Below are 56065 nucleotides of genomic sequence, written 5' to 3' on the forward strand. Positions count from 1 at the left end.
CGGGTCTGCTTGCGCTTGCCGGCGTACTCGGCATCGGCGAAGGTCATCTGTTTCATCATTGAAAAGCTCGGCGACTGGTGTCCGGTAATTTTGCCAAATCAGGAAGTCTTTTTCAGAGTTTCCCTAGCTCCCCTTTGTCAGGCAGTAATTGGCCAAAAGCCGACCCGCGCACATATCTATGGACAGAGGAAACTCGAAAATTACTCGGGCAACCACAAAAATTTCAATAATAGGGCAGAGCCATTGGCGATGGTTTGGCCATTAAAATTACTGGTGTTAGAGGAAAAGCGCCGCTGGGAGTAAACGAAAAAATCCAGCACTCTGGCTGGCATTTCTCGAATGGGATAGCTCAGCATTTAACCCACTTAAAAGCTAGGAAGCGAGGAAACTCCCATTTTTTAGGATACAAAGATTGAATTTTTGGATCGGGCATAGGCTCTGCCATATTAAGCAGTTCGAAGCCGTATTTTGAAAAAATCGAAATGTATTTCTCTATCGGCCGATGGATGTGTGTTGTTTTAAACTCCGAATCAGATAACGATATTTTGAACGGAGCCTTTATCATGAGTTCTTTTTTATAAGAAAACCACGACTCTTTCTCATATCCCCAGTATCTAGGCCAAAAGCAAGGATGAGGAATCGTCGCAACAAATTCATCCCCTTTCCGCGCGACTTGGGATAATGTTTGAGCAAACTTATCAAGTTGTGGGTCTGCCGACAGCATCATGGCTGCCAAAAAGATAATTTTTTCATCAGAATCGCGTAGTAACTGCCCGCCGCAGTCTTCAAAGTCTGAATTAATAAAATAAATATTAGTGAAAATTGACAGGATAGATTTCGCAATATCTAAACTTCGAGCTGATGGCTCAATACATACGATCCTGTTGAAGCGCATGGCAAGGCGCCCGGTAAGCTCTCCCGTGCCTGAGCCGATATCTATTAAAGTCGCATCAAGATTTTGGCCAACTAGCGACTCTACCAATGGCGCCATCACATGAGTGAAGGTTATATCTAAACCTTCGTATATCTGATGATGTCTCTCAGACGCTAAACAGTCCCACTCATTGGCTAGCTCTTGAGAGGAGATATTCTCAATGTGAGAAAACTTCGATGTCATGTCTGGTTTCCATTCTGTTTCTGGGAGACATTCTTGGCGATTTGCACAAGTTCATAGGCCAAATGAAAGGCCGGATGAGAACCAGAGTCAAACTCCTCAATTATATGTTTGTCTGCTCTGGCTCTACCAATGGCTACTTTGCTCCCATCTCTGCCATAATAGGCAATGGTAAAGCGTGCGCTTGGATCACTGAGCAATTCCGTGCCGTAAACATATACTTTTGCGCCTTCTTTTTCCAGCTGCTCAGAAAAGGACGTATGAGTTGGCAAGCAGATAATTAACTCACCATTGTTTGCCTTTTCTAGAAGAAGCCTCTTCGACTGATCATCTTTGGCCCAGCTCATGTCGCGAGTCCAGATTGCTACTCGACCGCCATAGGCTATCCAGTGAAGCATATAATTACGTATTGAGTCGGAGTCGGATTGTTCAAAGACCCGCTTCCCATCCAGTGTGTAAACTTCAAAGAAGACCAAGAACCCATAGAGGAAGAATAGGATGACTCCTACTATAGATGTTATCGAAGCAGTGGTGGGTGTGATCTGTTTTGTATCTATGAGCGGGTAAAGTGAGGCGAGCAATGCAACCATGCTCAGAAAAATAAGAACCAGCTTTACAGTAAGAGCCATTACATCGCGGGAGCGTTTCGGACGAGGCCAGACTGGTTTGCTGGTCGCCCCCCCTTTTTCTTTCGATATTATCCGCTTGAGAAGGTCTTTCATGTTCAACCTAATTGGCCTTATTTTCTACGAACCCGTCGCAAATCGCTGATAGATTACCGCAAGTAAATTACGAACAGTCTACAGCTTTTGAAGCGGCTTAGGTGGCACGTTGCTGTGGGAAATAGCGGAATAAGGCCTGCTATGTTACTGGCGGACCTAAGGCAGATAGGGAGCTAAGAATGTACACGCTCGGGCCATTTCGCATCTGGTCGATCCCGACCACCATGGCAGGCGTGAGTGTGCCAGAAGCAGACGCTCACTCGACGAGCGTGCTCGTCTCACGCAGTCATCTGATGAGTCCACGAACCCTAGGTCATAGAAACCCACGCGTTCCCAAGGTAGCGAATTTTCGACGGGGAGAAGCAAAGACAGCCAGATAAAACTTATATGACTATTTGTTGTTGTTCATGGCTGTATTTCTTAACAAAAGCGTCAACTGTCGATGAAAGATGATCTGAGAAAACTCTATGCCGGGCTGCCCTGACAATCCCGCGGTTGAAATTTCTTGTTTCACTTGGAGATTGCTTAAACACTTCCACCGATTTTTTTCCGCGAGGGGTGCATACCAGTGCAAGGTCTTTTCGTAGACTAAGCATCAGCTCTGCCATCGGATGTCCCGGCCCCATACCGGCGCCACCACCAATTACAACAGGATTATCTGATGTCATGAAACTAACATTGTCAGCGGCTACAAAAAACTGCCAATTTTTGCTCAATACACTCTCGCTAATATTATTTGCAATCTCGAGCATTGGGCGCAATGAAACCCAAGCTTTTGCTTCTGCAGTCAAGCCATACTTATCGATTAAATCTGAAACCGCATCGTTATCTTTGGCTACTTCATTTAGGGCCATTTGTGCCGCCCAGGAATAGATTTGATTGATACCATCCCGAAAGCTAGGAACCCTTGTTAAGCTAAGTCCAATAAAGTAGGCAATCTTTCCTTTATGTTCGTCGGAAAGAGAAACCCCGCGGTTCGGCACAGCCTTGATGTTCTGAATTATGAGCGGCAAATCATTGTCTATGGTCTTGGCAAATGCTTTTTCTAAAGAGTCTATATCTTGCTCGCCGGCTTCGGTTTCTTGAGAGTAGTAGTAATGTTCGTAGGCAACAGACTTCACAGATTTTCTGCTTGGACGATATCCACTTCTCTTATCATAAACCCAAATGAATGGCGAGCCAGAATCTTCAGCAAATCCTTTTAAAAATGCCTGTGGTACGAAATGCTGCCTGATCGTTGCCAATCGAAACCTCCAAGCCATTATAATTTTCATTAAATGCTAAATTGTCGTGCCGGTTGCTCCAAATTTTCTCTGCTAAGCACGACATCGAACGATTTTAGCGCATTGCTATAATCCATACTCGCCGCCTAGCACTAATTGAAAGCTCCTGAGTTCCTCCGCGCTCAACTTCTTTTCAAGCGAGCTTTGACCAACAATCCGCACCATTCGCGAGCAAATTGCAGAATATTTTTCAATCCAGTAACTTCTTTCTAACTCGCCTAACCAATGGGTATTTTTTTGGGCCGAAGGGTACTCACCTAAAAGACCAATGTAATATCTTATCGAACCAGTCATTATTGCTATATTGTGTAGTAATGATAATATCGCTTTGTTTGCTGCCTCGGTTGGCTCTATTTCATTATTTGATAGAGCATAAATAACGATTCTAAGCGGCCGGCCATGATGCTCAGTACCGAAGCAGAAATTGTTAAATGGCGCGTCCAATTTTTTCTCAAACACCAAGTCCAATCTTGAAATTGCCTCTCGCGCCAATAGCAGTTTTTGCTGATGTGCATTTGAAGCGAAGCTTTTATATACTAAGTACCCTGCCAGAAGCGACGCTGCAGGAGCTATAACTCCACCAATATACGAACCAAAACCGCCCCAGTCTTGGTTGTTTGAGCTGATACTCAAATTTCCTGCTGTATACATCGCCAAGAAATATGGTATTCCAGCGACAGCCGATACAGTGATGAAGGCTAGGAGGGCAAACCTGAACTCTCTCAATGTTAATCCTTGGCTTATAATTACAATTATATGACATGCATGTCGCGTATAAAAGCGAGAGAATGTCGCATAGAACCCCTTGTCGCTATGTCATGGTTAATTTTCAAGCTAATCGTGACATAAGCGGCAAGTCCCTTTGATGGTCACGCCATGCGATAGGCTACCGTTTCGCCAGTATGGTGTCCAACGACCGCTTTTGGCCCAGAGTGTGTAAAAATGCTTCGCCAAAATTGAAGTGCGCGCGTCTACGTTAAATCTGAAATTTATCGGCACGTCAGCAGATGTGGATTTCGCGTAGAAATGCGATTTCCAGTCCGATTTTGAGTACCTGACGCGCGCAAAAACGTTTTTACGCAGCCTCGGCCGAAAGCTGCCCTTTTAGATGTGCGGGTGGGACTGAACAGTTAGACCTGTCGGCTCAACCAATTACCTATAGAGCAGGCAGCGGAAGCCGGATAGGCTTCCACGTACATTAACTCCGGCGCTTCAATTGCTGATCGATGAGGCTCAGTTCCGCTTTGATCGCATTGGCGGTGAGGCTTTGCATTGCTGTGCTTTTCCCCCAGCGAGAGCCCATGATCTTTAGCAGGGCGCTCAGATGGGCTTTCCTTGCCTTCAGCGTTTCGGTACGACTGGGGCTGTTCTGCGTGGCAGTGTTCATAGTGCTGATCCTTGGGCAGTGTTTAAACAGCCCACACGCGTAGGCTGTTTCAGGTGGGGCAGGTCGTTACAAAGCCAGCACGTCTTGCACCTTGTACCGCACTGAGCGCTCCGACAGGTCACTCCAGGCCCAACTGCTGAAGTTCTCGCCTTGCTCTGGAACGTTGAGCTTGAGCAGCGCAACAGGATCTCGGTCGATCATTCGACGCGCCGCACAGAGTTGCCCGCCTACATCGAGCAATGCCTGAGCGGCCTCATTCCACTTCTCTTCGAGCACCGCGTTCGCGAGGTGCAGCGCCTTGTTCTCAATTTTTTGATGTTCTTGCTGCGCTTCAGAGATGTGCTGATCGATGGTGGTCAGCTCTTGTTCCAGAGCGCTGATCATCAGTTGCTGACGGCGGTTTTGTTCGGCTACCGTCGCGAGGTTTTTGGCGGCTTTTTGAGCGTCAGCATTAGCGGTCTTCTCGCCCTCGGTATCGCCCCAGGCGACAGCCTGGGCATAGGCAGTTGCTGCTTCGGTCTCGGCCTGACGTGCCTTCGCCATTTCGTCTGTGGCTTGCTGACGGATTTCATTCAAGCGTGTGCTGACACTCTGGCGCTTTTCGTTGAGCTCGTGCTCGTCGGCTTTCCACGTCACCATAGCGTCGCGGTAGCCCGCCATCAGGGTTTCGTGATTAGCGATGTTTTCGCGTCGAAGAATTTTTTGATTTAACTGATTGATTTCAAAGTCCAGCGAATCACATTTCCTTTTCCGGTCGGCGTACTGATCCTGCACGTCCCGCTCCCGGCCTCGCTGGATAGACTCGGGGGCGGCTAGAGCGGTCTCATAGTGCAAGAGTTCGGCTCGCAGGCGTTCCACTTCGGAAGTCAGCTGTTCACGGCGGTCTTTCAGTTTTTGGATGTCGTTCATTGTTTCGTCTCTGTGTAATTCGATTGGGTTGGGTTCAGCGGCTGGCGAGGCCGGGAATCAGCCGGCACTACCTCGATCTGTAGGGAGGCCGTCAGGCAGCCCGAGCCTCGCTCTCATCCGTTCCCGGTATCGTCTTCACGATGTAGCAGCGTTGCGGGCCTAGACCTGGCAACCGAACCAAGCTCGATGCCTTCCCATCGCTACCAGGTTCTAGCACACCCCGATGCAGCAGCTCCTTGTTCACGGCGTTGATGTTCATGCCCCGAAATATCTCGGATCGCCATGCCTCGGGCAGCACGTAGTAGGTGTGGGTGGTGTGCATGGTGTCGCCCATGCCGTGCTCCAGCGTTTTGCGAAAGCCCAGGCGGTCAATGGTGCGGGGCCCGTGCTCGTCGATCTTCGCGGCGGCGGTTTCCCAGCGGGTGAAGCGGCTTTCACCAAAGCGCTCGATGATCTGGCGCAGACGGGCCAAGATCGCATCGCCTTCAAGGTTTCCGGCACCGCCACGCTCATTCAGCCACGCGCTCAGGCACACACGTGCCGCTGTGGTCGCGGTGCCGTCGGGCCAGCCGGTAATGCCGAGAGCGGTCGCCAGCTCTCCGGCAGCGGCGGCCAGCCCAAAGCGTGCGGCGGCTCGATGTGCCTGCCCACTGGCCGAAGCGGGGAGCGCTTTGGAAACAAAGCCTTCCAGAGTACGGCGGAGGATGGTTGACCATCCATGCATCTTGCCGGGCTCGCAAAGGGCCGCCAGGAACGCGGTGAGTGGCGTGCCGTAGTATTTGGCTACCCGAGCCTTGAGCGCGTCAGAGAGGGCCGCTGCGTCGTCAAAACCACTCAACACATCGAACATGCCGAGGCCTTTACTGGCATCCGCTGGTACGGCCAGCATGCGAACTTCCATACCGGCTTTCAGCTCCTTGTTGGCCTCGGCCATGTGCTGCGCCAACGTCTTCTCGCCGGTCGAGAGAAACAGTAAGCGCCACTCCTGTACCTGTCGGCCCGCTTGTCCTCGATCATTGGCGCGAGCCTTGCCGGTGCCGTTTCCGAGCATGTACACCGTTTCACCGATGATGCGCGGGTCGCACATGCCGATTTCATCCAGCACCAGGAGCCCGTCGGAATGCGCGGCGGCGATGGATTCCAGGGCGTTGTCTGTCGAGCGCCAGGAACGCACTACACGCGGCCCGCCATAGATCGAGGCGGCCACTTGCAGGTGGGTGGTCTTGCCACCGGAGCTGTCACCGTAGAGGTGAAACCCGCCCGACTCGTGACCGAGCATGTTCAGCAATGGTCCAGCAAAAGCCACGCTGACGACGAACGCCAAACGATGGTTGCCGACGCACAATGCGCCGATTTGCTCTTGCCATTGCTCCAGCGTGCCGGACTCGCTGATCGGTGGAAGTTGAGCACCGGCTTCATAGAAGTGCAGATGTTCGTCATGCGAGCCGATCTGGCGTTCGGGCAATAGGAAGGCATTCCCGTGCCAGCCGAGACGGGTGACCAGTCGAGCCCGTTGCGCACTGTCAAAGCCCTGCAAATAGCTTTGCAGGTCGTTGCGTGCGTTACGTCCAGAGCGGCTACCCGCCAGACGTAGGCCCATGTCCACAAGGGGGCCGAGTACGTCCTTGCCAAAGTCGCCGGTCATGGTGCGGGCCGGAATGTTCCAGCGTTTTTTCTGGCCGTCCGGGTCGTCGAACTCGACCAGTAAGCCCCAGTTGTGCCCCTTGTCGTCACGGGTACGGGCGAGGATCTCCAGAGGCGAGCACACAGGCCGCGCTTCGCCGTCGTCGCCGGAATAAAACACGCCTTCCGGCGTCAGGCGAAAACCGCCGGGCAGCAGGTCATTTTTTGATTTGGCTGGCCGCTTGGTTTTGGGCTGCACCTTTGGTTCGACTTCTCCGGCCGGAGCGGGAGCGGGTGCCGAGCCAAACAGCTCGCCAGTGCGCTCCAGCTCGGCGAGGTGGGCCGATGTCCAGTCCTTGGCGAGTGCGTCGGCTGCATCGTCGCCATCGTCCCATTGACCACCTTTGGCGAAGGTCGGTTTGTCGTTCTTTAGCGTGGGCTTGCGTTTGAAGATGTCCAGGGCGATTGCTCGCACTGAGGCGGCGCCGATGTCACGCAGCTTTTCCGCTACGGTTTCCATGCAGCTCTGACCGCTGGAGTCATTGTCCGGCCACAACAAGACCGACCGCCCTTTGAGCGGTGTAAGGTCGGCCTTGTGCCAAGAGTTAGAACCGTTCGGCCAGCAGGTCGCCACGTAGCTTGGCATCAGCTCAGCGGCAGCGTCGGCGGCTTTCTCGCCTTCGCACAGTACAACCGGCGCATCGAGCCGTTGCGACAATTCGTCCAGATGCAGAAGAGGGCGCGGATCGGGCAGACCTTGCCAACGCCATTGAGTGGTTTGACCGTCGGCGCGTTGGCACCAGGTCAACGGTGCAAAGACTTTCCTTGGCTTACCGTCTTCGTCGAGCCCCAGGTCAAAGCGATAAAGCGCCATGAGGGGCTGGCCTTGGGCATCGCGATAGATCCATACCTTAGAAGGCGCACCGTGTTGCCGATGCTTGGCCGGGCACTTATTCATGGCCTCGACCGGGATCGGCTGAATGGCAATCCATTCCGGCGCTTTGCCTTTGCTCGGTGCTGGCTTCGATTGCGCGGCTCCTGCCGATACGTGCAGCAGGTCCGCCAGCTTGTTGCAGGCTTCGACGTCTGTGCCGCCGTCGATGTAGCGCACCAGGTCGATCAGGTCGCCGCCTTTGTCACCGGTAGCAAAGTCCGCCCAGGTGCCTTTGCTCAGATTGACCTTGAGCGACCCGGCACGTTTGTCTGTGCGGGTTGGATTGGGGGCGGTGTATTCTTTGCCGCCATCGACACGCTTGCCGTTGGGCAGCCAGTGAGACAACACGCGATCAATGTCTTTGAGTGCGGCGCTTTTCACGTCGGCAAAGCTGGGGCGTTTTGTTGGGCTGTTCGTGCGCTGGGTCATGTCTCGGCCCCCGGCATAAACATCGCGTCGTTCACGTCATCGATCAGGGCTTTTGCCATTTCGCCGAGGTACAGCGCGCACCAGCTGTAGCGCTCGCCCTTGTCACTCATGGCGGCATCAAGGGAGAGTTGATTGGCGTAGTGCTGGAGGAGCGAAACTGTTTCGAGCGCGTCCTCAATAGGAATGCCCGCATTCACCCGAAATAAGCCCTTGCCGGAGGTTTTATTGAAAAACGACGCTCGGCCTAGTGTGGTGGGAGCGCTCATACGGCACCGCCTTTCTGATCCATCGGAACGGACGTGGTGTCACCGTGCAGGGTTAGGGTTTTGATCAGTCCGAGGGTGCCCCGGACATCCCAAATAACAGCGGCGAGTACATGATTGGCTAGGCGTGGCCTGTCGCTTTCGCTTTCGAAATGGTCCTCAAGCAACATCAGTACGGACTCTGCGCGGTTGATAGCACAGGTGATTGCATCAACAGGGACACCCTTCTCGATGTCTTTGCTGACGCAGAGCAGGTCTTCGGGCAAGGCGAAACTGAGGGAAGAATTCATTGAGCACCGCCTGCGGCTTCGAGAGCGCGAGCTTTGACCATATGGGCGTTGTAGCGGGCAAGACGAGTAGCGAGGCTGGAGTTGGCGTGTAAAGCGGCGAGAGCCATTGCACGGTGTGCAGCGGCGCGATTTTTGAACGGATTGAGGGCGTGCATCTGGCGAAGCTCCTATTGTTGAGGAGCTGCCACGTTCGTTACCAAGCGAATGGGTGGCAGCTGTGCGCAGGTTGGTAAACCGGGACAATAGGAACCCGGCAGACCCGAAGGTCTCCCACGCACAGCCACCATAAAACGAAATTGCGGGCGTAAAAAAAGCGCCTGCAAAAGAGATATGGGCGCTGTTGCGCCTATTGTTCAACGGGTTACCAAGCCCGGCCGCTGAGTTTGCAGCGACGACCGAAGAGTAACGTCCGTTTTTCGAAAGTGCAACTGCGTTGATGACTTGCGGAATTGTCAGGTGCGGCATAAATTGTTCGGGCATGTAGATTTACCTCAACGCCTCCGGATCGCCCCCGGAGGCGTTTTCGTTTCAGGCATGAAAGTCGAAGCGTAGGGAAAGCAGGGGCAGGAAGCCGCCTTGGAGCATCGAGCGGGCATCCTCATAGGCTTCTGCTTGCTGGCCCTCGTCGACAATCACCGCCCCGGTCTTCTCGCAGTGGAGGGAGAGCGCACACCAGGTGCCGTCGGCCCAACTGAGCACGCTGACCACACGACCTTGTTTGTCCTGCTGGCTGCGGTAGCGCTCCAGGCGTTGCATGAGGCGAGGCGAAAAGCCGATCTGGCGAAGAATGGAAAACGGGTACATCAGGGCTTTGTTGGCGATCTTGCGGCTCATGCGGCCACCTGATCACGGGCAGCGATGCGTGCCCGTGTCCATGCTTGAACTTCTGCCAAAACCCATGCAACCGGAGCGCTTCGGGCGTTGCTGTTGCTGAGCTTCACCGGCATTGGGAATCCACTGTCCGGTTGGCGCATGAGCTTGTAGATGGTCGGGCGTGCGAGCCCTACGATTGAAATGACCTCTGGCATTCGAATGAGGGTCGATGCTGGGTCATGAGAAGCGATGGTTTTTGATGCGGTATTCATAGCGAGCCTAACCTGTGTGAAATGAGACAACAGGCCATACGCTACGTAGGGGAGGGGGAACGGACTGTGTCCGCTCCCCTTTTTTTATTTGAGTGGTCTAAGACCCAGGATGGTCAGGTGGTCCCTGATGGTTTTTTTGGTTCCATGAACGTTCTGGTCGAAAAGCAGATTGGTTAGCTCTGCATCGCTCAGACTGCGCTTTTCAATCAAGCGGCCACTAATGATTTTTTCGGCTGCTGCCTTGATATTTGCGCGCCTATACATCGTGTCCGATTGTATTTTTGATTCAGGGGCTCGATTTCCCTTACCGGCTTCATGGCCCCGCTTCGATGCCTTTGCCGAGAAAGCCTCATCGAGCATTCGGTGCATCAGGCTGGATGCGTTGAAGCCAGTCTTGAATACGTCGATGTTTTCCGCTTGCCTATACAGTACTGCCATCGATAGGGTCTGTTTGGCTTCACCCAGCAATTCAGCGAATCGCTCTCGCGCTTTGATTTCGGTTCCACTGCGGCGGTATCGTTCTTTTTCGACCAGGTCTAGATATTGGGGGGGCGAGTCATTTCTCAGCTGCTCTAGCAGTTCTGCATCGATGTCGTAGGTCGCAAGTTCAAGTTCAAACAACCAGTTTCCGAGTACCTCTACAGCTTCGGTGCCAAGCACGAGAGCAAAGGCCGCTGCCAGTTGCGAGTCTGTAGCTTGATGGTTGAAGCCAGGGAGATGTCGAATGACATTTGGCAGTGAGGCTGCTCCCGCGAAGCTTGCATGGTCATCGATGACGTCACGTAGCTCAAAGATCGTTGTTGTGACTGGCTCAGCACACAGCGCATAGGAGCCATCCTCAAGCCAGAATGAAGTAGCGTCGTCGATAAGGTCGAATGCTTGTCGGAAGTGCTCGCTGAACTGGCGATAGAGAGCCAATTCGCGAACGGCACGTTCGACGTCGTCCATGTCCTGGATTAAGCACTTTACATCGATCCCTGCAATTTCCAGCTCCTCTATTCCAGTGCTTGATTCAATGTGCATGTTGGGCACCCCGTCGCCCCGGAGCTCGGGGGCAGTCGCAGCGATGCACATATGAAGACGCCACCGCCCACAGGGCTGAAGGAGGCGGATTTTCGTTACACGACTTGGTGTCGTTACACTCGGTGTATCGTTGAGGTGGTCGCGGTGTAACTCGAAAAAAACACAATAAATTCAATTGGTTGGTGTCGTCCGTTACACGTGTCACACGCGTTACACCGGTTTTAGAGGTGGGCTGGGTATTCGTACTCATACAGCCTTTCCGAATTGGCCTTGCACGACATTGCCTGCCTCCAAAGCATCGAGGTGATCTGCATACCACTGCATCATCTTTACGCGCTGCTCAAGGTATTGGGCCTTGTTATACACCCCTGAGATACCTTCCTCTTTGTGAGCAAGCTGCGCTTCGACGTGCTCTTTCGGCCATCCATGTTCACGCAGCAATGTGCTCGCGGTGTGGCGAGTACCGTGCCCCACTAAGCGGCCTTTGTAGCCGATGGTGGCGAAGACTTTGTTGATTGTGTTCTCACTGATAGTGGGATTCTTGGCGCCGACGCCCGGAAAGAGCCAGCGACTACGACCTGTCAGACAGTGCAGCTCTTTCAGCGCGGCAACAGCCTGACTGGGAAGAGGGCATACAAAGTCCCTGCGCATTTTCATCTTGGCGGCAGGAGTGGTCCAAATGGCCTTCTCAAGGTCGAACTCCTTCCATTCTGCCAAGCGGACCATCCCCGGTCGTGATGCTGTCCAGACGCATAGCCATGCCGCAGTGCGGGCTGTCAGCCTACTTGGGGTGTTCTTGAGCGCCTGTAAAAACTCACCCAATTCAGGCTCCAGCAGATGTGGATGTTGTTGGGTTTTAGGGGCTTTGGCTGCGATATCGCGAAGGCGGCTTCCTGGATCGTTTTCAGTCAGGCCTAAGCCGATGGCGCGCCCGAAGATCTGATTTATCCAGGTACGGCACTTTTCCGCGACGTTGTGCGCATCCCTCGCTTCGATTGATGCTTGGAGTTCTGCACAATCAGTACGTGTAATTTCGTCTAGGGGCTTGTCCCCCAGGGCAGGAAGTATGTCTTTTTCGAGATAGGTACGAATTTTGTTGAGGGTGGAGGGTGCGAGACCTTTTTCCTCCTTTGCCTTTAGCCAGTCATAAGCAGCCGCTCGAAAGGTTCGAGCTCTGGCCGCATCAATAGCAGCTTTCGCAAATCGTTTTTGCTCGAGGGGGTCAACACCGCTGCTCACTACTTTGCGTAGATCGGCAGCTTTCTCTCGTGCTGATGCACCACTAACTTCTGGATAACCCCCCAGCCCCATCCAAGCCCAATTGCCCGCCGGACGTTTGTAGCGAAGCTGCCAGGATTTACCACCATCAGGTTTGACCCTGAAGTAGAGGCCGTTTCCGTCCAGCTCCCGGTACTCCTTTGATTCCGGCTCCAATCCCGCAAGTGTTGTATCTGCGAGAGGGCGACGCTTGATGTCTGCGCGCTTCATCCTTGTATCCCAAAGTTCGGTATTTTTCTCAGGATACAAGCAGGGATACAGGGATACAACGGATAAGGGGATACAGAGGTAGATAGCCAGACACAAAAAAACCGGCTCAAGTGGCCGGTTTCTTTGGGTCTGAGAGTCTGGTAGAGACTTTCAGATACTGCTATATGGTGCCCCGAGGGAGACTCGAACTCCCACTCCTTTCGAAAACGGATTTTGAATCCGCCGCGTCTACCAATTCCGCCATCAGGGCTCAATGGCGGCGAAGTATAGAGAGGTGACTACCGTTGGTCAATCACGTTTCATGGAGAATTTTTGATATTTCCGCTAGACTTTGCGGCCCTGCTAGACGAACCCCATCATGCGTGTTGCTGACTTTACCTTCGAACTCCCGGATTCGCTGATCGCTCGCCACCCTCTGGCCGAGCGTCGCGCCAGTCGACTGTTGACCCTGGACGGGGTCAGCGGTGCCATGGCTCACCGTCAATTCACTGATTTGCTTGAGCATTTGCGCCCAGGCGATTTGATGGTGTTCAACAATACCCGCGTCATTCCCGCGCGTTTGTTTGGCCAGAAGGCCTCCGGCGGCAAGCTGGAGATTCTGGTGGAGCGGGTGCTGGACAGTCACCGTGTGCTGGCCCATGTGCGGTCGAGCAAGTCGCCCAAGCCCGGTTCGTCGATCTTGATCGACGGTGGCGGTGAGGCGCGGATGGTGGCGCGGCATGATGCGTTGTTCGAGCTGGAATTTGCCCAAGAGGTGTTGCCGTTGCTCGACCGTGTCGGGCACATGCCGTTGCCTCCTTATATAGACCGCCCGGACGAAGGTTCGGACCGCGAGCGTTATCAGACCGTGTACGCCGAGCGCCTGGGGGCGGTGGCGGCGCCGACGGCGGGGCTGCATTTTGATCAGCCGTTGCTGGAGGCGATTGCCGCCAAGGGCGTGGAGACGGCGTTCGTGACGCTGCACGTCGGCGCCGGGACGTTCCAGCCGGTGCGCGTGGAGCGTATCGAAGACCACCACATGCACAACGAATGGCTGGAAGTCAGCCAGGACGTGGTCGATGCCGTGGCGGCCTGTCGCGCGCGCGGCGGGCGGGTGGTGGCGGTGGGGACCACCAGCGTGCGGTCCCTGGAAAGCGCCGCGCGCGATGGCGTGCTCAAGCCGTTCAGTGGCGACACCGATATCTTTATCTACCCGGGCCGGCCGTTTCATGTGGTCGATGCCCTGGTCACCAACTTTCATTTGCCCGAATCCACGCTGTTGATGCTGGTTTCGGCGTTCGCCGGTTATCCCGAAGCCATGGCCGCCTACAAGGCCGCCGTCGAGCATGGATACCGCTTTTTCAGCTACGGTGATGCGATGTTCATCACCCGTAATCCCGCGCCACGCGGGCCCGAGGAAACAGTATGAGTCGCACCTGTCGCATGTCCTTCGAGTTGCTCGCCACCGATGGCAAGGCTCGTCGCGGTCGTCTGACCTTCCCCCGCGGTACCGTGGAAACCCCCGCGTTCATGCCGGTGGGCACCTACGGCACGGTCAAGGGCATGCTGCCGCGTGACATCGAGGCGATTGGTGCGGAAATCATCCTGGGCAACACCTTCCACCTGTGGCTGCGCCCGGGCATGGAAGTGATCAAGGCCCACGGCGACTTGCACGATTTCATGCAGTGGAAAGGCCCGATCCTGACCGACTCCGGCGGTTTCCAGGTGTTCAGCCTGGGCGCGATGCGCAAGATCAAGGAGGAGGGCGTGACCTTCGCTTCTCCGGTCGATGGTTCCAAGGTGTTCATGGGGCCGGAAGAGTCGATGCAGGTACAACGCGACCTGGGCTCGGACATCGTGATGATCTTCGACGAATGCACGCCGTACCCGGCCGATGAAGACGTGGCGCGGGTCTCCATGGAGCTGTCGTTGCGCTGGGCCCAGCGGTCGAAGAACGCCCATGGTGACAACACCGCGGCGCTGTTCGGCATCGTCCAGGGCGGCATGCACCGTGACCTGCGCATGCGCTCGCTCGAAGGCCTGGACAAGATCGGCTTCGACGGCCTGGCGATTGGCGGCCTGTCGGTGGGCGAGCCCAAGCACGAGATGATCAAGGTGCTCGATTACTTACCGGGCGAAATGCCGGCTGACAAACCTCGTTACCTTATGGGCGTTGGCAAACCGGAAGATCTGGTTGAGGGTGTGCGCCGCGGGGTGGACATGTTCGATTGCGTGATGCCAACCCGTAATGCCCGCAATGGGCATCTGTTCATCGACACGGGTGTGCTGAAGATTCGTAACGCGTTCCATCGCCATGATGATTCGCCGCTGGATCCGACCTGCGATTGCTATACCTGCCAGAACTTCTCCCGCGCTTATCTGCATCATTTGGACAAATGCGGCGAAATGCTCGGCAGTATGCTCAATACCATCCACAACTTGCGCCATTATCAGGTGCTTATGGCTGGTTTGCGCGAGGCTATCCAACAAGGTACATTGGCCGCCTTTGTCGAGGCCTTCTATGCCAAGCGCGGGTTGCCTGTACCGCCCTTGGACTGAGTTTTCCGATCCCTAGATTCAATACTTGCAACTGGAGTGCTAAATGAGCTTTTTTATCTCTAATGCCATGGCTGACGCGGCTGCACCGGCTGCCGGCCCTATGGGCGGTGGTTTCGAGTGGATTTTCCTGGTTGGTTTTCTGGTCATCTTCTACCTGATGATCTGGCGTCCACAGGCCAAGCGCGCCAAAGAGCAGAAGAACCTGCTCAGCAGCCTGCAGAAGGGCGACGAAGTGGTCACCACCGGCGGCATCGCTGGCAAGATCACCAAAGTGGCTGATGACTTCGTGGTACTGGAAGTGTCCGACACTGTTGAAATGAAGTTCCAGAAGGGCGCAATCGCGGCCACGCTGCCAAAAGGCACGCTGAAAGCGATCTAAGTAACAACTTCTTTTCAATCGACGGGGCGCGCAAGGCGCCCCGCGTCATAAGCGGGCGGCGTGATGCTGAACAAATACCCTCTGTGGAAATATGTACTGATCCTGGCGGTGCTGGCGGTCGGTCTGATTTATTCCGCTCCCAATTTATACCCGGATGACTCGGCCATTCAGGTCAGTGGCGCAAGCACTGCGCTGCAGGTCACCCAGGCCGATCTGGACCGTGCGAGCGCTGCGCTCAAGGCGTCCAACATCGAGGTCAAGGCTGCGTCCATCGCCGAAAACGGCAAGGGCGGCTTGTTGCGCCTGGTCAAGGCTGAAGACCAACTGCCTGCCAAGGATGTGGTACGCAAGGCGTTGGGCGACGATTACGTGGTGGCCCTGAACCTGGCCCAGACCACCCCGCAATGGCTGCGCAACCTTGGCGCGCATCCGATGAAGTTGGGCCTGGACTTGTCCGGTGGTGTGCACTTCCTGTTGGAAGTGGACATGGACAAAGCTCTCGATGCGCGTCTGAAAGTCTACGAAGGCGATGTCAAGAGCTTGCTGCGCAAAGACCGCGTGCGTTATCGCAGCCTGCCGCCACTCGACGGTGCCATTCAGCTGGGCTTCAGCGATGAAGATACCCGCGAAAAGGCCCGTGCGTTGATCCGCAAGAACTTCAATGATTTCGACATTGTTCCGGCCGACCTCAATGGTCAGGTGGTGCTGCGTCTGGCGATGACCCCGGCCAAGCTGGCGGAAATCCGCGAATACTCCATCAAGCAGAATTTGACCACGGTGCGTAACCGCGTCAACGAGCTGGGTGTGGCCGAGCCGATCGTGCAGCGCCAGGGCGCCAACCGCATCGTGGTCGAGCTGCCTGGTGTGCAGGACACCGCCGAAGCCAAGCGTATCCTCGGCAAGACCGCCAACCTGGAGTTCCGCCTGGCCGCTGAGCCGGGTGCTTCCAGGGCTACTTCCGAGAGCTTCGAGTTCCGTGAGGGCGGTCGTCCGGCGGCGCAGATCGAGCGTGGCTTGATCATCACCGGTGACCAGGTGACCGACGCCCAGGCGAGCTTCGACGAGCAGGGTCGCCCTCAGGTGAACATTCGCCTGGACGGCCATGGCGGCGAGCTGATGAACCGCGCTACGCGCAGCAACGTCGGTCGCAGCATGGCGGTGATCTTCATCGAGCAGAAGCCGACCACCACGTACACCAAGCAGGTGGTCAACGGCGTCGAGAAAGACGTCGCGGTGCAGACCTTCAAGGAAGAGAAGAGGATCATCAGCCTGGCGACCATCCAGTCGCCGCTGGGCAGTCAGTTCCGTATCACTGGCCTGAACGGACAGGGTGAGTCCTCGGAGCTGGCCCTGCTGCTGCGTGCCGGTGGTCTGGCCGCGCCAATGTACTTCGCTGAAGAACGCACCATTGGCCCGAGCCTGGGCGCCGACAACATTGCCAAGGGTGTCGATGCTTCGCTGTGGGGCATGTTGTTCGTGTCGCTGTTCATCATTGCCATCTACCGCTTCTTCGGCATCATCGCCACCGTCGCCCTGGGGGTGAACATGGTGCTGCTGCTGGCGCTGATGTCGCTGCTGGGGGCCACGCTGACCCTGCCGGGTATCGCCGGTATCGTGCTGACCATGGGCATGGCGGTAGACGCCAACGTGCTGATCTTCTCGCGGATACGTGAAGAGATCGCCGCGGGCATGTCGGTCCAGCGGGCAATCAACGAAGGCTTCGGCCGGGCATTCACTGCGATTATCGATGCCAACCTGACCACGTTGTTGGTCGGCGGAATTCTCTTCGCCATGGGCACCGGCCCGGTCAAGGGTTTTGCAGTGACCATGTCCCTCGGGATCTTTACCTCGATGTTCACAGCCATTCTGGTGACCCGTGCAATGGTCAACCTGATTTATGGTGGCCGTGACTTCAAGAAGTTGTGGATTTAAGGGGCTGCCATGTTACGTACAATCAACTTCATGGGCGTTCGCAACATTGCGTTCGGCGTCACATTGTTCCTTACCGTCCTGGCGCTGTTCAGCTGGGCCACCAAGGGCTTGAACTATGGTCTGGACTTCACCGGCGGCACGCTCATCGAGCTGACCTACGAGCGTCCGGCCGACGTCACCCAGGTGCGCGAGCAACTGGCAGCGTCGGGCTACAGCGATGCCGTCGTGCAGAGCTTTGGTGCAACCACCGACCTGCTGGTGCGCATGCCGGGTGAAGACCCGCAGTTGGGCCACCAAGTGGCCGAAGCCTTGCAGAAGGCTGGTGGCGACAACCCGGCCCAGGTCAAGCGCGTCGAGTTCGTCGGCCCGCAAGTGGGTGAAGAGCTGCGCGACCAGGGCGGTCTCGGCATGCTGATGGCCCTGGGCGGCATCCTGCTCTACCTGGCCTTCCGCTTTCAGTGGAAGTTCGCGGTGGGCGCGATTGTCTCGCTGATCCACGACGTGATCGTAACCGTGGGTATCCTGTCGTTCTTCCAGGTCACCTTCGACCTGACGGTGTTGGCGGCGGTGTTGGCAATCATCGGGTACTCGCTCAACGACACCATCGTCGTGTTCGACCGGGTGCGTGAGAACTTCCGCGTGCTGCGCAAGGCGTCCTTGATCGAGAACATCAACATCTCGACCACCCAGACCTTGTTGCGGACCATGGCGACGTCGATCTCCACCTTGCTGGCGATTGCCGCGCTGCTGTTCTTTGGGGGCGACAACCTGTTCGGATTCTCCATCGCGCTGTTCATCGGTGTGTTGGCGGGTACTTACTCGTCGATCTACATCGCCAACGTGGTGTTGGTCTGGCTGAACTTGACTACCGAGGACCTGATTCCTCCTGCGGCTACTGAAACGGAAGTGGACGACCGCCCGTAAGGCTCGCCGCTCCCTCCGTCACAGCTGAAAAGGCGCGAGTTGAACTCGCGCCTTTTTTTGTGCTCCAAGGCTGGGAGAAGCGCGGATTAGTCCGCTTGTGATAGTCAGGAGGTTCAAGTGAACAAATCGATGCTGGTTGGTGCGGTATTGGGTGCTGTCGGTGTAACAGCCGGTGGTGCGGTCGCCACCTACAGCTTGGTAAAAAGTGGCCCTGAGTATGCGCAAGTACTGGCCGTGGAGCCGGTCAAGACCCAAATCAAGACCCCGCGTGAAGTCTGCAAGGACGTCACCGTAACCCGGCAGAAGCCGGTCCAGGACCAGCACCAGATCGCCGGTACCGTCCTGGGCGCGGTAGCCGGTGGCCTGTTGGGCAACCAGATCGGCGGCGGCACCGGCAAGAAAATCGCCACCGTGGCGGGTGCGGCCGGTGGCGGTTATGCCGGTAACAAGATTCAGGAAGGCATGCAGGAGCGCGACACCTACACCACCACCCAAACCCGCTGCAACACGGTCAATGACATCAGCGACAAGGTTGTAGGCTACGATGTTCGCTACATGCTCGACGGCAAAGAAGGCAAAGTCCGCATGGATCGCGACCCGGGTAACCAGATCCCGGTGAACAAGGAAGGTCAGCTGATCCTGGGGCAGAACGAACCGGCTCAGTGACCCAGTCGCGATGAAAGAAGCACCCTTCGGGGTGCTTTTTTTTTCGCCCGCATTTCATGCCCCCCCCCCCCAGGTCCCCTGTGGGAGCGGGCTTGCTCGCGAAAGCAGCGGGTCAGACTGCATCAATGTTGAATGTGCCGCAGTCGTCGCGAGCAGGCTTTGCTCCCGCAGACTCTTGCAAATAATTGGAGGTATGTCGAAATTCGGGCATAAAAAAAGCACCCCGAAGGGTGCTTTTTCTCTGGCCGGTTGCTTAGCGCTTCAGCGAAGCCGGCAGGTGGGGCTGGATGGCGGTGAGCACAGCCTTGAAGCATTTGGTGTTGCCGGCAACGATGTGGCCTTTTTCAAGGAAATCGTGGCCGCCGGTGAAGTCGCTCACCAAGCCGCCGGCTTCCTGGATCAGTAGGGCGCCTGCGGCCATGTCCCATTCGGATAGGCCCGACTCCCAGAACGCATCGAAACGGCCAGCAGCCACATAAGCCAGGTCCAGGCTCGCAGCGCCGGCACGGCGGATGCCGGCGGTCTGGCCGACCAGGGCGCGGAACATGCCCAGGTAGTTGTCCAGGTTGTCCATCTGGTCATCGCGGAACGGGAAGCCAGTACCCAGCAGGGCGCCGTCCAGGCTGGTGCGGCCGCTGACGCGCAGGCGACGACCGTTCAGTTGGGCGCCACGGCCACGGCTGGCAGTGAATTCTTCCTGGCGAACCGGGTCCAGCACAACGGCGTGTTCCAGGCGGCCACGGTATTTGCAGGCGATGCTGACAGCGAAGTGAGGAATGCCGCGCAAGAAATTGGTAGTGCCGTCCAGCGGATCGATGATCCACAGGTACTCTTCGCCTTCGATGCCAGTACCGGCGTGCATGCCGGTCTCTTCACCGAGGATCGAGTGGTTTGGATAAGCCTTGCGCAGGGCGTCGACGATTTTTTGCTCGGCGGCGCGATCAACCTCGGACACGTAGTCCTTGGCGTCTTTTTCATCGACCTTGATGGTATCCAGGCGCTCGATGGAGCGGAAGATCAGTTCACTGGCGCTGCGGGCGGCGCGCAGCGCGATATTCAGCATGGGCTGCATGGATGTGTCACCTAAGGTTGTTAAAGAAAGCCGCGCATTCTATCAGAAAGTTTTCTCAGGAGAAGGTTGGTGTTCGCTTTCATAGCTTAACGGTAGGTGCTTATGTAAGATTTGCTCCCTTTATCGTGTTCGAGAGCGCCTCCCTTGTTGCAGAACATTCGTGTCGTCCTGGTCAATACCAGCCATCCGGGTAACATCGGCGGAGCTGCGCGGGCCATGAAGAACATGGGCCTGTCGCGGCTGGTGCTGGTCGAGCCGCGCTTGTTTCCCCATCACGAGGCCGATGCCCGGGCCTCTGGCGCCGGCGATATCCTGGCCAACGCCCAGGTCGTCGCTACCCTGGAAGACGCCTTGGTGGGGTGCAACCTGGTGCTCGGCACCAGCGCCCGCGACCGGCGTATTCCCTGGCCGCTGCTCGACCCCCGCGAATGCGGCACCAAAGTGGTCGATGAGGCCGCGCAAGGCTCTGAGATCGCCCTGGTGTTTGGTCGTGAAGACTCCGGCCTGACCAATGACGAGCTGCAGCGATGTCACTTTCACGTGCATATCCCTTCCGACCCGGAGTTCAGTTCCTTGAACCTGGGGGCGGCGGTGCAGGTGTTGGGCTACGAAGTGCGCATGGCTTGGCTGGCAGCCGAAGGCAAGCCCAGCAAAGTCGAAAAAACCGAGGTCACGTCGCCGCGCAGTGAGACACTGGCGACAATGGACGAGCTGGAGCGATTCTATGAACACTTGGAGCAGACCTTGGTGGACATCGAGTTCCTCGACCCGGAAAAGCCGCGGCACTTGATGGCGCGCCTGCGTCGGTTGTACGGACGAAGCTCGGTCAGCCGGGCGGAGATGAATATATTGCGCGGCATCCTCACGGAAACCCAGAAGGCGGCCCGTGGCGAGCTGATTAAGCGGAAGAAATAAAATGTTCGAACGTTTGCGTGAAGATATCCAAAGTGTTTTCCATCGTGACCCGGCGGCGCGCAATGCCTTTGAAGTGCTGACCTGCTACCCGGGGATGCACGCGATCTGGATCCACCGCCTGTCCGGCGCCTTGTGGAATATGGGCTGGAAGTGGCTGGCGCGGCTGGTCTCGAACTTCGGGCGTTGGCTGACCGGGATCGAGATCCATCCGGGCGCCAAGGTCGGTCGCCGCTTCTTCATCGATCACGGCATGGGTATCGTCATCGGCGAAACCGCCGAGATCGGCGACGACGTCACCCTGTACCAGGGCGTGACCCTCGGTGGCACCAGCTGGAACAAAGGCAAGCGCCACCCTACGCTGGAAGACGGCGTGGTGGTGGGGGCCGGGGCCAAGGTGCTCGGGCCGTTCACGGTGGGGGCGGGGGCGAAAGTCGGTTCCAACGCCGTGGTCACCAAGGCTGTGCCGCCCGGTGCGACCGTGGTGGGCATTCCGGGGCGGATCATCGTCAAGTCCGACGACGAGCAGGATGCCCGGCGCAAGGCCATGGCTGAGAAGATCGGCTTCGACGCCTACGGTGTCGGCGAAGACATGCCCGACCCGGTCGCCCGCGCCATCAACCAGTTGCTCGATCACCTGCAGGCCGTCGATGGGCGCCTGGAGGGGATGTGCGGCGCCCTGAAAGACCTGGGCAGTAATTACTGTGCCAAGGACCTGCCTGAGCTGCGCGAGGAAGACTTTGCGTGTGTGAAGGACAAGGATGAAACCCAGGCCAGCTAAACCGAGGTGCCTGCATCGCGGGCAAGTCTTGTTCCCACGGGAGTCCTGGTTTTTACAGGCCTCCTCTATGGGGGAGGATCCTGTGGGAGCAAAGCTTGCTCGTGATGAGCGATAGCGCGGTATGGCTGGTCGCCGTCGACCAGCCTTTGCTATCATGCGCGCGCTCTTTCGCGGGTAAACCCGAGTAAAGCACTAGGTCTTATACTTGACTTAAATACTCGGGAATTGCATACTCGCCCCATTCCGAACTCCGTGGTAATTGTCCATGCGACTGACTACAAAAGGCCGATACGCCGTGACGGCAATGCTGGATCTGGCATTGCATGCGCAGCACGGGCCGGTGTCCCTGGCCGATATCTCCGAGCGCCAGGGCATTTCCCTGTCCTACCTTGAACAGCTGTTCGCCAAGCTGCGCCGTAGCAACCTGGTTTCCAGTGTTCGCGGCCCGGGCGGCGGCTACCAGTTGTCGCGCGACATGCAGGGCATCCAGGTCGCCCAGGTGATCGATGCAGTGAACGAATCGGTCGATGCGACCAAATGCCAGGGCCTTGGCGACTGCCATGGCGGCGATACTTGCCTGACCCACCACTTGTGGTGTGACCTCAGCCTGCAGATCCACGAATTTCTAAGTGGTATCAGCTTGGCTGACCTTGTAACTCGCCGTGAGGTGCAAGAAGTAGCCCAGCGTCAGGACCAGCGCCGTTGCAATAGCAAGGCGCCGCACCTGGACAAGATTGAAGCGTCCGCCGTCGAATGACTGCCGCAGAGCACGCGGAACGCCAGCCAGCCTGATTTAGGAGAGAGTCCATGAAATTGCCGATTTACCTTGATTACTCTGCGACCACCCCGGTTGATCCGCGTGTTGCGCAAAAAATGAGTGAATGCCTGCTGGTCGACGGAAACTTCGGTAACCCGGCGTCCCGTTCCCACGTGTTCGGCTGGAAGGCCGAAGAGTCGGTCGAAAGCGCCCGTCGCCAGGTTGCCGATCTGGTCAACGCCGACCCGCGTGAAATCGTCTGGACCTCCGGTGCCACTGAATCCGACAACCTGGCAATCAAGGGTGTCGCGCATTTCTATCACACCAAGGGCAAGCACCTGATCACCTCCAAGATCGAGCACAAGGCTGTCCTGGACACCACGCGCCAACTGGAGCGTGAAGGCTTCGAAGTCACCTACATCGAACCGGGTGAAGACGGCATCATCACTCCAGCGATGGTGGAGGCCGCTCTGCGCGACGACACCATCCTGGTTTCGATCATGCACGTGAACAACGAAATCGGCACCGTCAACGACATCGCGGCCATCGGCGAGTTGACCCGCTCCAAGGGCATCCTGTTCCACGTCGACGCGGCCCAGTCCACCGGCAAGGTCGACATCGATCTGTCCAAGCTGAAAGTCGACCTAATGTCGTTCTCGGCCCACAAGACCTACGGCCCTAAAGGCATCGGCGCCCTGTACGTCAGCCGCAAGCCGCGTGTTCGCCTCGAAGCGACCATGCACGGCGGCGGTCACGAGCGTGGCATGCGTTCCGGTACCCTGGCGACCCACCAGATCGTCGGCATGGGCGAAGCCTTCCGTGTAGCCAAGGAAGACATGGCTGCCGAGAATGTGCGCATCAAGGCCCTGAGCGACCGATTCTTCGAGCAGGTCGAGCACCTGGAAGAACTCTACGTCAACGGCAGCATGACCGCCCGCGTACCGCACAACCTGAACCTGAGCTTCAACTATGTTGAGGGCGAGTCGCTGATCATGGCACTCAAGGATCTGGCCGTGTCGTCCGGTTCGGCGTGCACCTCGGCGTCGCTGGAGCCTTCGTACGTACTGCGCGCCCTGGGCCGCAACGACGAACTGGCCCACAGCTCGATCCGCTTCACCTTCGGCCGTTTCACCACCGAAGAAGAAATCGATTACGCCGCGCAGAAAGTCTGCGAGGCCGTTACCAAGCTGCGCGCTCTGTCGCCGCTGTGGGACATGTACAAAGACGGCGTCGACATTTCGAAAATCGAGTGGGCGGCGCACTGAAGAAGTCGCCACCAGAGCGACTCACTGATGAGGATTGAAGCAAATGGCATATAGCGAAAAGGTCATCGACCACTACGAGAACCCGCGCAACGTCGGCAAGATGGACGCGCAGGATCCTGATGTCGGCACCGGCATGGTCGGCGCCCCGGCGTGCGGCGATGTGATGCGCCTGCAGATCAAGGTCAACGAGCAAGGCATCATCGAAGATGCCAAGTTCAAGACCTATGGCTGCGGTTCCGCCATCGCGTCCAGCTCCCTGGCCACCGAGTGGATGAAGGGCAAGACCCTTGATGAAGCCGAAACCATCAAGAACACACAGTTGGCCGAAGAACTGGCCCTGCCGCCAGTGAAGATCCACTGCTCGGTACTCGCCGAAGACGCCATCAAGGCCGCTGTTCGCGATTACAAGCAGAAGAAAGGCTTGATCTGATCCGCGTTACGGTAAGGAGTTTTCCATGGCTATCCAGATGACAGAAGCGGCAGCTAAGCATGTGCAGCGTTCCCTCGCAGGGCGCGGCAAGGGCGAGGGTATTCGCCTGGGTGTTCGCACCACGGGCTGCTCTGGCCTTGCCTACGTGTTGGAATTTGTCGACGAAGTGGGCGAAGACGATCAGGTGTTCGAGAGTCATGGTCAGAAAGTGATCATCGACCCGAAAAGCCTGTCTTACCTGGACGGCACCGAGCTGGATTTCGTCAAGGAAGGGTTGAACGAAGGCTTCAAGTTCAACAACCCCAACGTGCGCGGTGAATGTGGCTGCGGCGAAAGCTTCAACATCTGAGGCAGCTTGTGGGTACTCCTTGTCATTTTGCGCTGTTCCAGATGCAACCTGCGTTCCAGCTGGATCTCGAGCAGTTGTCCGCGCGTTACCTTGAGTTGGCCCGTGGCGTCCATCCCGATCGCTTTGCCGATGCTTCCGAGGCGGAGCAGCGGCGGGCGCTCGAGCAGTCGGCGAACCTCAACGAGGCCTACCAGACGCTCAAGCACCCGGCCAAGCGCGCGCGTTACCTGCTCACCATCAGCGGCCATGAGTTGCCGCTGGAGGTCACGGTCCACGATCCCGAGTTTCTTTTGCAGCAGATGCAATGGCGCGAAGAGCTCGAAGACCTGCAGGACAGTGCCGACCTGGCCGGTGTCGCGGTATTCAAGCGACGCTTGAAAGACGCCCAGCAAGAACTGAACGAAAGCTTCGCAGCCTGCTGGAATGATGCCGCGCAACGCGAACAGGCCGAACGCCTGATGCGGCGCATGCAGTTCCTCGACAAGCTCACCTACGAAGTGCGCCAGCTCGAAGAGCGCCTCGACGATTAACCCAGTGCCGCTCCGGTCGCACGCCTGATTACAGATAAGTCCTGATTACGATGGCCCTACTGCAGATCGCCGAACCCGGCCAAAGTCCACAACCGCACCAGCGTCGCCTGGCTGTCGGGATCGACTTGGGTACCACCAATTCCCTGGTCGCTGCCTTGCGCAGCGGTCTTTCCGAACCGCTGGCCGACGAGCAGGGGCGGGTGATCCTGCCGTCTGCCGTGCGCTATCACGCCAATCACGTTGAAGTGGGCGAATCGGCCAAGCTGGCCGCCGCCACCGACCCTTTGAACACCATCGTGTCGGTCAAGCGCTTGATGGGTCGTGGTCTGTCCGACGTCAAGCAATTGGGCGATCAACTGCCGTATCGCTTCGTCGGTGGCGAATCCCACATGCCGTTCATCGAAACCGTACAGGGCCCGAAAAGCCCGGTAGAGGTTTCCGCCGACATCCTCAAGGTCCTGCGCCAGCGCGCCGAAGCGGCATTGGGTGGTGAATTGGTGGGCGCGGTCATTACCGTTCCGGCTTATTTCGATGACGCTCAGCGCCAAGCCACCAAGGATGCCGCCAAGCTGGCCGGCCTGAACGTGCTGCGCCTGCTCAACGAGCCGACAGCCGCTGCGGTCGCGTATGGCCTGGACCAGCATGCCGAAGGCTTGGTCGCCATCTACGACTTGGGTGGCGGTACTTTCGATATTTCGATCCTGCGCCTGACTGGCGGTGTTTTCGAAGTCCTGGCCACTGGCGGCGACAGCGCCCTGGGCGGCGATGACTTCGACCATGCCATTGCTGGCTGGATCATCGAGCAAGCCGGTTTGTCCGCTGATCTCGACCCGGGTGCGCAGCGCCATCTGCTGCAAACCGCCTGCGCCGCCAAGGAAGCCTTGACCGACGCCGCTACCGTTGAAGTGGCTTATGGCGAGTGGAAAGCGGCGCTGACCCGCGAAGCCTTCGATGCCCTGATCGAGCCCATGGTCGCCCGCAGCCTCAAGGCCTGTCGCCGTGCCGTGCGCGATTCCGGCGTAGAGCTTGAAGACGTCAAGGCCGTGGTCATGGTCGGTGGTTCGACCCGCGTGCCTCGGGTTCGCGAAGCCGTTGCCGAGGCCTTTGGCCGTCAGCCGCTGACTGAAATCGACCCGGATCAGGTGGTTGCCATCGGCGCCGCGATCCAGGCTGATACCCTGGCTGGCAACAAGCGCGATGGCGACGAGCTGCTGTTGCTCGACGTGATTCCGTTGTCCTTGGGGCTGGAAACCATGGGCGGCCTGATGGAGAGGGTGATTCCGCGCAACACCACTATCCCGGTTGCCCGCGCCCAGGACTTCACCACTTATAAGGACGGCCAGTCGGCCATGATGATTCACGTGCTGCAAGGCGAGCGTGAACTGATCAGCGACTGCCGCTCTCTGGCTCGCTTCGAATTGCGCGGCATCCCGGCCATGGTCGCTGGTGCGGCGAAGATCCGCGTGACCTTCCAGGTCGATGCCGACGGATTGCTCAACGTCTCCGCCCGCGAGCTGGGTTCGGGCGTGGAAGCGAGCATCCAGGTCAAACCGTCCTACGGCCTGACCGATGGCGAAATCGCCAAGATGCTCAAGGATTCTTTCCAGTATGCCGGCGACGACAAGGTGGCGCGTGTGCTGCGCGAGCAGCAGGTCGACGCCCAGCGCCTGATCGAAGCCGTGCAAGGTGCCCTTGAGGTCGACGGCGAGCGGTTGCTGGACGCTGAAGAGCGCATGGTCATCGAGCTGCAAATGCAGGAATTGTCCGAATTGATCAAAGGCACCGATGGCTATGCCATCGAGCAGCAGACCAAGCGTTTGTCGCACGTCACCGATGCCTTTGCTGCCCGCCGCCTGGACTCGACGGTGAAAGCCGCCCTGGCGGGGCGCAACCTGAATGAAATCGAGGAATAACTGATGCCGCAGGTGATTTTTCTGCCCCACGAGAAGTTCTGTCCGGAGGGCATGGTCGTGGAGGCTGAGCCCGGAATTTCCATTCTCGAGCTGGCCCATGAGCACCATATAGAGATGGAAAGTGCCTGTGGCGGGGTCTGCGCCTGCACGACTTGCCATTGCATCATTCGTGAAGGGTTCGACTCGCTGGAAGAGGCGGATGATCTGGAGGAGGATTTCCTCGATCGGGCCTGGGGCCTGGAGGCGCAATCGCGCCTGGGGTGCCAAGCCATTGTCGGTACCGAAGACCTGACCGTCGAAATCCCGAAATATTCGCTTAACCATGCGGCTGAAGCGCCGCACTGATGGTGACACTGTCATGAGCTATGGTTGGAATGATGTACAACGCATCGCAGAAGAACTGGCCGAAGCCAAGCCGGACGTGAATCCGTTGACTGTGAATTTTGTCGATTTGCAGCGCTGGATCATGGAACTTCCCGATTTCGACAATACCTCTGGCCGTTGTGGCGAGAAGGTCTTGGAGGCGGTCCAGGCGCTCTGGATCGCAGAAATCGACTGATCGACCTGGCAGGTTAGGCAATACCCCTGAACCCGCGTATAATTCGCGGGTTTAATTTTTCGCAAATTACCGTTTCTGGAGTTACACCATGGCTGTTCAACGTACTTTCTCCATCATCAAGCCTGACGCCGTTGCTAAAAACGTGATCGGCAAGATCGTTACCCGCTTCGAAGACGCTGGCCTGCGCGTTGTAGCTTCGAAAATGAAGCAGCTGTCCAAAGCCGAAGCCGAAGGCTTCTACGCTGAGCACAGCGAGCGTGGTTTCTTCGGTGAGCTGGTTGCTTTCATGACTTCCGGTCCGGTTGTCGTTCAGGTGCTGGAAGGCGAAAACGCTATCGCTCGCAACCGTGAGCTGATGGGCGCTACCAACCCTAAAGAAGCCGCTGCCGGCACCATCCGTGCTGACTTCGCCGAGTCCATCGACGCCAACGCCGTTCACGGTTCGGACTCCGAAGCCGCTGCTGCTCGCGAAATCGCTTACTTTTTCTCCGCTACTGAAGTAACCACTCGCTAAGCCCAGGCTTTTGAGTGAAGGTGAATCCATGACTACATCGAACGGCAAAACCAACCTGTTGGGCCTGACCCAGCCGGAAATGGAGAAATTCTTCGACTCGATCGGGGAGAAGCGTTTTCGTGCCGGCCAGGTGATGAAATGGATTCACCACTTTGGCGTCGACGACTTCGACGCCATGACGAATGTCGGCAAGGCCCTGCGCGAAAAGCTCAAGGCTGTTGCCGAGATTCGCGGCCCCGAAGTGGTCAGCCAGGACATTTCCAGCGATGGCACCCGTAAATGGGTGGTGCGCGTGGCGTCCGGTAGCTGCGTCGAGACCGTCTACATTCCCCAGGGCAAGCGCGGCACCTTGTGCGTTTCGTCCCAGGCAGGCTGTGCCCTGGATTGCAGTTTCTGCTCCACCGGCAAGCAAGGCTTCAATAGCAACCTCACCGCCGCCGAAGTGATCGGCCAGGTGTGGATTGCCAACAAATCCTTTGGCAGCGTCCCGGCGACCGTAGACCGTGCCATCACCAATGTGGTGATGATGGGCATGGGTGAGCCGCTGCTGAACTTCGACAACGTCGTTTCCGCCATGCACCTGATGATGGACGACCTGGGTTACGGCATCTCCAAGCGCCGTGTGACCCTGTCTACCTCAGGCGTGGTGCCGATGATCGATGAGCTGGCCAAGCATATCGACGTCTCCCTGGCGCTGTCGCTGCACGCACCCAATGACGCATTGCGTAACCAATTGGTGCCGATCAACAAGAAGTATCCGCTTAAGATGCTGCTCGAGTCGTGTCAGCGCTACATGTCGTCCCTGGGCGAAAAACGCGTGCTGACCATCGAGTACACACTGCTCAAAGATGTGAACGACAAGGTCGAACACGCGGTCGAGATGGTTGAGCTGCTCAAGAACATCCCGTGCAAGATCAACCTGATCCCGTTCAACCCGTTCCCGCATTCCGGTTACGAGCGTCCGAGCAACAACGCGATTCGTCGCTTCCAGGATCAGCTTCACCACGCGGGCTTCAACGTCACCGTGCGCACCACCCGCGGCGAAGACATCGACGCCGCCTGTGGCCAATTGGTAGGACAGGTGCTGGATCGCACCCGTCGCAGCGAACGCTACATTGCCGTGCGTGAGTTGAACGCCGCGGATGATGCGGTGCAAAACGCTGCGAACAGTCACTAAGAGAGGAACTCTATGTCCCTGCGCTTCGCGCTCGTTTTGCTGTTGGCCGGCCTTTGTTCCGGTTGTGTCCTGTCGGGTGACTACAACCCGATGAGGACCAGCAAAGGGCGCGACGAGGCGCGTGTGGCCTACGTGCAACTGGGTATTGGCTACCTGCAGCAGGGCATGACCGAGCGGGCCAAGGTGCCGCTCAAGAAAGCCCTGGAATTGGATGATTCCGATCCTGATGCCAACGCGGCCCTGGCCCTGGTGTTCCGGGCCGAAATGGAGCCGGAGCTGGCCGACCAGCATTTTCGCAAGGCGCTGTCTGCCCGCCCGCAAGACGCACGGATCCTGAACAACTACGGCAGCTTTCTTTTCGAGCAGAAACGCTACAAGGACGCCTACGAGCGCTTCGAGCAGGCTGCCACCGACACCCTCTACCCCGAGCGTTCGCGGGTTTTCGAAAACCTCGGCATGACAGCCGCGCAGTTGGGCCAGCGTGACCTGGCCCGCCAGCACCTGGAAAAGGCGCTGCGGCTCAACCGCCAGCAACCGCGGGCGCTGCTGGAAATGGCTGAGTTGTCCTACGAAGACAGGCATTATGTGCCCGCGCGTGACTACTATGAGCGTTTTAGCCTGCTGAGCGAGCAAAATGCACGTAGTCTATTGCTCGGCGTTCGGCTGGCACATGTGTTTGAAGATCGCGACAAGGCTGCAAGTTACGGCCTGCAACTCAAAAGACTCTATCCCGGTACGCCGGAATATCAGCAATACCTGTCGGAGCAATGATGAAAGCGGCGCATCCCGAAGTTGTAGCAGCGACTCGCGTAAATCCCGGTGAGACCCTGCGTCAAGCCCGCGAAAGCAATGGTTGGTCGCTGGCTGAAGTGGCCCTCAAGCTCAATCTCACCGTGACCTCCTTGGGCAATCTGGAAACGGGCGCGTTCGACAAGCTGCCTGGGCACACGTTTGCCCGGGGCTATATCCGCGCCTATGCCAAGTTACTCGGCATGGACCAGACCGTGCTGGTCCAGCAATTCGATCAGTACACCGGTTCCGATGCCCAGGGCAGCAGCGTGCACAGCCTGGGTCGCATCGAGGAGCCGGTTCGCGTCTCCCACACGATTTTGCGAATCGTCAGCCTGTTGCTGTTGCTCGCGGTGATTGGTGGCGGTTTTGTCTGGTGGCAGGACCAAGCTTCCTTGCGTGGCAAGGAACCAATCGCCATGAGCCCTGAACACGTTGAGGTCGAAGGCGCCGACGGTACCACTCAGATCCATCCGCTGGACGAGCCGGAAGACCAGGCTGTCGTGGCGGGTCAGGCCGAAGGCGAAACCGTCCTGGTGTTGCCACAAGGCCAGGACGCCGCCGATGCCCAGGCGGGTGTCGAGCCGGCTGTTCCAGCCCCTGCGCCCGCTGCACCAACAGCGCCGGCTGCACCGATCACCGACAGCGCACCGATTGCCACCGTACCTGACGCTCCGAGCGCGCCAGCGCCGACCGTGGCTGCGCCTGCGACCAACGCCGCGCCAGTCGTCCCGGCAGCGCCAGTGGCTGCGGTGGCGCCTGTCGCAGGTGAAGGCCAGGTACAGATTCAGTTTGTCGCCGACTGCTGGACGCAGATCACCGACGGCAACGGCAAGGTGCTGTTCAGTGGCCTCAAGCGCAAGGGCGACAGCACCTCCATCAACGGCAAGCCACCCTTTGCCGTACGCCTGGGTTATGCCCGTGGCGCGCAGGTCAGCTACAACGGCCAGCCGGTCGATATCGCTCCGTTCACCAGTGGCGAGACCGCTCGCCTGAAGTTGGGTCAATAAGTCATGCACGGCGAATCTCCAATCAAGCGTCGCGAATCCCGGAAGATCTGGGTCGGCAACGTGCCCGTGGGCGGCGATGCGCCTATCGCTGTGCAGAGCATGACCAACAGCGACACCAATGACGTGGCCGCCACGGTCGCGCAGATCAACCGTCTGGAAGCCGCCGGTGTCGACATCGTGCGCGTATCGGTGCCGGACATGGACGCCGCCGAGGCGTTCGGCAAGATCAAGCAACTGGTCAAGGTCCCCTTGGTGGCCGACATTCACTTCGACTACCGCATCGCCCTGCGCGTGGCTGAGTTGGGTGTGGATTGCCTGCGCATCAACCCGGGCAACATCGGTCGCGAAGACCGTGTACGTGCCGTGGTGGATGCCGCCCGCGACCGGGGCATCCCGATCCGCATCGGCGTGAACGCCGGTTCCCTGGAAAAAGACCTGCAAAAGAAATACGGCGAACCGACCCCGGCGGCGCTGGTGGAATCGGCCCTGCGGCACGTCGAACATCTCGAGCGCCTGAATTTCCAGGACTTCAAGGTCAGCGTGAAGGCCTCCGACGTGTTCATGGCCGTCGAAGCCTACCGCCTGCTGGCCAAGGAAATCGTCCAGCCGCTGCACCTGGGCATCACCGAAGCCGGTGGGTTGCGTTCGGGCACGGTGAAATCCGCCGTCGGCCTCGGTATGCTGCTCGCCGAAGGGATTGGCGATACTATCCGCATCTCGTTGGCGGCTGACCCGGTCGAGGAAGTGAAAGTCGGCTACGACATTCTCAAGTCCCTGCACCTGCGTTCCCGTGGCATCAACTTCATCGCCTGCCCGAGCTGCTCACGGCAGAACTTCGATGTGGTCAAGACCATGAACGAGCTGGAAGGGCGCCTCGAAGACCTGTTGGTGCCGCTGGATGTCGCGGTGATCGGTTGCGTGGTCAACGGGCCGGGCGAAGCCAAGGAGGCCCACATCGGCCTGACTGGCGGTACACCGAACCTGATTTACATCGACGGCAAGCCGTCGCAGAAACTGACGAATGACAATCTGGTGGATGAGCTGGAACGGCTGATTCGCCAGAAAGCGGCCGAAAAGGTCGAAGCCGACGCAGCGGTTATCGCGCGCGGTTAAGTCGAAAGATTAAGGAATACACGTGAGCAAGTCCCTGCAAGCCATTCGTGGCATGAACGACATCCTGCCCGAGCAGACGCCCCTGTGGCGCTATTTCGAGGGTACCGTGGCGCGTCTGCTGGATAACTACGGCTATCGGCAGATCCGCATGCCGATCGTCGAGTTCACCGAGCTGTTCAAGCGCTCCATCGGTGAAGTGACCGACATCGTCGAAAAAGAGATGTACACCTTCGACGACCGCAACGGCGACTCCCTGACCCTGCGCCCCGAAGGCACGGCGGCCTGTGTGCGAGCGGCGCTCGAGCACGGCATCACCGGCGGCGGTCAGGTGCAGAAACTCTGGTACATCGGTCCGATGTTCCGTCACGAACGTCCGCAGAAAGGCCGTTATCGCCAGTTCCACCAGATTGGTTGCGAAGTGTTCAACCTCGATGGCCCGGACATCGATGCTGAACTGATCGTGCTGACCTGGCGCCTGTGGGGCGAGCTGGGCATCCGTGACGCGGTCAAGCTTGAGCTCAACAGCCTGGGCACCAGCGAGTCCCGTGGCCGCTACCGTGAAGCGTTGGTGGAATTTCTTTGCGCGCACCTGGACAAGCTCGACGAAGACAGCCAGCGCCGTCTGAAGACCAACCCACTGCGTGTGCTCGACACCAAGAATGCCGACACCCAGGCGGTCCTGGTCGACGCGCCGAAAATGGCCGACTACCTCGACGACGAATCCCGTGTGCATTTCGAAGGGCTGAAAGCACGCCTCGACGCCGCGGGCATTCCCTACGTGATCAACCCCAAGTTGGTCCGTGGCCTGGATTACTACAGCAAGACCGTCTTCGAATGGGTCACCGACAAGCTCGGCGCCCAGGGCACAGTGTGTGCTGGCGGCCGCTACGACGGGCTGGTGGAGCAGATGGGCGGCAAGCCGACCCCGGGCGTGGGCTTTGCCATGGGCATCGAGCGCCTGGTGCTGATGCTTGAAGCCTTGGACAAGGTGCCCGAAGAACTGTCCCGTCAGGTCGACGTCTACCTGTGCGCCTTTGGCGAGGCCGCCGAGCTGGCAGCCCTGTCGTTGAGCGAGCGGATCCGCGACCAGTTACCCAACCTGCGCTTGCAGATCAACGCTGGTGCCGGCAGCTTCAAGAGCCAATTCAAGAAGGCCGACAAGAGCGGTGCGCTGTACGCATTGATCCTCGGTGACGACGAGCTGGCCCAACAAGTGGTAGGTTTCAAACCCCTGCGTGGCCAGGGCGAACAACAAAGCATTGCCTGGGATGCGCTTGCTGCACACCTGGCCACCTGCGTCGTGCAGGGTTGAAGCTGTCAAACAGCCGATTTAGCGATTAAGGAGTATTGGGGTGTCGAGTACCGAAGATGAACAGCTGGCGGATTTGAAGGAGTGGTGGACGCGCAACGGCAAGCCGCTGGTCACTGGCGGCCTGTTGGCGCTGGTCATCGTGTTCGGCTGGCAGGCCTACCAGAAATACCAGAGCAACCAGTCGCAAGGCGCCTCGGTGCTCTACCAGCAATTGCTGGAAACCACCCTGACCCCGGACGGTAAGCCTGACGCGGCCCGCGTGGCGGACCTGGCCGGCAAGCTGGACCAGGAATTCGGCGGCACCGCCTACGCCCAATACGGTCGCTTGTTCGTGGCCAAGGTGGCGGTGGACACCGGCAAACTGGACGACGCGGCCATCGAGCTCAAAGGTATCGTCGACAAACCGGCTAACCCGACCTTGGGCGAAGTGGCGCGTCAGCGCCTGGCGCAGGTGCTGGCGGCACAGAACAAGGCCGAAGACGCCTTGAAGCTGCTCGACGGTGATGCCGACAAGGCATTCCTGGCGACCCGCGAAGAACTCAAGGGCGACCTGCTGGTACAACTGGGCCGTGCCGATGAGGCCCATGCGGCCTACCAAAAAGCCAAGGCTGCGCTGTCGGATGAAGCCGCAGTCGGTGGCCTGCAAATCAAGCTGGACGACCTGGCCAAAGGGGATGCGTGACGTGATCCGTTGGAAACATGCAGCATTGCTGGCTCTGGCCATTCTGGCCGCGGGTTGCAGCAGCAACAGCAAGAAAGAACTGCCTCCGGCCGAACTGACCGACTTCAAAGAAGAAGTCGTGCTGCAGAAGCAGTGGAGCCGTTCCATCGGCGATGGCCAGGGTGAAACCTACAACATGCTGGTGCCGGCCATCGATGGCGACACCATCTATGCCGGCGATGTCACGGGCGTGGTGATGGCGATGGACCGCACCAACGGCGACGTCAAATGGAAGAAAGATCTTGAGCTGCCTGTTTCCGGCGCCGTTGGCGTGGGTTATGGCCTGGTCATGATCGGCACGCTCAAGGGCGAGATCGTTGCCCTGGACACGAGCAGCGGTGAAGAGAGATGGCGCGCCCGCGTGACCAGTGAAGTGCTCGCACCGCCGGCCAGCAACGGTGACGTGGTAGTGGTCCAGACCCAGGACGACCGTCTGATCGGTCTGGATGCCGCGACTGGCGACCAACGCTGGTTGTACGACAGCACCCCGGCGGTACTGACCCTGCGCGGCACCAGCGCGCCGATCGTGACCAACCGCCTGGCGGTGGCTGGTTTGTCGACCGGTAAAGTGGTGGCCCTGGATATTTCCAACGGCGTGCCGGTCTGGGAGCAACGCGTAGCGATCCCGCAAGGTCGTTCGGAGCTGGAGCGTGTGGTCGACATCGACGGTGGCTTGCTGCTGTCCGGCGGCACACTGTACGTCGCCAGCTATCAGGGTCGCGTTGCAGCACTGGACCTGGAAAGCGGCCGTCCGCTGTGGCAGCGCGATGCGTCTAGCTACGCTGGTGTCGCCCAAGGTTTTGGCAGCGTCTACGTAAGCCTGTCCTCGGGCACCGTCGAAGGCGTTGACGAACGTTCCACCACCGCATTGTGGAGCAACGACTCCCTGGCCCGTCGTCAACTGTCGGCCCCGGAGGTGTTCTCCAGTTACGTTGCAGTAGGTGACCTGGAAGGTTACCTGCACCTGCTCAGCCAGGTGGACGGTCGTTTCGTCGGCCGTGAGCGCATCGACAGCGACGGCCTGCGTGCCCGTCCGCTGGTGGTGGGCGACATGATCTATGTGTATGGCAACAGCGGCAAACTGGAAGCCCTGACCATCAAGTAAGACTATGCTTGGGGCTAATCCCCCCAAGCGGCCTTGTTCACAAGGCTTGCAGTGCTTCCACAGACTGCCCCGAGCACCAGCCGCTGCCTCGCAGCGGCTTTTGTATTTTCTGAAATAACGAAGTGGAGAGCCGCATGGTTCCCGTAATCGCCCTGGTGGGTCGACCGAACGTCGGCAAGTCCACCTTGTTCAATCGCCTGACCAGGACTCGCGACGCCATTGTCGGCGACTTGTCCGGTCTGACCCGTGATCGCCAATACGGTGAGGCCAAGTGGCAAGGGCGTACCTATATTCTGGTCGACACCGGCGGCATCTCCGGTGATGAACACGGCATGGACGAAAAAATGGCCGAGCAGTCGCTGCTCGCCATTGAAGAAGCCGATGTGGTGCTGTTCCTGGTAGACGCCAAGGCCGGTTTTACCGCCGCCGACCAGATGATCGCCGAGCATTTGCGCAAGCGTAACAAGCGTTCCTACGTGGTCGCCAACAAGGTCGACAACATCGACCCGGACATGGCCCGCGCCGAGTTCGCCCCGTTGGGCATGGGCCAGGCGATCCCGATCGCCGGCGCCCACGGTCGTGGCATCACCCAGATGCTGGAAATCGCTCTGGAGAGTTTCCCGAAAGATGACCTGGAAGAGCCGGAAGAGGGCGAGGAAGAGATCGTTGCCGAAGGCGAGGAAGCCAAGCGCATTCCGGGCCCAAGCGAGAAAGACGGGATCAAGATCGCCATCATCGGCCGCCCGAACGTGGGCAAGTCGACGCTGGTCAACCGCATGCTCGGCGAAGACCGGGTCATCGTCTACGACCAGCCCGGCACCACCCGCGACAGCATCTACATTCCCTTCGAACGTAACGAAGAGAAGTACACGCTGATCGACACCGCCGGTGTGCGCAAGCGCGGCAAGATCCACGAAGAAGTTGAAAAGTTCTCCGTGGTCAAGACCCTGCAGGCGATCAAAGACGCCAACGTGGTGATCTTCGTGATGGACGCCCGTGAAGGCGTGGTCGATCACGACTTGAACCTGCTGGGCTTCGCCCTGGAAGCCGGTCGTGCGCTGGTCATCGCGATCAACAAGTGGGACGGCATGACGCCGAGCGAACGGGATTTCGTGAAGATCGAATTGCAGCGTCGTCTGTTCTTCGTCGACTTCGCCGACATCCACTTCATCTCGGCTCTGCACGGCACAGGCGTGGGCAACCTCTACGCTTCGGTGCAGAACTCGTTCAAGTCGGCGGTGACTCGTTGGCCGACCAACCGCCTCACCCAGATCCTCGAAGATGCGGTAGGCGAGCACGCGCCACCGATGGTCAACAACCGTCGGATCAAGCTGCGCTACGCCCACTTGGGCGGTGCCAACCCGCCGATCATCGTGATCCACGGTAACCAGATCGAGAAGGTGCCCAAGTCGTACGTTCGTTACCTGGAGAACACCTATCGTCGCGTCCTGAAGCTGGTCGGCACGCCGATTCGCATCGAGTTCAAGGGCGGTGAGAACCCGTACGAAGGCAACAAGAACACGCTCACCGACCGCCAGGTCAACAAGAAGCGCCGCTTGATGTCGCACCACAAGAAGGCTGACAAGAAGCGCCGCGACAAGCGCTGACCCAGACTTCTCTCAGGACCGTTTTTGTGGCGAGGGCGCTTGCTCTCACTAGGTTGCGTTGTAGGAGCTGTCGAGTGCAACGAGGCTGCGATCTTTCCCCTGACACTTGAGTCTCAAGCGAAAGCTCAAAAGATCGCAGCCTTCGGCAGCTCCTACCACAGCCCAGCGGGAGCAAGCGCCCTCGCCACAGAGTTTTCCTGCGATTCGGTGACAAGAAAAGGGTGCCCTTGGTGGCACCCTTTTTCATGCTCGGCGATTGGGCTATCCTCGAGCTCTCCCGCGCCGCACAGAGCCGGGTGCAGAGCAGGGACCTCCGATGATCACCAGCAAGTTGCCGAATGTCGGCATCACTATTTTCACCCAGATGTCCCAGCTCGCCGCGCAAACGGGCGCGCTGAACCTGTCCCAGGGGTTTCCCGACTTCGATGGTCCGCAGGCCCTGCGCGATGCGGTCGGCCGGCACATTGCCCAAGGCCATAACCAATATTCGCCCATGACCGGCCTGCCGGCGCTACGCCAGCAGATCGCGGCGAAGATCGCCCGTAGCTATGGCGCCAGTGTCGATGCCGATCAGGAGGTCACCGTGACCCCCGGCGCGACCCAGGCGATTTTCTGTGCCATTGCAGCGCTGGTCCACAGCGGCGACGAAGTGATCGTCTTCGACCCCAGCTACGACAGCTACGAGCCTGCCGTGCAATTGGCCGGGGGGCGTTGCGTGCACGTGCCATTGGGCCAGGATGATTTCGCCCTCGACTTCGAGACGCTCGGCGAAGCTCTGAGTCCGCGTACGCGCATGATCATCCTCAACTCGCCGCACAACCCCAGCGGCGCCCTGATCAGCCGCGCTGAACTCGATCAATTGGCGACGCTGATTCGCGACCGTGACATCTACCTGGTCAGCGACGAGGTCTACGAACATTTGGTGTTCGACGGCGTCGCCCACGCCAGTGTCCTGGCCCATGAGGAGCTGTACCGACGCGCCTTCGTGGTCAGTTCGTTCGGCAAGACCTACCACGTCACCGGCTGGAAAACCGGCTACGTGGTGGCGCCAGCGGGGCTGACGGCGGAGCTGCGCAAGGTGCACCAGTACGTCAGCTTCTGTGGCGTGACGCCGTTGCAGTACGCCCTGGCTGACTATATGGCCGAGCATCCGGAATACGTCGATGAACTGCCGGACTTCTACCAGGCCAAGCGTGACCTGTTCTGCGATCTGCTGGCCCCGTCGCGGTTCAGCTTCAAGCGCGTGACCGGCACTTATTTCCAGTTGGTGGACTATTCGCAGGTTCGCCCGGACCTGAATGACGTCGACATGGCGGTGTGGATGACCCGTGAGCATGGCGTGGCGACGATTCCGGTTTCGGTGTTCTACCAGCACCCACCACAAGGCCAGCGCCTGGTGCGCCTGTGCTTTGCCAAACGCGAGGAGACGCTGCGCGAAGCGGCGGAAAAACTATGCGTGATTTGAGCGCGTTGCCAGACCTCGACATTGCCCTGGTCCAGACCACCCTGGCCTGGCATGACCGCAGGGCCAACCTGGAGCATTTCCAAGCGCTGCTTGAGCAGGCGCGCGGGGCTGACCTGATCATCCTCCCGGAAATGTTCACCACGGGTTTCTCCATGGAGTCCGAGACCCTGGCGGAACCGGAAAGCGGCCCGACGCACCAATGGCTCAAGGCCCAGGCTGCGAAGCTGGACGCGGTGGTCACCGGCAGTGTGATCATCCAGGCCGCTGATGGCAGCCATCGCAATCGCTTGCTCTGGGCGCGGCCGGATGGAGAGGTGCTGCATTACGATAAGCGCCATCTGTTTCGCATGGCGGGGGAGCACAACCACTACACTCCGGGTGAGCGGCAGGTGCTGTTCGAGCTCAAGGGCTGGCGGATTCGTCCGCTGATTTGCTACGACCTGCGCTTCCCGGTCTGGAGCCGCGACGCCGAGGACACCGACCTGCTGCTGTACACCGCCAACTGGCCCGGGGCGCGGCGTCAGCACTGGAATCGGCTGTTGCCGGCTCGGGCGATCGAGAACCTGTGCTACGTGGCGGCGGTAAACCGTGTCGGCACCGACGGTAAGGGTTTCGCCTACGCCGGTGACAGCCAGGTGCTGGACTTCCAGGGCGAAACCCTGCTCAGCGCTGGCGAAGCGGATGGCGTGTTCAACGTGTATTTGAACGCGGCGGACCTGGCGGCCTATCGCGCGCGGTTTCCGGCGAACCTGGATGCCGATTCGTTTGAATTCATCTGATTGAAACGATTCAGCCCTTAAGGAACGGTGTCTCGTGCCGATAACCGGTCAGCCAAGGAGAAGTCCGTATGACCAGTATCAGCGCAACCACCGTTAATCCTTATCCGTTGTCCGCTCCTAAATTCTCCATTCGCGGGGCTGAAGAAGAGAAAGCGGTCAGTCCTGTAGCATCGACTGATAGCAGTGAAGACAAAGACAAGAAACTGGAAGTTGACACCAGCGGTGCGAATATCGCCGGCGTAGGCGGCAGCAACGGCAGCAATGTCATCGAACAGCTGAAGAAGCAGATCGAGCAGACCGAGAAGTTGCTGGCCGAACAGCAAGCCCAGTTGGCCCGGGTCCAGAAACGCCAGGCCGATCAGGAGCAAAAAGCCCAGGAAGTCATGGCGGTTCAGACCCAGATCATGGCGACTCAGGCGACTTTGCACACCTTGCAGGCCGCGCTGTTGCAGGCGATGACAGTCTCGATCGATACCCATGCCTGATAGCCCGGTCGTCTGGTAGGGCCCCTTCGCGAGCAAGCCCGCTCCACAATGGACCTGCGGCGGACACAAATTCTGTGCCTGGCAAAGACCTCCTGTGGGAGCGGGCTTGCTCGCGAAGGCGTCGGAACAGCCAACCCAACATCAAGCGAAACAAAAAGGCCCCAGGGTTCTCACCCCAGGGCCTTTTTGTATTCTAGCCGAACGATCAGGCGGCTTTGGCTTCCGGTTGGCTCAGGGAGCGATTCAGTGCACTGAACAGCGCCTTGAAGCTGGCGGTGGTGATGTTCTCATCGATACCCACGCCGTGCACCGCACGCTCGCCGTTGACCCGCAATTCGATATACGCCGCGGCCTTGGCATTGGTGCCGGCGCCGATGGCGTGTTCGTTGTAGTCCATAATCTCCACTGGAACCGGCAGGCCGGCCACCAGCGCTTCCAGCGCGCCGTTGCCCTTGCCGCGCCAGTGCAGGTTGGTCTCGCCCTGGCCCTTGCTCGCCACTTCCACTTCTACGGCGCTGTTGCCGTTTTCTTCCTGCAGGCGATGGCTGACCAGCGCGTACGGGGTATTGGCTTGCAGGTATTCACGCTGCAGCAAGGCGTGGATCTGCTGGGCGGTCATTTCCAGGCCCAAACGATCGGTTTCGCGCTGTACCACCTGGCTGAACTCGATCTGCATGCGACGCGGCAGGCTGATGCCGTATTCCTGCTCCAGCAGGTAGGCGATACCGCCCTTGCCCGATTGGCTATTGACGCGAATCACCGCCTCGTAGCTGCGGCCAATGTCGGCCGGGTCGATCGGCAGGTACGGCACTTCCCACAGCGCGTCCGGTTTCTGCTGGGTAAAACCTTTGCGGATGGCATCCTGGTGCGAACCGGAGAACGCGGTGTGAACCAGGTCGCCAACGTACGGATGACGCGGGTGCACCGGGATCTGGTTGCATTCCTCGACCACTTTGCGCACGCCGTCGATGTCGGAGAAGTCCAGCTCGGGGTTGATGCCCTGGGTGTAGAGGTTCAGTGCCACGGTCACCAGGTCGACGTTACCGGTGCGTTCGCCGTTGCCGAACAGGCAGCCTTCGACACGATCGGCGCCGGCCATCAGGCCCAGCTCGGTAGCGGCCACGCCGGTGCCACGGTCGTTGTGGGTGTGCAGGCTGATGAGCACGCTGTCACGACGGGTGATGTTGCGGTGGAACCACTCGATCTGGTCGGCGTAGATGTTCGGGGTGGCGACTTCCACGGTAGCAGGCAGGTTGAGGATCACCTTGCGCTCGGGCGTCGGGTTCCAGACTTCGATCACCGCGTCGCAGACTTCCTTGGCGAACTCCAACTCGGTGGCGCTGAAGGTCTCTGGCGAGTATTCGAACTGCCACTGGGTTTCCGGCTGCTGCGCGGCGTATTTGACGAACAGCTTGGCCGCGTTCACCGCGATTTCCTTCACGCCTTGCTTGTCCTGATTGAACACGATGCGGCGGAACGACGGGCAGGTGGCGTTGTACAGGTGGACGATGGCCTTTTTTGCGCCGCGCAGGGATTCGAACGTGCGGGCGATCAAGTCTTCACGGGCCTGGGTCAGCACCTGGATGGTGGTGTCGTCCGGGATGTGGCCTTCTTCGATGAGGGTGCGCACGAAGTCGAAGTCGGTCTGCGAAGCGGCTGGGAACGACGCTTCGATTTCTTTCACGCCCACGGCGACGAGGGTTTTCCAGAAGCGCAGCTTCTTCACCGCATCCATTGGCTCGATCAGCGACTGGTTGCCGTCGCGCAGGTCGGAACTGCACCAGATCGGCGCGGCGGTGATGGTCTTCGACGGCCAGGTGCGATCCGGCAGGTTGATGGTCGGGAAGGCGCGGTATTTGGAAGACGGGTCTTTGAGCATGCTCATGGGGAAATCCTTATTGTAGTGGCCGGAAAGAGGCGGCCTGCCGGTGTTTCGAATGGGGGTGGCTTCAGAGCAGGGGCGAGGTGCCGCGATTCAGCCCGGCAGTCGTGCGCTGACGAGGCACAGGCTGCGGTGCTGGCGAAGCTGAATGAGGGTGTGAGAGGTTTTCATGCCTTCAACCCTAACCGCGTGAGGAGAGGATCGCAAGCAGTCGGAAAAAATTGAGAGAAGTTCTGCTTTTAGGCGGGTTTGCGAGATTTAATCGCGTATATAGACAGTTTGTATCCTAAGGATTGCGTCGATATTTAGGGCTTGGCAATTCCGAGGATAGTGGTGCTGCGGCTGCCGTCATCGCGAGCAGCCTCGCCCCCACAGGGGATCTCTATGGGTTGCAAATGTTGTGTTCACCAGAGAACCCAATGTGTGCGAGCCTGCTCGCGAAGAGGCCGGTAGCCCCACCGCAAATATTCAGGGTTGAAAAGCCCCGATAAAAATCGCCGGATCCACCCGCGCATCATTCAAACTGATATTCCAGTGCATATGCGGCCCCGTTGCCCGGCCGGTGGCGCCGACCTTACCCACCACGGAGCCCCGGGCCAGGTGTTGGCCGACCTTCACGTCGATCTTCGACATGTGGCAGAACATGCTGATGAAGCCTTGTCCATGGTCGACGAACACGGTGTTTCCATTGAAAAAGTAGTTGCCGGTGAGGATCACCTTGCCGGCGGCCGGGGTCTTGATCGGTGTACCGGCGGGTACCGCGAAGTCCAGGCCGGCGTGAGGGTTGCGTTCTTCGCCGTTGAAGAACCGGCGCACGCCGAACTTGCTCGACAGCGGGCCGTTGACCGGTTTGTCCAGCAGCAGGTTGCTGGGGATGTTCGGGCTGAAGCTGCGATAGGCTTTCAGTTGCACGGCCAGCTCGGCATTGATGCGCTTGAGGTCCGCCGGGTTCGGGTTGACCTGGCGCTTGTTCTTCAGGGTGATGCGTTGTTCGGGGTACTTTTTATAGCCGACCACGAACGGCTGGGTGCCGCCGCCACTGCTGATCCGCTGGGTGCCGGGCTGGACCGTCAGCGGGATGCCGACAATCGCCAGCCAGTTGTCCTGTTCCTTGACCACCAGCACCGGCTTGCCTTGGTAGCTGGCTTTCGGGGCCTTGGCTGCGCTGCCCAGGTCCACCACGGCCACACCGCCGGGCACTGGTTTGTTCAGCAGGCGGGTGATGTAACTGTCGGCGTGGGCGTTGAAGGTCAGGCACAGCAAGAGCAATGGGACGAGATATCGCGGCATGAATCAATCCAGTAAAGAAAGGGTGACCGGCGTCAGGTGATTGTCTTCGACCCTTACCAGCAATTGGCCTTCGCCGAGCTTGGCGGTCAGACGCTGGCCGGTCTGGGTTTGGTCGGCACTGCGGATCGCATGGCCGCGTTCGTCCAGCAAAATGCTGTAGCCCCGGCCGAGGGTCGCCAGGGGGCTGACGATGTGCAGCGTCTGCATCTGGTTGTGCAATTGCACGCGGCGTGTTTTCAGGGTTTCGCGCATGGCCCGGGGCAGGCGTTCGGCCAGGCTGTCCAGGCGCTGGCGCAGCAATGCCAGTTGCCGGCCCGGGTGTTGCCCGGCCAGGCGGGTTTCCAGGCGGATCAAGCGCTCACGGCGGGTATTGAGGCTGCGTTCGAACGCCCGGCGCATGCGCATGTCCAGGTCGTCGAGGCGCTGGGCTTGCTGACGCAGGCGTTCGCCGGGGTGGCGCAGGCGTCGGGTGAGGCCTTCGAGGCGCAGTTGATCGCGCATCAGCCGGTCACGCATGCGCATCACCAGTCGGCGATGCAGGCTTTCGACGCGACGGATCAGGTCTCCGGCATCCGGTGCGAGCAGTTCGGCGGCGGCGGACGGGGTCGGGGCGCGGACGTCGGCAACGAAATCGCTGATGGACACGTCGGTCTCATGGCCGACGGCGCTGACGATCGGTGTGACGCAGGCATCCACCGCCCGGGCCACCGCTTCTTCGTTGAAACACCACAAGTCTTCCAGCGAACCGCCACCCCGGGCCAGGATCAGCGCATCGAAACCACGGGCGTCGGCCAGCTTCAGGGCGCGGACGATTTGTGCGGTGGCTTCGCGACCTTGCACGGCGGTGGGGATCAGCGTCAGGGCGATCTGCGGCGCGCGGCGGCGGAACACGCTGATGATGTCGCGGATCACCGCGCCCGTGGGTGAGCTGATAATGCCAATGCGTTGCGGGTGGGCCGGCAACGGCACCTTGCGCTCGGCACTGAACAGGCCTTCGGCGCTGAGCTTTTCCTTCAGGGCATCGAAGGCCAGGCGTAGCGCGCCATCGCCGGCCGGTTCCACGGTGTCGAGGATCAGCTGATAATCGCCACGGCCCTCGAACAGCGAGACCTTGCCGCGCACTTTCACCGCCAGCCCGTCCTTCAAGGCCTGGCGTACCCGCGCGGCATTCTGCCGGAACAGCGCGCAACGCACTTGGGCGCCACTGTCCTTGAGGGTGAAGTACACATGGCCGGAGGCCGGGCGGGCGAGGTTGGAGATTTCGCCCTCGACCCAGATGTTGCTGAACACGTCTTCAAGCAACACCCGCGCACGGCCGTTGAGCTGGCTGACAGTCAGGACTTCGCGGTCCAGGCCCAGTCGGGCAAAGGGATCTTTAATCATGGGCGGCATGATAAGGGCATTCGCAGGGGAATCTCCATGTGTGCAGACAAATCCTCCTGTGCAGTCCCCACAAATCCTGGATGTACCCCCCGGCATCTGGCTAAAGTCGTCGCTCTCCTCATCAAGGAAGTGCCGGATGAATCTTCTCCCATGGTTGGACCAGTGGGCATTCGCCCCTACGCAATGGCTGGTGATCGGCTCGGCCATTGCCCTGGTCTACATCGTGTTCGGCATTGCCGGGTTCGGCACGGCGCTGGTGGCCGCGCCCATCCTGCTGCTGTTCATGCCACTGTCGAAAATCGTCCCACTGCTGGTCGTGTTGGATTGTGTCGCGGCCTTCGGCAACTTGCTGCCCTCGCGCCGGGACGTGTCCCGGCCGGAGTTGCTGCGGTTGTTGCCCTGTATGGCGGTGGGTTGCACCCTCGGGGTGATTTTCCTGCTCAACCTCAAGTCCGACCTGTTGTTGCTGCTGATGGGGTTGTTCATCAGTAGCTATGCCATCTATAGCCTGTTGATAAAAACCCGGCCGACACAATTGTCATCGCCGTGGGCGTTTGCGATGGGCACGGTGGGCGGGATGTTCGGTGCGTTGTTTGGCAGTGGCGGCTTTTTATATGCCATCTACCTGAACAGTCGCTTGCCGAAGGACTCGGCCCGAGCCACGCAAAGCGCCCTGATCAGTTGCAGCACGGTGGTGCGCTTGAGCCTGTTTATCGTGGCCGGGGTGTATGCCGAGCTACCCTTGTTGGTACTGGCGCTGTGTTTGTTGCCGGCCATGGCGCTGGGGTTGTGGGCGGGGCGTCGCTTGACGATGAGGATATCGCGAGAGGTATTCGTGCGGTTGGTCACCTGGTTGGTGCTTGCCAGCGGTCTCGCGTTGATCGGGCGCTACCTGAGTGCTTGACCTGGCCCCGCCAGGGATTAAGCTGCCGGCCTTTGATCAGACCCTGCCAGGGCAACAGCCAGGCCTCGCCATGAATTCGCAAAGCATCATCGTTCCGAAAATTTCCACCCTGCCAGTCCACGAACCTCGGGCCCGGGCGATCGTGCGCTGGCTGGTGCGCAAGAATATCGTCGAAGAACAACTGACCACCTGCGGGCGCACCGGCAATCGCATGGCCCACGCCATCGCCCCCGGTGCTCGCGAGGTGGTCTTGCATCCTGAGGCCTTGCCGTTCGGTGAGGCGATCAATGGTCTGGAGATCCTCACCAAGCGCTGCATCTATACACCGGCCAAGGGCTTTCTCGAGGAAGCCGGTTGCGCCGAGTGCCGCAAGGAAGTCGGTGAAGCGCTGTTCGAAAGCCTGGAAGACTGGATGCCGGCGCGCACCGACAACTTCACCTGCCCCGAATGCGGCCATGAAGATGACATCAACGGCTTCCTGTTCCTGCAGCCCTGCGGCTTTTCCAATCTGGGGTTCATCTTCAACAACTGGTTGGAGGCGGGGTTCAAGCAGGACTTTCTCGATGAGTTCGCCGATTGGCTCGATCAGCCGGTGAGTTGGGTGAAGGTGGAGTTGTAGGAGAGGCGCAATAACCCCTGTGGGAGCAAGCCCGCTTCCACAGGGGAATGTGTTGGCAATCGGGCGGCGATTTAGCCCGTCAATCAGCCCGGCAATAATAGACAGAGTTTTACATTGAGCCAGACGGGGTGCATGAGTATAATGGCGCGCTTCCATTTTCCCGCTCGGGAGCCCCCGCGATGCTGCGTATCAGCCAAGAAGCTCTGACCTTCGACGACATTCTCCTAGTGCCCGGTTATTCCGAAGTACTGCCTAACGAAGTCAGTCTCAAAACCCGTCTCACCCGTGGCATCGAACTGAATATCCCCCTGGTTTCCGCCGCCATGGACACCGTGACCGAAGCCCGTCTGGCCATTGCCATGGCCCAGGAAGGCGGTATCGGTATCATCCACAAGAACATGACCATCGAACAGCAGGCCGCCGAAGTGCGCAAGGTCAAGCGGTTCGAAGCTGGCGTGGTCAAGGACCCGATCACCATCGAGGCTGACGCCACGGTTCGCGATCTGTTCGAACTGACCCGCATGCACAACATCTCCGGCGTTCCGGTGCTGCACGATGGTGACCTGGTCGGCATCGTCACCTCCCGCGACGTGCGTTTCGAGAACCGCCTGGATGCCACCGTCCGCCAAGTGATGACGCCTAAAGAGCGTCTGGTCACGGTCAAGGAAGGCACCAACAAGGACGACGTCCGCGAGTTGTTGCACAAGCACCGCATCGAGCGCGTGCTGATCGTCGACGACAAATTCGCCCTCAAAGGCATGATGACCGTCAACGACATCGAAAAAGCCAAGGCCTACCCGCTGGCCAGCAAGGACGACCAAGGTCGTCTGCGCGTCGGCGCTGCGGTTGGCACCGGCAAGGACACCGGTGACCGTGTCGCCGCGCTGGTCAGTGCCGGTGTTGACGTGGTGGTGGTCGACACCGCCCACGGCCACTCCAAAGGCGTGATCGAGCGCGTTCGCTGGGTCAAGCAGAACTTCCCTGAAGTGCAGGTGATCGGCGGCAACATCGCCACCGGCGCTGCGGCCCAGGCCCTGGCCGAAGCCGGCGCCGACGCGGTCAAGGTCGGTATCGGCCCAGGCTCGATCTGCACCACCCGCATCGTTGCCGGTGTCGGCGTGCCGCAGATCAGCGCCATCGCCAACGTCGCCGCCGCCCTTGAAGGCACCGGCGTACCGTTGATCGCCGACGGTGGCATCCGGTTCTCCGGTGACCTGTCCAAGGCCATCGTAGCCGGTGCCTCCTGCGTGATGATGGGGTCGATGTTCGCCGGTACCGAAGAAGCACCGGGCGAGATCGAACTGTTCCAGGGCCGTAGCTACAAGGCCTATCGCGGCATGGGTTCGCTGGGCGCCATGTCCCAGGCCCAGGGCTCCTCCGACCGTTACTTCCAGGACTCCTCCGCGGGTGCCGAGAAGCTGGTGCCGGAAGGCATCGAAGGTCGCGTGCCGTACAAAGGCACCCTGAGCGCCATCATCCATCAACTGATGGGCGGCCTGCGTTCTTCCATGGGCTACACCGGCAGCGCCAACATCGAAGAGATGCGCACCAAGCCGGAATTCGTGCGTATCACCGGCGCTGGCATGGCCGAGTCCCATGTCCACGATGTGCAGATCACCAAGGAAGCGCCGAACTACCGCGTAGGTTAAGGCCTTCAGCAAAACGTTAATCACCGGGGCTGTTCATTCAGCCCCGAGTTGTTTCTGATTCACTACATGAGAATGAGTCATGGCCCTCGACATTCACGCTCACCGCATCCTGATCCTCGACTTCGGTTCCCAGTACACCCAACTGATCGCCCGCCGCGTGCGTGAAATCGGTGTGTACTGCGAATTGCATCCGTTCGACATGGACGACGAAGCGATTCGCGAATTCGCGCCTAAAGGCGTCATCCTCGCCGGCGGCCCGGAGTCCGTGCACGAAGCCGACAGCCCGCGCTGCCCGCAAGCCGTGTTCGACCTGGGCGTACCCGTCTTCGGTATCTGCTACGGCATGCAGACCATGGCTGAACAGCTGGGCGGCAAGGTCGAAGGTTCGGACCTGCGTGAGTTCGGTTATGCCCGCGTTGACGTAGTCGGCAAGAGCCGCCTGTTGGACGGTATCGAGGACCACGTCGACGCTGACGGCCTGTTCGGCCTGGACGTGTGGATGAGCCACGGTGACAAGGTCACCAAGATGCCGGAAGACTTCCACATCCTGGCCAGCACCCCGAGCTGCCCGGTTGCCGGCATGTTCAACGATGATCGCCGTTACTACGGCGTGCAGTTTCACCCTGAAGTGACCCACACCAAGCAGGGCGGCCGCATCCTGTCGCGCTTCATCCTCGACATCTGCGAGTGTGAAGCCCTGTGGACCCCATCGAAAATCGCTGAAGACGCCATCGCCCAGGTCCGCGCCCAGGTTGGCACCGACAACGTGCTGCTGGGCCTGTCCGGCGGTGTCGATTCCTCGGTAGTAGCCGCCCTGCTGCACAAGGCCATTGGCGACCAACTGACCTGCGTCTTCGTCGACAACGGCCTGCTGCGTCTGCACGAAGGCGAGCAAGTGATGGCCATGTTCGCCGAGAACATGGGCGTCAAAGTGATCCGCGCCAACGCCGAAGAGCAGTTCCTGAATAACCTGGCCGGCGAGTCCGACCCGGAGAAAAAGCGCAAGATCATCGGCCGTACCTTCATCGACGTGTTCGATGCCGAATCCTGCAAGCTGGACAACATCAAGTACCTGGCCCAGGGCACCATCTACCCCGACGTGATCGAGTCGGCCGGCGCCAAGAGCGGCAAGGCCCACGTGATCAAGTCCCACCACAACGTCGGTGGCCTGCCGGAAGAGATGAACCTCAAGCTGGTCGAGCCGCTGCGCGAACTGTTCAAGGACGAAGTGCGTCGTCTCGGCCTGGAACTGGGCCTGCCGTACGACATGGTCTACCGTCACCCATTCCCGGGCCCGGGCCTGGGCGTGCGGATCCTCGGTGAAGTGAAGAAGGAATACGCCGACCTGCTGCGTCGCGCCGACCACATCTTCATCGAAGAACTGCGCAAGGCCGACTGGTACCACAAGGTCAGCCAGGCGTTCGTGGTGTTCCAGCCAGTGAAATCGGTGGGCGTGGTCGGCGATGGCCGTCGCTACGCTTGGGTCGTCGCCCTGCGCGCCGTGGAAACCATCGACTTCATGACCGCGCGTTGGGCACACCTGCCGTACGAGCTTCTGGAGACCGTCTCCGGGCGGATCATCAATGAGATCGAAGGCATTTCCCGCGTGACGTATGACGTGTCGAGCAAGCCGCCGGCGACGATTGAGTGGGAATGATCCTATGTCCGGCACTGCCGGGCACGATCTAGCAAGAAATGCCCTGGAGCCCGCGTAATTGCGGGCTTTTGGCTTTTTGGGTCTGGCAAGTTCAGGCAGCGTTTTGCATCGCCAAGCATAGTTTTTTTATGGCATGGTACGGGGTACCAACTGCATCCTATGCCATGCATGACACTTGATACCATGTCCCCTGTTTCAGGATGGACATGGTATCGGGATAGCCAAGAGGCCCGGTTTTACTGGGGTTAAGCCCCATTCTTCCGCGCTTTTCAGAGCATGGTATTTTTTCATGGAATAAATGGAAGCCATGCTCACTGATACCAAGCTTCGAAACCTCAAGCCGCAAGACAAGCTCTACAAGGTGATTGACCGCGATGGCTTGTACGTGGCGGTTACACCGGCCGGCTCAATCTCCTTTCGCTACAACTACTCCATCAATGGCCGGCAGGAGACCGTCACCTTCGGTCGTTATGGCTTGGGCGGGATCACCCTGGCAGAGGCGCGTGAGAGGCTAGGGGAGGCGAAGAAGATGATCGCCGCGGGTAAGTCGCCAGCTAAGGAGAAGGCGCGTGCGAAGGCGCGCACGAAGGGTGCTGAGACATTTGATGATTGGGCTGAAAAATGGCTGCGCGGCTATCAGATGGCGGATTCGACACGCGACATGCGCCGATCAGTCTACGAGCGCGAATTGAAGCCGAAGTTTGGCAATCAGAAGCTGGCTGAAATCACTCATGAGGATCTGCGGGCGCTGACTGATGCGATAGTGGAGCGGGGGGCGCCTGCAACTGCTGTCCACTCCCGTGAGATCGTGCTACAGGTCTATCGCTGGGCCATTGAGCGTGGCCAGAAGGTTGAAAACCCAGCGGATCTAGTGAGGTCTGCCAGCATCGCCAAATTTGAGCCACGTGATCGGGCGCTGACGCCTGATGAAATTGCGCTGATGTACCAGTACATGGATCGGATCGGAACAGCGACTTCGGTTCGTGCTGCGGCAAAGCTCCTTCTGCTGACGATGGTGCGCAAGAGCGAGCTGACCAACGCGACGTGGAGTGAGATCAATTTCAGCGAGGCGCTGTGGACGATCCCCAAAGAGCGGATGAAGCGTCGTAACCCTCATTTGGTGTTTCTTTCCCAGCAGGCATTGGATTTCTTCATCGCGTTGAAAACCTTGGCAGGAGGTTCAGACTACGTTTTGCCGTCACGCTACGACTCTGATTTGCCAATGAGTGCGGCCACGATTAACCAGGTACTGACGCTGACCTATCGCCTTGCCCAAAAGGAAGGGGGGCCCCTAGGCAAGTTCGGTCCTCACGACCTGCGACGTACGGCCAGCACGCTGTTGCATGAGGCGGGCTACAACTCCGATTGGATCGAGAAGTGTCTTGCGCACGAGCAGAAAGGTGTTCGAGCAGTCTACAATAAGGCCGAGTACCGGGATCAGCGTCGTGCGATGTTGCAGGACTGGGCCGATATGATTGATGAATGGACACTTAAGAAAGCTCAGAAAACCAATGGGTAGCTTGCGTAGTCGCCCTTCATATCAGCGGATCGCTTGATGGAAATTGCTCTGCAATTTGCCAGTCGTTTGCATTCGATGTAGTCCATCGTACGCATAGCTGAAGGGAGAAAACAGTAATTCACGACTGGCCACTAATTGGATAAAGCTATCTTAATAAAGTCTGTTATGAAGTAAAAGTTCTCGGTGATGAACGATTATATTCCAGATACTCCTTCGCGCGGGAATCCCTGGGCTCGGAATAAGCTCAGGTATTCCTTGGAAAAGGTCTCCGCAAGTTTATACGAGGATGTGAGCGCTCAGTACCGTCCACCTCCAAAATAGTGCGCAGCCACATCCCTTTTATAATGCTCGTACCAATCTGTAAGCCAGGCCATTGAAATGCAGAGCGTGTACAGTTGATGTTCGTCAGAAATATTATTGCTGGTGATGACGTTGTGGGTTGATTTATTTATTATCAGTCCGTTCCAAATCATACCGATCAGATCGGAATGTCCTGACTGTCGTCGCACATGGTGAAATTCACAAGTGCTAAGTTCCAAGGTATGACCAGTAAGTTCATCAAGTTTAATGTTGTATGCTCGAATTCTATCCGCTTTCAACCGCCTTTTGGCATCATTAACAGACTCTGAATTTTGCAGTCTTAGCACCTCGGCCTGACTCGCGTCCCGAGCGTGCAGGCCGATGATTTCGGATAAGCGCAGGTATTCGCGACGCTTATTCGTTATTGGTCCTTGAAGTATCTCGTTAAGTCTGTACACCACAGCTGAATACCTCACACACTGACGACCAGAAAAATTTGCTCTGTCGCGAGGTATTATGCCTCCTACGAAAAATGCAGCAGTTGCATGATCCGTCCTCCAGATATCACTTAGACACTGCTCATCTAACCAAATCTGCCCCGTTGAATCAGTCAGTGTTCCTGACTGCCAAGCATTAAATGTGCGACGTGCGGCACCGAGGTTAAGATTGGCAGGCAAGTTTTGCTTCAGGTCGAAATCGATACCTTGGCGACTATTGAAAAGTGGGCGTATTTGCTTATCTTCATCGCCCATGTTTAATCATCTCCTCATGCAATCGGTTAAGCTCTTCTGTAGCCGACGTGGCACCTGAATGCTTACACTTGTCAGGGTGCACAATCGACGACAATTTTCGCCGCCAAGTTTTTGCCTTGGCGTTTGACTTATACAGATCAACGGTGATGCCTAAAGCTTTTTGCTGAGCCTCACCCTGTAAGTTAACTAGGTTGTAGATTAGCTCCGCTTGGGGAGAAATAAAGTACTCGCTCTCTGTTCGCTCTTTGTAGTTGGCAAGAAATCGAAGCATCCCTCGAATAGACTCGAACTCCTCCCATGAGGAAATTTCCTTAAATCCTGAGTCTGGAAGGACTAGGGAGTTAATTTTTTCTGAAAGTTCCTGCAGTGAAAATTCTTTCCTCAAGGTATCTGTAGGAATATCAAAAAAGTTCGATATTCCAGGCTGGGCTGGACTACCCGTAGTTTTATCCTTGGTTTCAAAATCGCTCATATAAAAATAGTGCCTCCTCTAAGGTTAAGAATGCTAATTACCAAATGTTGTGTTGTCGCCATGAAAATCAGTATAAATTTCTCAGTCTTTTTTCAATCGCCTTGCAATCAGACTTATACACTGCTTTCAAAGACAACATGTAGCTGACAGCCTGCTTTTGGCGGTTAGCTGTCCTCCGTGAGGGGTGGCTCTGAGGTCCTAGCGACCGGTCGTCGATGGCTGCTTTCGCCCGTTGGCCATGCGAACACTGGTCAGATCTATGCAAGTAACTGCACTCGTCGAATACAAACGTGTGTAGATGTGGGGAGCAATTACTCATCTTGACGCACTCATGCTGTCGGAAATCGAAAGCAGTCAGGAATATGGCGAAGAGCCTTGGATACTGCTTGGCGCTCGATCTCCAATCTGCGAGCAATTTCTGACTGGTTGAAGCCGAACTCTTGCAGTACGAGGATTTGCTTTCTTCGGTCTGTCAGCTTCATGTCCACCATTAGTCGAGCGAGATTTCTTAGCTCCGCTTCGTCCGCTAGGTGTAGGGTTTGGCTAAGCATGTATCGAAAGATATAAGCGTCGACGAGCTCGTCACCTGACTTTGCCTTAGGCTCTGCTCGTATCGCGCATTGTCTGCTCAATCTGGCCAGCTCTAGGTCGAACTGCGCTACCGATCTCATTGCTTGCCTGTATGCCGGATTCCAGCGTCCATCTGGTGTCTTTGGGCGGTGGGTGGTGCAGTACAGGTTGCTCAGGCGTAGGTGTTCATCAAGGTCACGCTGACCTTCACCTTCTGCGAACAATGCTAGCTCTGCTCGCGCGCCGCAGAATCTACAAAACCCCTTTAAGCGTTGACCGTTCAAACCGTCCATATCCTTGGTATACGGCTGCTTGCGCTTACATGCCAGCACCAGTTCTATCAACGTCTCAAGCGTCGCAATGAAGCAATCATCCCCCGACTGCTTGTCGTGAGTGAGAACAAAAGCTCGTAGCAGCTGACGCTGTAGGCGGACCATAGCGGCAATGCCAACAAGCTGGATAATCGCGCTGAACGCTACATTCGTTCCTGCCCCGGGTATATGGCCCTGATAACGCGATGGAAGCGTTTCGGCATATGACGCCACGACAGGGTCGATAAGCTCTTCGACCAGACGAACGATCGGATAGCGTTTAGATGCTGTGGAGTAGGGCTCCCAGCGATCAAGGAATCGGTGAAGGGCCTCTGCGACGGAGGCATCACACCCCTCCCAAATAGCTATGGTCATTTGTTTTTTCATGTCAACCATTCTAGCCAATCATTCTGTCGAAGCAATAGGCACCTAAAGGCACGATCAGGCACACATTCGCTGTGACTGATAGGGCCTAGCTATGCATTCATCGAGCAAAAAACTAATCGACAAAAAGACACTCCTGGCGATGATCCCGCTGTGTGAGCGCACGATCTATAACTTTGAAATGAAGGGTAAATTTCCACGTCGAATTGCGGTGAGTAGCCGCAAGGTCGTGTGGGATTTAGCCGAGGTAGAGGAGTGGATTGATACATGCAGGGAGTCCGGCCCCGCTCCTAGGCCAGGAATGGCAGTCTGAGCGGTGGGGTTCAGGCCTGAGACAAGGTCGACATCGCGTCCTTACTCAGAAACTGCAAACGACCTTGTAGAGCTGAAAAGCGCAAGTTTACAGCTTGCGCTTTTCAGCTCTGAGGACGAAGCGCAGATGTACCACGATAGGACGAGAGCCGGTTTTTTTTCGTTGCTCGTCGACTCCCAAGGTGAAAAGCGCCAGTCCTCTCATCGTTTGGCTGATATGCCAAAAGTGCTCAGTTTGTTGGACAAAAAACGTGACACGTGGATGTCCCAAGCAGAGTTCATCCGACCCAATCGGCGAGTCGTTAATCTTCTGCGGCTTGGTCTGCTGTTCACCGACCTCGACACCTACCGCGTGCCCGGGCTAACTGGGCGTACGCCTGATCAACTGGCTGCGTCGGTCCTATACTTCTGCGCCGAAGAGGGCTTGCCGCCGCCGTCGGTGCTGATCTACAGCGGCCGGGGCATACAGGCCAAGTGGCTACTGGATGGCACGATTCCACGACAGGCCCTGCCCCGCTGGAACGCCTGCCAACGCTACCTTGTGGATCGCCTCGCGCACGTCGGGGCCGACCCGATGGCTAAGGATGCCAGCCGCGTGCTGCGCACCGTCGAGACGGTCAACAGCAAGAGCGGCGAAGTCTGCCGCGTGGTTCATGTCCAGAGCGGCCACGATGGCCAACCGATCCGCTACAACTTCGAGTATCTGGCCGAGGCCCTGCTACCGGCAGCCCGATGGACTATCGAGCAGCAACGGCAGGAGCAACAGAAACAGGCCGAACAGCGCGCAACGAGAAAGCCTTTCCTTTTGGTGCCCGGCAGCAAAGCTGACAATCTGCGCGGGTTTTCCGGCCGACAGCTCGCGTGGGATCGGCTGGAAGACCTGCGCAAGCTGGCCGAGCTGCGCGGTGGTGTCGGTGAAGGCAGCCGTATGCAGCACCTGTTTTGGCGATTGAATTTCCTGCTGCTGTCCGGGGCGACCAACAGCAAGCAGATGTACCACGAAGCGGCCGCGCTGGCCCGCGAACTTGATCCGCAGTGGAATAGCCGCTCGAAAGAGCTTATGACCCTGTTCAGCAAGGCCAAAGCCTACGAGGCCGGGGAGAAAGTCAGCTTTGGCGGCAAGGACTACGCGCCGCTGTACACGCCGAAGAACGACACCCTTATCAACCTGTTCGGGATCACTGCCGACGAACAACACCAGCTCAAGACCATTGTCAGTCGGGTCGAGGCTGCAGAACGGGATAGGAGGCGCCACGAGCTTCGTAGGCGAGCTGCCGGTTCAGTAGACCGACAAACCTACCTTGATACCGCTAAAGCCAAGCAAACACAGGCACAGGCTCTAAGGCGCGAGGGGTTGAGCGTACGGGCTATCGCTAAGCTAATGGGTGTATCAGTTATGGCAGTGTCCAGGTACATAAACACGTCGGAGATTCAGTGTACCAAGTCCGTCCGTATTACTAATGGCGAAGCCCCCGCGCTTTGACGGCGGCCCGTCCAGTCTGATGGTCCAAGTGTTCAAAGTCCGTGCGTATTACTAATGGCGGAGCCTTCCGCGCGTTGGATCAAGGCTGTCTGGGATCGTCGTTCTGATGGAGTGCCAGTAGGGTGCTGCTCCGAAGTAATACGGCGGCTCGAATTTTGAACTCAGGAAGAGATTGCGCTTATGTGCGGGAGGTCTGAAGGGGCGAGCTGAGACAAGTCCGTGCGTACTACTTGGATTTGGTGGCACCGGAAAACAAACACCCCCGCACTCTGGCGGGGGATTGTAGAGTTAGCGGTTGACGGGGGAGTCGAGCCTTTGGGCTTCCTGCGCCGCTCGTATCGCCGTCAGAATTTGCAGGGCTTGAGCGGCATTGCTCTTGCTACCAAGTAGAGGGAGGCGATTCAGATGTTGCACTCCAGAAAACATGTGAAAGGAAGCCGAAAGGGCCAGCGGGCTAAATCGAAGCTGCAACGCGGTGCATTGTCGATCCAGTCTATCTAGCAATGGCCCGTGGCCTTTGCTCCGCAGCCAACGGCCGAACGCCCACATGCCAATGGCTAAGGTGGAGGCGAGCACTACGAATCCAGCGAACATTAGAATGCTATTCATGATTATTTCTCCGGTTGGTCGTTGCTTGAGGTTATGCTCGAAACGTCGAGGCGGCCGGAATTCGAGCTGGTGTTCGTATCCGGTCGAATGACGTTGGATTCCATGCCTGCGGCTTCCCCAGTTGGCTCTGCGGACGTGGGCGAACTGGAGTCAATGGGAGCTGGCAGTAGAAGATCAGCGCCAAACGACGCTGAGTGCGCATTCTCCATGCCCGGCACCGTCAGCGAGGCAATTACGCCAAGCGCTTTTGCACCACCATTGGCCGCTCGGGACAGTGCGCTGCCGGAACTAACAGCTCCCCCTTTCGGTGTTGCTTTCTGATCATCGTCACCGCC

The 56065-nt window shown here is 58.3% G+C and carries 58 protein-coding genes and 1 tRNA gene (1 of these 59 cut by a window edge); 36 read left to right on the forward strand and 23 right to left on the reverse strand.

Annotated features, from left to right (window positions below; genetic code table 11):
• Window positions 1-303 (forward strand): hypothetical protein (locus AACY42_RS23810; protein ID WP_339482725.1); only part of this gene is annotated, 303 nt, incomplete at its 5' end.
• Between the two features lie 46 nt (window positions 304-349).
• On the opposite strand, the gene AACY42_RS23815 is transcribed toward AACY42_RS23810, so the two are convergent.
• From AACY42_RS23815 to AACY42_RS23880, 14 genes are all read right to left on the reverse strand, one after another.
• Entirely contained in the window at window positions 350-1117 is a 768-nt protein-coding gene (locus AACY42_RS23815) for a class I SAM-dependent methyltransferase (RefSeq protein ID WP_339482727.1), read from the reverse strand.
• Entirely contained in the window at window positions 1114-1836 is a 723-nt protein-coding gene (locus AACY42_RS23820; protein WP_339482728.1) for a hypothetical protein, read from the reverse strand. Before AACY42_RS23820 ends, AACY42_RS23815 begins: the two co-directional genes overlap by 4 nt.
• Before the next feature lie 383 nt (window positions 1837-2219).
• Window positions 2220-3080: a DUF4238 domain-containing protein gene (locus tag AACY42_RS23825; protein ID WP_339482729.1), complete on the reverse strand. Its 861-nt coding sequence runs from the start codon at window positions 3078-3080 to the stop codon at window positions 2220-2222.
• Between the two features lie 105 nt (window positions 3081-3185).
• Window positions 3186-3845, reverse strand: a complete 660-nt coding sequence (locus AACY42_RS23830) for a hypothetical protein (RefSeq protein WP_339482731.1) — start codon at window positions 3843-3845, stop codon at window positions 3186-3188.
• Window positions 3846-4317: 472 nt separating this feature from the next.
• Window positions 4318-4506, reverse strand: a complete 189-nt coding sequence (locus AACY42_RS23835) for a hypothetical protein (RefSeq protein WP_339482733.1) — start codon at window positions 4504-4506, stop codon at window positions 4318-4320.
• A 66-nt stretch (window positions 4507-4572) separates the two neighbouring features.
• The gene (locus AACY42_RS23840) at window positions 4573-5415 is read right to left on the reverse strand and encodes a chromosome segregation protein SMC (RefSeq protein WP_339482735.1); all 843 of its coding nucleotides are present in this window, start codon (window positions 5413-5415) and stop codon (window positions 4573-4575) included.
• A 91-nt stretch (window positions 5416-5506) separates the two neighbouring features.
• The gene (locus tag AACY42_RS23845; RefSeq protein WP_339482737.1) at window positions 5507-8401 is read right to left on the reverse strand and encodes a DUF927 domain-containing protein; all 2895 of its coding nucleotides are present in this window, start codon (window positions 8399-8401) and stop codon (window positions 5507-5509) included.
• Complete coding sequence (locus tag AACY42_RS23850; RefSeq protein ID WP_339482738.1) at window positions 8398-8667, reverse strand: DUF3077 domain-containing protein; 270 nt, start codon at window positions 8665-8667, stop codon at window positions 8398-8400. Before AACY42_RS23850 ends, AACY42_RS23845 begins: the two co-directional genes overlap by 4 nt.
• Window positions 8664-8954: a hypothetical protein gene (locus AACY42_RS23855; RefSeq protein WP_010457912.1), complete on the reverse strand. Its 291-nt coding sequence runs from the start codon at window positions 8952-8954 to the stop codon at window positions 8664-8666. The genes AACY42_RS23850 and AACY42_RS23855 overlap by 4 nt, the downstream gene beginning before the upstream one ends.
• A gap of 528 nt (window positions 8955-9482) precedes the next feature.
• Window positions 9483-9788: a hypothetical protein gene (locus AACY42_RS23860; protein WP_053191855.1), complete on the reverse strand. Its 306-nt coding sequence runs from the start codon at window positions 9786-9788 to the stop codon at window positions 9483-9485.
• A complete protein-coding gene (locus AACY42_RS23865; protein ID WP_082097993.1) occupies window positions 9785-10039 on the reverse strand; it encodes a helix-turn-helix transcriptional regulator in 255 nt (84 codons plus the stop codon). The genes AACY42_RS23860 and AACY42_RS23865 overlap by 4 nt, the downstream gene beginning before the upstream one ends.
• Window positions 10040-10123: 84 nt before the next feature.
• The gene (locus AACY42_RS23870) at window positions 10124-11062 is read right to left on the reverse strand and encodes a hypothetical protein (RefSeq protein WP_339482739.1); all 939 of its coding nucleotides are present in this window, start codon (window positions 11060-11062) and stop codon (window positions 10124-10126) included.
• A 246-nt stretch (window positions 11063-11308) separates the two neighbouring features.
• Entirely contained in the window at window positions 11309-12550 is a 1242-nt protein-coding gene (locus AACY42_RS23875; RefSeq protein WP_046063906.1) for a tyrosine-type recombinase/integrase, read from the reverse strand.
• A gap of 165 nt (window positions 12551-12715) precedes the next feature.
• Window positions 12716-12800 (reverse strand) — tRNA-Leu (locus tag AACY42_RS23880).
• A gap of 108 nt (window positions 12801-12908) precedes the next feature.
• Between AACY42_RS23880 and queA the strand changes: the two genes are divergently transcribed.
• The 6 genes from queA to AACY42_RS23910 all read left to right on the forward strand — a co-directional run bounded on the left by queA (window position 12909) and on the right by AACY42_RS23910 (window position 18989).
• The gene (queA, locus tag AACY42_RS23885) at window positions 12909-13958 is read left to right on the forward strand and encodes a tRNA preQ1(34) S-adenosylmethionine ribosyltransferase-isomerase QueA (protein WP_339482741.1); all 1050 of its coding nucleotides are present in this window, start codon (window positions 12909-12911) and stop codon (window positions 13956-13958) included.
• A gap of 14 nt (window positions 13959-13972) precedes the next feature.
• A complete protein-coding gene (tgt, locus tag AACY42_RS23890) occupies window positions 13973-15088 on the forward strand; it encodes a tRNA guanosine(34) transglycosylase Tgt (protein ID WP_181288045.1) in 1116 nt (371 codons plus the stop codon).
• Window positions 15089-15131: 43 nt separating this feature from the next.
• Window positions 15132-15467, forward strand: coding sequence for a preprotein translocase subunit YajC (yajC, locus tag AACY42_RS23895; RefSeq protein ID WP_007982729.1), 336 nt, complete (start codon window positions 15132-15134; stop codon window positions 15465-15467).
• Between the two features lie 63 nt (window positions 15468-15530).
• The gene (gene secD, locus AACY42_RS23900) at window positions 15531-17399 is read left to right on the forward strand and encodes a protein translocase subunit SecD (RefSeq protein WP_339482742.1); all 1869 of its coding nucleotides are present in this window, start codon (window positions 15531-15533) and stop codon (window positions 17397-17399) included.
• 9 nt (window positions 17400-17408) lie between these two features.
• On the forward strand, window positions 17409-18323 hold the full coding sequence (gene secF / locus AACY42_RS23905; protein WP_339482743.1) for a protein translocase subunit SecF: 915 nt from the start codon (window positions 17409-17411) through the stop codon (window positions 18321-18323).
• A gap of 117 nt (window positions 18324-18440) precedes the next feature.
• A complete protein-coding gene (locus tag AACY42_RS23910) occupies window positions 18441-18989 on the forward strand; it encodes a glycine zipper 2TM domain-containing protein (RefSeq protein ID WP_003197986.1) in 549 nt (182 codons plus the stop codon).
• 253 nt (window positions 18990-19242) lie between these two features.
• On the opposite strand, the gene suhB is transcribed toward AACY42_RS23910, so the two are convergent.
• Window positions 19243-20061 (reverse strand): type III secretion system regulator SuhB, encoded by an 819-nt coding sequence (suhB, locus tag AACY42_RS23915; RefSeq protein ID WP_003185165.1) that lies wholly within the window; start codon window positions 20059-20061, stop codon window positions 19243-19245.
• Window positions 20062-20205: 144 nt separating this feature from the next.
• Between suhB and trmJ the strand changes: the two genes are divergently transcribed.
• From trmJ to AACY42_RS24025, 22 genes are all read left to right on the forward strand, one after another.
• Window positions 20206-20976 carry a tRNA (cytosine(32)/uridine(32)-2'-O)-methyltransferase TrmJ gene (gene trmJ, locus AACY42_RS23920; protein WP_339482746.1) on the forward strand — a complete coding sequence of 257 codons (771 nt, stop codon included), beginning with the start codon at window positions 20206-20208 and terminating at the stop codon, window positions 20974-20976.
• A gap of 1 nt (window position 20977) precedes the next feature.
• Window positions 20978-21754 (forward strand): serine O-acetyltransferase, encoded by a 777-nt coding sequence (gene cysE / locus AACY42_RS23925; RefSeq protein WP_003197992.1) that lies wholly within the window; start codon window positions 20978-20980, stop codon window positions 21752-21754.
• 265 nt (window positions 21755-22019) lie between these two features.
• Window positions 22020-22511 (forward strand): Fe-S cluster assembly transcriptional regulator IscR, encoded by a 492-nt coding sequence (iscR, locus tag AACY42_RS23930; RefSeq protein WP_003185160.1) that lies wholly within the window; start codon window positions 22020-22022, stop codon window positions 22509-22511.
• A 50-nt stretch (window positions 22512-22561) separates the two neighbouring features.
• A complete protein-coding gene (locus AACY42_RS23935) occupies window positions 22562-23776 on the forward strand; it encodes an IscS subfamily cysteine desulfurase (protein WP_339482747.1) in 1215 nt (404 codons plus the stop codon).
• 43 nt (window positions 23777-23819) lie between these two features.
• A complete protein-coding gene (iscU, locus tag AACY42_RS23940) occupies window positions 23820-24206 on the forward strand; it encodes a Fe-S cluster assembly scaffold IscU (RefSeq protein ID WP_003185157.1) in 387 nt (128 codons plus the stop codon).
• 25 nt (window positions 24207-24231) lie between these two features.
• Window positions 24232-24555, forward strand: coding sequence for an iron-sulfur cluster assembly protein IscA (gene iscA, locus AACY42_RS23945; protein WP_339482749.1), 324 nt, complete (start codon window positions 24232-24234; stop codon window positions 24553-24555).
• An 8-nt stretch (window positions 24556-24563) separates the two neighbouring features.
• Window positions 24564-25085 carry a co-chaperone HscB gene (hscB, locus tag AACY42_RS23950; protein ID WP_339482751.1) on the forward strand — a complete coding sequence of 174 codons (522 nt, stop codon included), beginning with the start codon at window positions 24564-24566 and terminating at the stop codon, window positions 25083-25085.
• 50 nt (window positions 25086-25135) lie between these two features.
• Window positions 25136-26998 (forward strand): Fe-S protein assembly chaperone HscA, encoded by a 1863-nt coding sequence (hscA, locus tag AACY42_RS23955; RefSeq protein WP_339482752.1) that lies wholly within the window; start codon window positions 25136-25138, stop codon window positions 26996-26998.
• A gap of 3 nt (window positions 26999-27001) precedes the next feature.
• On the forward strand, window positions 27002-27343 hold the full coding sequence (gene fdx / locus AACY42_RS23960) for an ISC system 2Fe-2S type ferredoxin (RefSeq protein WP_018611575.1): 342 nt from the start codon (window positions 27002-27004) through the stop codon (window positions 27341-27343).
• Between the two features lie 13 nt (window positions 27344-27356).
• A complete protein-coding gene (gene iscX, locus AACY42_RS23965) occupies window positions 27357-27557 on the forward strand; it encodes a Fe-S cluster assembly protein IscX (protein ID WP_339482754.1) in 201 nt (66 codons plus the stop codon).
• An 88-nt stretch (window positions 27558-27645) separates the two neighbouring features.
• Complete coding sequence (ndk, locus tag AACY42_RS23970; RefSeq protein ID WP_042727994.1) at window positions 27646-28071, forward strand: nucleoside-diphosphate kinase; 426 nt, start codon at window positions 27646-27648, stop codon at window positions 28069-28071.
• 28 nt (window positions 28072-28099) lie between these two features.
• Window positions 28100-29248 carry a 23S rRNA (adenine(2503)-C(2))-methyltransferase RlmN gene (gene rlmN / locus AACY42_RS23975; protein WP_339482756.1) on the forward strand — a complete coding sequence of 383 codons (1149 nt, stop codon included), beginning with the start codon at window positions 28100-28102 and terminating at the stop codon, window positions 29246-29248.
• 12 nt (window positions 29249-29260) lie between these two features.
• Window positions 29261-30019 carry a type IV pilus biogenesis/stability protein PilW gene (gene pilW / locus AACY42_RS23980; RefSeq protein ID WP_339482758.1) on the forward strand — a complete coding sequence of 253 codons (759 nt, stop codon included), beginning with the start codon at window positions 29261-29263 and terminating at the stop codon, window positions 30017-30019.
• Window positions 30019-31047: a RodZ family helix-turn-helix domain-containing protein gene (locus tag AACY42_RS23985; protein ID WP_339482760.1), complete on the forward strand. Its 1029-nt coding sequence runs from the start codon at window positions 30019-30021 to the stop codon at window positions 31045-31047. The genes pilW and AACY42_RS23985 overlap by 1 nt, the downstream gene beginning before the upstream one ends.
• Before the next feature lie 3 nt (window positions 31048-31050).
• Window positions 31051-32160, forward strand: coding sequence for a flavodoxin-dependent (E)-4-hydroxy-3-methylbut-2-enyl-diphosphate synthase (ispG, locus tag AACY42_RS23990; protein WP_003185136.1), 1110 nt, complete (start codon window positions 31051-31053; stop codon window positions 32158-32160).
• A gap of 22 nt (window positions 32161-32182) precedes the next feature.
• Window positions 32183-33472: a histidine--tRNA ligase gene (hisS, locus tag AACY42_RS23995; protein ID WP_339482761.1), complete on the forward strand. Its 1290-nt coding sequence runs from the start codon at window positions 32183-32185 to the stop codon at window positions 33470-33472.
• A 40-nt stretch (window positions 33473-33512) separates the two neighbouring features.
• The gene (locus tag AACY42_RS24000) at window positions 33513-34154 is read left to right on the forward strand and encodes a YfgM family protein (RefSeq protein ID WP_339482762.1); all 642 of its coding nucleotides are present in this window, start codon (window positions 33513-33515) and stop codon (window positions 34152-34154) included.
• On the forward strand, window positions 34147-35298 hold the full coding sequence (gene bamB / locus AACY42_RS24005) for an outer membrane protein assembly factor BamB (RefSeq protein WP_339482764.1): 1152 nt from the start codon (window positions 34147-34149) through the stop codon (window positions 35296-35298). The genes AACY42_RS24000 and bamB overlap by 8 nt, the downstream gene beginning before the upstream one ends.
• A gap of 134 nt (window positions 35299-35432) precedes the next feature.
• The gene (gene der, locus AACY42_RS24010; protein WP_339482766.1) at window positions 35433-36905 is read left to right on the forward strand and encodes a ribosome biogenesis GTPase Der; all 1473 of its coding nucleotides are present in this window, start codon (window positions 35433-35435) and stop codon (window positions 36903-36905) included.
• A 316-nt stretch (window positions 36906-37221) separates the two neighbouring features.
• On the forward strand, window positions 37222-38370 hold the full coding sequence (locus AACY42_RS24015) for a pyridoxal phosphate-dependent aminotransferase (RefSeq protein ID WP_339482768.1): 1149 nt from the start codon (window positions 37222-37224) through the stop codon (window positions 38368-38370).
• Window positions 38358-39149, forward strand: a complete 792-nt coding sequence (locus tag AACY42_RS24020; RefSeq protein ID WP_339482769.1) for an amidohydrolase — start codon at window positions 38358-38360, stop codon at window positions 39147-39149. Before AACY42_RS24015 ends, AACY42_RS24020 begins: the two co-directional genes overlap by 13 nt.
• Window positions 39150-39217: 68 nt before the next feature.
• Complete coding sequence (locus AACY42_RS24025) at window positions 39218-39634, forward strand: hypothetical protein (protein ID WP_339482770.1); 417 nt, start codon at window positions 39218-39220, stop codon at window positions 39632-39634.
• A 205-nt stretch (window positions 39635-39839) separates the two neighbouring features.
• Here AACY42_RS24025 and leuA read toward each other — a convergent pair whose 3' ends face one another.
• The 3 genes from leuA to xseA form a co-directional block, all read right to left on the reverse strand.
• On the reverse strand, window positions 39840-41519 hold the full coding sequence (gene leuA, locus AACY42_RS24030; RefSeq protein WP_339482771.1) for a 2-isopropylmalate synthase: 1680 nt from the start codon (window positions 41517-41519) through the stop codon (window positions 39840-39842).
• Window positions 41520-41984: 465 nt separating this feature from the next.
• On the reverse strand, window positions 41985-42806 hold the full coding sequence (locus tag AACY42_RS24035) for a peptidoglycan DD-metalloendopeptidase family protein (RefSeq protein WP_339482772.1): 822 nt from the start codon (window positions 42804-42806) through the stop codon (window positions 41985-41987).
• Window positions 42807-42809: 3 nt separating this feature from the next.
• Window positions 42810-44189: an exodeoxyribonuclease VII large subunit gene (gene xseA / locus AACY42_RS24040; RefSeq protein ID WP_339482774.1), complete on the reverse strand. Its 1380-nt coding sequence runs from the start codon at window positions 44187-44189 to the stop codon at window positions 42810-42812.
• Between the two features lie 136 nt (window positions 44190-44325).
• Between xseA and AACY42_RS24045 the strand changes: the two genes are divergently transcribed.
• The 5 genes from AACY42_RS24045 to AACY42_RS24065 all read left to right on the forward strand — a co-directional run bounded on the left by AACY42_RS24045 (window position 44326) and on the right by AACY42_RS24065 (window position 50537).
• A complete protein-coding gene (locus AACY42_RS24045; RefSeq protein ID WP_339482775.1) occupies window positions 44326-45093 on the forward strand; it encodes a sulfite exporter TauE/SafE family protein in 768 nt (255 codons plus the stop codon).
• A 70-nt stretch (window positions 45094-45163) separates the two neighbouring features.
• Window positions 45164-45712, forward strand: a complete 549-nt coding sequence (locus AACY42_RS24050; protein ID WP_339482776.1) for a sugar ABC transporter ATPase — start codon at window positions 45164-45166, stop codon at window positions 45710-45712.
• A gap of 179 nt (window positions 45713-45891) precedes the next feature.
• Window positions 45892-47361: an IMP dehydrogenase gene (gene guaB, locus AACY42_RS24055; protein ID WP_339482777.1), complete on the forward strand. Its 1470-nt coding sequence runs from the start codon at window positions 45892-45894 to the stop codon at window positions 47359-47361.
• 79 nt (window positions 47362-47440) lie between these two features.
• Entirely contained in the window at window positions 47441-49018 is a 1578-nt protein-coding gene (gene guaA, locus AACY42_RS24060) for a glutamine-hydrolyzing GMP synthase (protein WP_339482778.1), read from the forward strand.
• Window positions 49019-49325: 307 nt separating this feature from the next.
• Complete coding sequence (locus AACY42_RS24065) at window positions 49326-50537, forward strand: tyrosine-type recombinase/integrase (protein WP_339482780.1); 1212 nt, start codon at window positions 49326-49328, stop codon at window positions 50535-50537.
• Between the two features lie 296 nt (window positions 50538-50833).
• Here the strand turns inward: AACY42_RS24065 and AACY42_RS24070 are convergent, their stop codons facing one another.
• The 3 genes from AACY42_RS24070 to AACY42_RS24080 all read right to left on the reverse strand — a co-directional run bounded on the left by AACY42_RS24070 (window position 50834) and on the right by AACY42_RS24080 (window position 53329).
• Window positions 50834-51589 (reverse strand): hypothetical protein, encoded by a 756-nt coding sequence (locus AACY42_RS24070; protein WP_152972389.1) that lies wholly within the window; start codon window positions 51587-51589, stop codon window positions 50834-50836.
• Window positions 51579-52061: a hypothetical protein gene (locus AACY42_RS24075; RefSeq protein WP_064364345.1), complete on the reverse strand. Its 483-nt coding sequence runs from the start codon at window positions 52059-52061 to the stop codon at window positions 51579-51581. The genes AACY42_RS24070 and AACY42_RS24075 overlap by 11 nt, the downstream gene beginning before the upstream one ends.
• A gap of 329 nt (window positions 52062-52390) precedes the next feature.
• Window positions 52391-53329, reverse strand: coding sequence for a LuxR family transcriptional regulator (locus AACY42_RS24080; RefSeq protein WP_339482783.1), 939 nt, complete (start codon window positions 53327-53329; stop codon window positions 52391-52393).
• A gap of 91 nt (window positions 53330-53420) precedes the next feature.
• On the opposite strand from AACY42_RS24080, the gene AACY42_RS24085 reads away from it, so the two are divergent.
• Together AACY42_RS24085 and AACY42_RS24090 are read left to right on the forward strand one after the other, a co-directional pair.
• On the forward strand, window positions 53421-53639 hold the full coding sequence (locus tag AACY42_RS24085; RefSeq protein WP_082367901.1) for a helix-turn-helix transcriptional regulator: 219 nt from the start codon (window positions 53421-53423) through the stop codon (window positions 53637-53639).
• A 126-nt stretch (window positions 53640-53765) separates the two neighbouring features.
• Window positions 53766-55121, forward strand: coding sequence for a replication protein (locus AACY42_RS24090; protein WP_064364347.1), 1356 nt, complete (start codon window positions 53766-53768; stop codon window positions 55119-55121).
• Window positions 55122-55409: 288 nt separating this feature from the next.
• On the opposite strand, the gene AACY42_RS24095 is transcribed toward AACY42_RS24090, so the two are convergent.
• Both AACY42_RS24095 and trbL read right to left on the reverse strand, forming a co-directional pair.
• Window positions 55410-55730: a hypothetical protein gene (locus AACY42_RS24095; protein ID WP_339482787.1), complete on the reverse strand. Its 321-nt coding sequence runs from the start codon at window positions 55728-55730 to the stop codon at window positions 55410-55412.
• A gap of 2 nt (window positions 55731-55732) precedes the next feature.
• Window positions 55733-56065: the 3' end of a P-type conjugative transfer protein TrbL gene (trbL, locus tag AACY42_RS24100; protein ID WP_339482788.1), read on the reverse strand. It continues 1215 nt past the right edge of the window; only the last 333 of its 1548 coding nucleotides appear in the window; its start codon lies beyond the right edge, outside the window — the gene reads right to left on this strand; the stop codon is at window positions 55733-55735.

Source organism: Pseudomonas sp. RL_5y_Pfl2_73 (assembly GCF_963970515.1).
Taxonomy (GTDB): domain Bacteria; phylum Pseudomonadota; class Gammaproteobacteria; order Pseudomonadales; family Pseudomonadaceae; genus Aquipseudomonas.

What these genes read in the sequence shown, in the direction of transcription:
- AACY42_RS23845 (WP_339482737.1), bottom strand. Translation starts at nt 8,401, where the DNA reads ATGACCCAGCGCACGAACAGCCCAACAAAACGCCCCAGCTTTGCCGAC.
- AACY42_RS23985 (WP_339482760.1), top strand. Translation starts at nt 30,019, where the DNA reads ATGAAAGCGGCGCATCCCGAAGTTGTAGCAGCGACTCGCGTAAATCCC.
- AACY42_RS23840 (WP_339482735.1), bottom strand. Translation starts at nt 5,415, where the DNA reads ATGAACGACATCCAAAAACTGAAAGACCGCCGTGAACAGCTGACTTCC.
- xseA (WP_339482774.1), bottom strand. Translation starts at nt 44,189, where the DNA reads ATGATTAAAGATCCCTTTGCCCGACTGGGCCTGGACCGCGAAGTCCTG.
- guaA (WP_339482778.1), top strand. Translation starts at nt 47,441, where the DNA reads ATGGCCCTCGACATTCACGCTCACCGCATCCTGATCCTCGACTTCGGT.
- AACY42_RS24075 (WP_064364345.1), bottom strand. Translation starts at nt 52,061, where the DNA reads ATGAGCGATTTTGAAACCAAGGATAAAACTACGGGTAGTCCAGCCCAG.
- cysE (WP_003197992.1), top strand. Translation starts at nt 20,978, where the DNA reads ATGTTCGAACGTTTGCGTGAAGATATCCAAAGTGTTTTCCATCGTGAC.
- AACY42_RS24050 (WP_339482776.1), top strand. Translation starts at nt 45,164, where the DNA reads ATGAATTCGCAAAGCATCATCGTTCCGAAAATTTCCACCCTGCCAGTC.
- AACY42_RS23870 (WP_339482739.1), bottom strand. Translation starts at nt 11,062, where the DNA reads ATGCACATTGAATCAAGCACTGGAATAGAGGAGCTGGAAATTGCAGGG.
- secD (WP_339482742.1), top strand. Translation starts at nt 15,531, where the DNA reads ATGCTGAACAAATACCCTCTGTGGAAATATGTACTGATCCTGGCGGTG.
- der (WP_339482766.1), top strand. Translation starts at nt 35,433, where the DNA reads ATGGTTCCCGTAATCGCCCTGGTGGGTCGACCGAACGTCGGCAAGTCC.
- AACY42_RS23835 (WP_339482733.1), bottom strand. Translation starts at nt 4,506, where the DNA reads ATGAACACTGCCACGCAGAACAGCCCCAGTCGTACCGAAACGCTGAAG.
- AACY42_RS23875 (WP_046063906.1), bottom strand. Translation starts at nt 12,550, where the DNA reads ATGAAGCGCGCAGACATCAAGCGTCGCCCTCTCGCAGATACAACACTT.
- suhB (WP_003185165.1), bottom strand. Translation starts at nt 20,061, where the DNA reads ATGCAGCCCATGCTGAATATCGCGCTGCGCGCCGCCCGCAGCGCCAGT.
- iscR (WP_003185160.1), top strand. Translation starts at nt 22,020, where the DNA reads ATGCGACTGACTACAAAAGGCCGATACGCCGTGACGGCAATGCTGGAT.
- AACY42_RS24090 (WP_064364347.1), top strand. Translation starts at nt 53,766, where the DNA reads ATGTACCACGATAGGACGAGAGCCGGTTTTTTTTCGTTGCTCGTCGAC.
- ispG (WP_003185136.1), top strand. Translation starts at nt 31,051, where the DNA reads ATGCACGGCGAATCTCCAATCAAGCGTCGCGAATCCCGGAAGATCTGG.
- AACY42_RS24015 (WP_339482768.1), top strand. Translation starts at nt 37,222, where the DNA reads ATGATCACCAGCAAGTTGCCGAATGTCGGCATCACTATTTTCACCCAG.
- guaB (WP_339482777.1), top strand. Translation starts at nt 45,892, where the DNA reads ATGCTGCGTATCAGCCAAGAAGCTCTGACCTTCGACGACATTCTCCTA.
- AACY42_RS24095 (WP_339482787.1), bottom strand. Translation starts at nt 55,730, where the DNA reads ATGAATAGCATTCTAATGTTCGCTGGATTCGTAGTGCTCGCCTCCACC.
- ndk (WP_042727994.1), top strand. Translation starts at nt 27,646, where the DNA reads ATGGCTGTTCAACGTACTTTCTCCATCATCAAGCCTGACGCCGTTGCT.
- AACY42_RS24065 (WP_339482780.1), top strand. Translation starts at nt 49,326, where the DNA reads ATGCTCACTGATACCAAGCTTCGAAACCTCAAGCCGCAAGACAAGCTC.
- hscA (WP_339482752.1), top strand. Translation starts at nt 25,136, where the DNA reads ATGGCCCTACTGCAGATCGCCGAACCCGGCCAAAGTCCACAACCGCAC.
- AACY42_RS24070 (WP_152972389.1), bottom strand. Translation starts at nt 51,589, where the DNA reads ATGGGCGATGAAGATAAGCAAATACGCCCACTTTTCAATAGTCGCCAA.
- AACY42_RS23860 (WP_053191855.1), bottom strand. Translation starts at nt 9,788, where the DNA reads ATGAGCCGCAAGATCGCCAACAAAGCCCTGATGTACCCGTTTTCCATT.
- AACY42_RS24025 (WP_339482770.1), top strand. Translation starts at nt 39,218, where the DNA reads ATGACCAGTATCAGCGCAACCACCGTTAATCCTTATCCGTTGTCCGCT.
- AACY42_RS23935 (WP_339482747.1), top strand. Translation starts at nt 22,562, where the DNA reads ATGAAATTGCCGATTTACCTTGATTACTCTGCGACCACCCCGGTTGAT.
- bamB (WP_339482764.1), top strand. Translation starts at nt 34,147, where the DNA reads ATGCGTGACGTGATCCGTTGGAAACATGCAGCATTGCTGGCTCTGGCC.
- AACY42_RS24080 (WP_339482783.1), bottom strand. Translation starts at nt 53,329, where the DNA reads ATGAAAAAACAAATGACCATAGCTATTTGGGAGGGGTGTGATGCCTCC.
- iscU (WP_003185157.1), top strand. Translation starts at nt 23,820, where the DNA reads ATGGCATATAGCGAAAAGGTCATCGACCACTACGAGAACCCGCGCAAC.
- iscX (WP_339482754.1), top strand. Translation starts at nt 27,357, where the DNA reads ATGAGCTATGGTTGGAATGATGTACAACGCATCGCAGAAGAACTGGCC.
- tgt (WP_181288045.1), top strand. Translation starts at nt 13,973, where the DNA reads ATGTCCTTCGAGTTGCTCGCCACCGATGGCAAGGCTCGTCGCGGTCGT.
- queA (WP_339482741.1), top strand. Translation starts at nt 12,909, where the DNA reads ATGCGTGTTGCTGACTTTACCTTCGAACTCCCGGATTCGCTGATCGCT.
- AACY42_RS24085 (WP_082367901.1), top strand. Translation starts at nt 53,421, where the DNA reads ATGCATTCATCGAGCAAAAAACTAATCGACAAAAAGACACTCCTGGCG.
- secF (WP_339482743.1), top strand. Translation starts at nt 17,409, where the DNA reads ATGTTACGTACAATCAACTTCATGGGCGTTCGCAACATTGCGTTCGGC.
- pilW (WP_339482758.1), top strand. Translation starts at nt 29,261, where the DNA reads ATGTCCCTGCGCTTCGCGCTCGTTTTGCTGTTGGCCGGCCTTTGTTCC.
- AACY42_RS24020 (WP_339482769.1), top strand. Translation starts at nt 38,358, where the DNA reads ATGCGTGATTTGAGCGCGTTGCCAGACCTCGACATTGCCCTGGTCCAG.
- AACY42_RS24035 (WP_339482772.1), bottom strand. Translation starts at nt 42,806, where the DNA reads ATGCCGCGATATCTCGTCCCATTGCTCTTGCTGTGCCTGACCTTCAAC.
- AACY42_RS23855 (WP_010457912.1), bottom strand. Translation starts at nt 8,954, where the DNA reads ATGAATTCTTCCCTCAGTTTCGCCTTGCCCGAAGACCTGCTCTGCGTC.
- AACY42_RS23850 (WP_339482738.1), bottom strand. Translation starts at nt 8,667, where the DNA reads ATGAGCGCTCCCACCACACTAGGCCGAGCGTCGTTTTTCAATAAAACC.
- AACY42_RS23865 (WP_082097993.1), bottom strand. Translation starts at nt 10,039, where the DNA reads ATGAATACCGCATCAAAAACCATCGCTTCTCATGACCCAGCATCGACC.
- AACY42_RS23815 (WP_339482727.1), bottom strand. Translation starts at nt 1,117, where the DNA reads ATGACATCGAAGTTTTCTCACATTGAGAATATCTCCTCTCAAGAGCTA.
- yajC (WP_007982729.1), top strand. Translation starts at nt 15,132, where the DNA reads ATGAGCTTTTTTATCTCTAATGCCATGGCTGACGCGGCTGCACCGGCT.
- fdx (WP_018611575.1), top strand. Translation starts at nt 27,002, where the DNA reads ATGCCGCAGGTGATTTTTCTGCCCCACGAGAAGTTCTGTCCGGAGGGC.
- rlmN (WP_339482756.1), top strand. Translation starts at nt 28,100, where the DNA reads ATGACTACATCGAACGGCAAAACCAACCTGTTGGGCCTGACCCAGCCG.
- leuA (WP_339482771.1), bottom strand. Translation starts at nt 41,519, where the DNA reads ATGAGCATGCTCAAAGACCCGTCTTCCAAATACCGCGCCTTCCCGACC.
- iscA (WP_339482749.1), top strand. Translation starts at nt 24,232, where the DNA reads ATGGCTATCCAGATGACAGAAGCGGCAGCTAAGCATGTGCAGCGTTCC.
- AACY42_RS24045 (WP_339482775.1), top strand. Translation starts at nt 44,326, where the DNA reads ATGAATCTTCTCCCATGGTTGGACCAGTGGGCATTCGCCCCTACGCAA.
- AACY42_RS23820 (WP_339482728.1), bottom strand. Translation starts at nt 1,836, where the DNA reads ATGAAAGACCTTCTCAAGCGGATAATATCGAAAGAAAAAGGGGGGGCG.